57 protein-coding genes and 1 tRNA gene (1 of these 58 only partly in view) are annotated in these 55,078 nt (G+C 55.9%); 36 read left to right on the top strand and 22 right to left on the bottom strand.

What is annotated here, in order from left to right:
• Positions 1 to 296: 296 nt before the first annotated feature.
• From FO268_RS12090 to FO268_RS12020, 14 genes are all read right to left on the bottom strand, one after another.
• Positions 297 to 854 carry a dihydrofolate reductase family protein gene (locus tag FO268_RS12090; protein WP_150993253.1) on the bottom strand — a complete coding sequence of 186 codons (558 nt, stop codon included), beginning with the start codon at positions 852 to 854 and terminating at the stop codon, positions 297 to 299.
• Between the two features lie 208 nt (positions 855 to 1,062).
• On the bottom strand, positions 1,063 to 1,779 hold the full coding sequence (locus tag FO268_RS12085; RefSeq protein WP_150993251.1) for a hypothetical protein: 717 nt from the start codon (positions 1,777 to 1,779) through the stop codon (positions 1,063 to 1,065).
• A 96-nt stretch (positions 1,780 to 1,875) separates the two neighbouring features.
• Entirely contained in the window at positions 1,876 to 2,343 is a 468-nt protein-coding gene (locus FO268_RS12080) for a hypothetical protein (protein ID WP_150993249.1), read from the bottom strand.
• A gap of 5 nt (positions 2,344 to 2,348) precedes the next feature.
• Positions 2,349 to 2,630, bottom strand: a complete 282-nt coding sequence (locus tag FO268_RS12075) for an ECs_2282 family putative zinc-binding protein (RefSeq protein ID WP_150993247.1) — start codon at positions 2,628 to 2,630, stop codon at positions 2,349 to 2,351.
• A 94-nt stretch (positions 2,631 to 2,724) separates the two neighbouring features.
• Positions 2,725 to 3,510, bottom strand: a complete 786-nt coding sequence (locus tag FO268_RS12070) for a DUF7946 domain-containing protein (protein WP_150993245.1) — start codon at positions 3,508 to 3,510, stop codon at positions 2,725 to 2,727.
• 118 nt (positions 3,511 to 3,628) lie between these two features.
• The gene (locus FO268_RS12065) at positions 3,629 to 3,871 is read right to left on the bottom strand and encodes a hypothetical protein (protein WP_150993243.1); all 243 of its coding nucleotides are present in this window, start codon (positions 3,869 to 3,871) and stop codon (positions 3,629 to 3,631) included.
• Between the two features lie 84 nt (positions 3,872 to 3,955).
• Positions 3,956 to 5,158: a DUF6161 domain-containing protein gene (locus FO268_RS12060; protein ID WP_150993241.1), complete on the bottom strand. Its 1,203-nt coding sequence runs from the start codon at positions 5,156 to 5,158 to the stop codon at positions 3,956 to 3,958.
• Between the two features lie 41 nt (positions 5,159 to 5,199).
• The gene (locus tag FO268_RS12055; RefSeq protein ID WP_150993239.1) at positions 5,200 to 5,781 is read right to left on the bottom strand and encodes a hypothetical protein; all 582 of its coding nucleotides are present in this window, start codon (positions 5,779 to 5,781) and stop codon (positions 5,200 to 5,202) included.
• Between the two features lie 137 nt (positions 5,782 to 5,918).
• A complete protein-coding gene (locus tag FO268_RS12050; RefSeq protein ID WP_150993237.1) occupies positions 5,919 to 6,245 on the bottom strand; it encodes an antibiotic biosynthesis monooxygenase family protein in 327 nt (108 codons plus the stop codon).
• 112 nt (positions 6,246 to 6,357) lie between these two features.
• A complete protein-coding gene (locus FO268_RS22990; RefSeq protein ID WP_150993235.1) occupies positions 6,358 to 6,726 on the bottom strand; it encodes a hypothetical protein in 369 nt (122 codons plus the stop codon).
• A 101-nt stretch (positions 6,727 to 6,827) separates the two neighbouring features.
• A complete protein-coding gene (locus tag FO268_RS12040; RefSeq protein WP_225316636.1) occupies positions 6,828 to 7,211 on the bottom strand; it encodes a DUF7668 domain-containing protein in 384 nt (127 codons plus the stop codon).
• A 429-nt stretch (positions 7,212 to 7,640) separates the two neighbouring features.
• Complete coding sequence (locus FO268_RS12030; protein WP_138441980.1) at positions 7,641 to 7,946, bottom strand: NIPSNAP family protein; 306 nt, start codon at positions 7,944 to 7,946, stop codon at positions 7,641 to 7,643.
• Between the two features lie 286 nt (positions 7,947 to 8,232).
• The gene (locus tag FO268_RS12025; protein ID WP_150993231.1) at positions 8,233 to 8,928 is read right to left on the bottom strand and encodes a TSCPD domain-containing protein; all 696 of its coding nucleotides are present in this window, start codon (positions 8,926 to 8,928) and stop codon (positions 8,233 to 8,235) included.
• Between the two features lie 30 nt (positions 8,929 to 8,958).
• Positions 8,959 to 11,097, bottom strand: coding sequence for an adenosylcobalamin-dependent ribonucleoside-diphosphate reductase (locus FO268_RS12020; protein ID WP_150993229.1), 2,139 nt, complete (start codon positions 11,095 to 11,097; stop codon positions 8,959 to 8,961).
• Between the two features lie 596 nt (positions 11,098 to 11,693).
• Here FO268_RS12020 and FO268_RS12015 point away from each other — a divergent pair.
• On the top strand, positions 11,694 to 12,503 hold the full coding sequence (locus tag FO268_RS12015; RefSeq protein WP_150993227.1) for a DUF6160 family protein: 810 nt from the start codon (positions 11,694 to 11,696) through the stop codon (positions 12,501 to 12,503).
• 60 nt (positions 12,504 to 12,563) lie between these two features.
• Here FO268_RS12015 and FO268_RS12010 read toward each other — a convergent pair whose 3' ends face one another.
• The 3 genes from FO268_RS12010 to FO268_RS12000 all read right to left on the bottom strand — a co-directional run bounded on the left by FO268_RS12010 (position 12,564) and on the right by FO268_RS12000 (position 15,307).
• On the bottom strand, positions 12,564 to 13,358 hold the full coding sequence (locus tag FO268_RS12010) for an ABC transporter ATP-binding protein (RefSeq protein WP_150993225.1): 795 nt from the start codon (positions 13,356 to 13,358) through the stop codon (positions 12,564 to 12,566).
• A 10-nt stretch (positions 13,359 to 13,368) separates the two neighbouring features.
• Positions 13,369 to 14,271, bottom strand: a complete 903-nt coding sequence (locus FO268_RS12005; protein WP_150993223.1) for an ABC transporter permease — start codon at positions 14,269 to 14,271, stop codon at positions 13,369 to 13,371.
• Positions 14,272 to 14,332: 61 nt separating this feature from the next.
• Positions 14,333 to 15,307 (bottom strand): ABC transporter substrate-binding protein, encoded by a 975-nt coding sequence (locus FO268_RS12000; protein WP_150993221.1) that lies wholly within the window; start codon positions 15,305 to 15,307, stop codon positions 14,333 to 14,335.
• Between the two features lie 306 nt (positions 15,308 to 15,613).
• Here FO268_RS12000 and FO268_RS11995 point away from each other — a divergent pair, with 306 nt between their 5' ends.
• Both FO268_RS11995 and FO268_RS11990 read left to right on the top strand, forming a co-directional pair.
• Positions 15,614 to 17,281 (top strand): AMP-binding protein, encoded by a 1,668-nt coding sequence (locus FO268_RS11995; protein ID WP_150993219.1) that lies wholly within the window; start codon positions 15,614 to 15,616, stop codon positions 17,279 to 17,281.
• Positions 17,282 to 17,348: 67 nt separating this feature from the next.
• Positions 17,349 to 17,834: a thioesterase domain-containing protein gene (locus FO268_RS11990; RefSeq protein WP_150993217.1), complete on the top strand. Its 486-nt coding sequence runs from the start codon at positions 17,349 to 17,351 to the stop codon at positions 17,832 to 17,834.
• Between the two features lie 25 nt (positions 17,835 to 17,859).
• On the opposite strand, the gene FO268_RS11985 is transcribed toward FO268_RS11990, so the two are convergent.
• Positions 17,860 to 19,548 (bottom strand): ABC transporter permease, encoded by a 1,689-nt coding sequence (locus FO268_RS11985; RefSeq protein WP_150993215.1) that lies wholly within the window; start codon positions 19,546 to 19,548, stop codon positions 17,860 to 17,862.
• 93 nt (positions 19,549 to 19,641) lie between these two features.
• Positions 19,642 to 20,655, bottom strand: a complete 1,014-nt coding sequence (locus tag FO268_RS11980) for a Fe(3+) ABC transporter substrate-binding protein (protein ID WP_150993213.1) — start codon at positions 20,653 to 20,655, stop codon at positions 19,642 to 19,644.
• 195 nt (positions 20,656 to 20,850) lie between these two features.
• On the opposite strand from FO268_RS11980, the gene FO268_RS11975 reads away from it, so the two are divergent.
• The 3 genes from FO268_RS11975 to FO268_RS11965 all read left to right on the top strand — a co-directional run bounded on the left by FO268_RS11975 (position 20,851) and on the right by FO268_RS11965 (position 23,232).
• Positions 20,851 to 21,123 carry a PilZ domain-containing protein gene (locus FO268_RS11975; protein WP_150993211.1) on the top strand — a complete coding sequence of 91 codons (273 nt, stop codon included), beginning with the start codon at positions 20,851 to 20,853 and terminating at the stop codon, positions 21,121 to 21,123.
• Between the two features lie 16 nt (positions 21,124 to 21,139).
• Complete coding sequence (locus FO268_RS11970; RefSeq protein ID WP_150993209.1) at positions 21,140 to 21,745, top strand: hypothetical protein; 606 nt, start codon at positions 21,140 to 21,142, stop codon at positions 21,743 to 21,745.
• Positions 21,746 to 21,924: 179 nt separating this feature from the next.
• Positions 21,925 to 23,232, top strand: coding sequence for an HD-GYP domain-containing protein (locus FO268_RS11965; protein WP_150993207.1), 1,308 nt, complete (start codon positions 21,925 to 21,927; stop codon positions 23,230 to 23,232).
• Positions 23,233 to 23,247: 15 nt separating this feature from the next.
• On the opposite strand, the gene FO268_RS11960 is transcribed toward FO268_RS11965, so the two are convergent.
• The gene (locus tag FO268_RS11960) at positions 23,248 to 24,369 is read right to left on the bottom strand and encodes an organic solvent ABC transporter permease (RefSeq protein WP_150993205.1); all 1,122 of its coding nucleotides are present in this window, start codon (positions 24,367 to 24,369) and stop codon (positions 23,248 to 23,250) included.
• Positions 24,370 to 24,585: 216 nt separating this feature from the next.
• Between FO268_RS11960 and FO268_RS11955 the strand changes: the two genes are divergently transcribed.
• From FO268_RS11955 to queF, 3 genes are read left to right on the top strand one after another with little or no spacing between them, the layout of a single operon-like run.
• Positions 24,586 to 25,533 (top strand): ABC transporter ATP-binding protein, encoded by a 948-nt coding sequence (locus tag FO268_RS11955; protein ID WP_150993203.1) that lies wholly within the window; start codon positions 24,586 to 24,588, stop codon positions 25,531 to 25,533.
• Complete coding sequence (locus tag FO268_RS11950) at positions 25,530 to 26,303, top strand: ABC transporter permease (protein ID WP_150993201.1); 774 nt, start codon at positions 25,530 to 25,532, stop codon at positions 26,301 to 26,303. Before FO268_RS11955 ends, FO268_RS11950 begins: the two co-directional genes overlap by 4 nt.
• Before the next feature lie 21 nt (positions 26,304 to 26,324).
• A complete protein-coding gene (gene queF, locus FO268_RS11945; RefSeq protein WP_150993198.1) occupies positions 26,325 to 27,143 on the top strand; it encodes an NADPH-dependent 7-cyano-7-deazaguanine reductase QueF in 819 nt (272 codons plus the stop codon).
• A gap of 12 nt (positions 27,144 to 27,155) precedes the next feature.
• Here queF and FO268_RS11940 read toward each other — a convergent pair whose 3' ends face one another.
• Complete coding sequence (locus FO268_RS11940; protein ID WP_150993196.1) at positions 27,156 to 28,592, bottom strand: adenylate/guanylate cyclase domain-containing protein; 1,437 nt, start codon at positions 28,590 to 28,592, stop codon at positions 27,156 to 27,158.
• A 206-nt stretch (positions 28,593 to 28,798) separates the two neighbouring features.
• On the opposite strand from FO268_RS11940, the gene FO268_RS11935 reads away from it, so the two are divergent.
• From FO268_RS11935 to secF, 18 genes are all read left to right on the top strand, one after another.
• Complete coding sequence (locus FO268_RS11935; protein ID WP_150993194.1) at positions 28,799 to 29,356, top strand: nitroreductase family protein; 558 nt, start codon at positions 28,799 to 28,801, stop codon at positions 29,354 to 29,356.
• 214 nt (positions 29,357 to 29,570) lie between these two features.
• Positions 29,571 to 29,969 (top strand): flagellar basal body rod protein FlgB, encoded by a 399-nt coding sequence (gene flgB / locus FO268_RS11930; RefSeq protein ID WP_150993192.1) that lies wholly within the window; start codon positions 29,571 to 29,573, stop codon positions 29,967 to 29,969.
• Between the two features lie 34 nt (positions 29,970 to 30,003).
• A complete protein-coding gene (gene flgC, locus FO268_RS11925; protein WP_150993190.1) occupies positions 30,004 to 30,453 on the top strand; it encodes a flagellar basal body rod protein FlgC in 450 nt (149 codons plus the stop codon).
• 18 nt (positions 30,454 to 30,471) lie between these two features.
• Positions 30,472 to 31,146 (top strand): flagellar hook assembly protein FlgD, encoded by a 675-nt coding sequence (locus FO268_RS11920; protein ID WP_150993188.1) that lies wholly within the window; start codon positions 30,472 to 30,474, stop codon positions 31,144 to 31,146.
• A gap of 26 nt (positions 31,147 to 31,172) precedes the next feature.
• On the top strand, positions 31,173 to 33,077 hold the full coding sequence (locus tag FO268_RS11915) for a flagellar hook protein FlgE (RefSeq protein ID WP_150993186.1): 1,905 nt from the start codon (positions 31,173 to 31,175) through the stop codon (positions 33,075 to 33,077).
• Between the two features lie 82 nt (positions 33,078 to 33,159).
• The gene (locus FO268_RS11910) at positions 33,160 to 33,912 is read left to right on the top strand and encodes a flagellar basal body rod protein FlgF (RefSeq protein WP_150993184.1); all 753 of its coding nucleotides are present in this window, start codon (positions 33,160 to 33,162) and stop codon (positions 33,910 to 33,912) included.
• An 84-nt stretch (positions 33,913 to 33,996) separates the two neighbouring features.
• Positions 33,997 to 34,785, top strand: coding sequence for a flagellar basal-body rod protein FlgG (flgG, locus tag FO268_RS11905; RefSeq protein WP_150993182.1), 789 nt, complete (start codon positions 33,997 to 33,999; stop codon positions 34,783 to 34,785).
• Between the two features lie 28 nt (positions 34,786 to 34,813).
• Entirely contained in the window at positions 34,814 to 35,518 is a 705-nt protein-coding gene (gene flgH, locus FO268_RS11900) for a flagellar basal body L-ring protein FlgH (RefSeq protein WP_150993180.1), read from the top strand.
• Positions 35,515 to 36,612, top strand: coding sequence for a flagellar basal body P-ring protein FlgI (locus FO268_RS11895; protein ID WP_150993178.1), 1,098 nt, complete (start codon positions 35,515 to 35,517; stop codon positions 36,610 to 36,612). The genes flgH and FO268_RS11895 overlap by 4 nt, the downstream gene beginning before the upstream one ends.
• An 8-nt stretch (positions 36,613 to 36,620) precedes the next feature.
• Positions 36,621 to 37,610: a flagellar assembly peptidoglycan hydrolase FlgJ gene (flgJ, locus tag FO268_RS11890; protein WP_150993176.1), complete on the top strand. Its 990-nt coding sequence runs from the start codon at positions 36,621 to 36,623 to the stop codon at positions 37,608 to 37,610.
• Between the two features lie 5 nt (positions 37,611 to 37,615).
• Entirely contained in the window at positions 37,616 to 39,664 is a 2,049-nt protein-coding gene (gene flgK, locus FO268_RS11885; protein WP_150993174.1) for a flagellar hook-associated protein FlgK, read from the top strand.
• Between the two features lie 19 nt (positions 39,665 to 39,683).
• Complete coding sequence (flgL, locus tag FO268_RS11880) at positions 39,684 to 40,901, top strand: flagellar hook-associated protein FlgL (RefSeq protein WP_150993172.1); 1,218 nt, start codon at positions 39,684 to 39,686, stop codon at positions 40,899 to 40,901.
• 82 nt (positions 40,902 to 40,983) lie between these two features.
• Positions 40,984 to 41,070: transfer RNA gene (locus FO268_RS11875), tRNA-Leu, on the top strand.
• Positions 41,071 to 41,111: 41 nt separating this feature from the next.
• Complete coding sequence (queA, locus tag FO268_RS11870; protein WP_150993170.1) at positions 41,112 to 42,203, top strand: tRNA preQ1(34) S-adenosylmethionine ribosyltransferase-isomerase QueA; 1,092 nt, start codon at positions 41,112 to 41,114, stop codon at positions 42,201 to 42,203.
• Between the two features lie 14 nt (positions 42,204 to 42,217).
• Positions 42,218 to 43,336: a tRNA guanosine(34) transglycosylase Tgt gene (tgt, locus tag FO268_RS11865; RefSeq protein ID WP_150993362.1), complete on the top strand. Its 1,119-nt coding sequence runs from the start codon at positions 42,218 to 42,220 to the stop codon at positions 43,334 to 43,336.
• 59 nt (positions 43,337 to 43,395) lie between these two features.
• A complete protein-coding gene (yajC, locus tag FO268_RS11860; RefSeq protein ID WP_150993168.1) occupies positions 43,396 to 43,758 on the top strand; it encodes a preprotein translocase subunit YajC in 363 nt (120 codons plus the stop codon).
• A gap of 77 nt (positions 43,759 to 43,835) precedes the next feature.
• Positions 43,836 to 45,710 (top strand): protein translocase subunit SecD, encoded by a 1,875-nt coding sequence (gene secD / locus FO268_RS11855; RefSeq protein WP_150993166.1) that lies wholly within the window; start codon positions 43,836 to 43,838, stop codon positions 45,708 to 45,710.
• Positions 45,703 to 46,659, top strand: a complete 957-nt coding sequence (gene secF / locus FO268_RS11850; protein ID WP_150993164.1) for a protein translocase subunit SecF — start codon at positions 45,703 to 45,705, stop codon at positions 46,657 to 46,659. The genes secD and secF overlap by 8 nt, the downstream gene beginning before the upstream one ends.
• Positions 46,660 to 46,727: 68 nt before the next feature.
• On the opposite strand, the gene FO268_RS11845 is transcribed toward secF, so the two are convergent.
• A complete protein-coding gene (locus FO268_RS11845) occupies positions 46,728 to 47,525 on the bottom strand; it encodes an inositol monophosphatase family protein (protein WP_150993162.1) in 798 nt (265 codons plus the stop codon).
• Positions 47,526 to 47,724: 199 nt separating this feature from the next.
• Here FO268_RS11845 and trmJ point away from each other — a divergent pair, with 199 nt between their 5' ends.
• The 9 genes from trmJ to ispG form a co-directional block, all read left to right on the top strand.
• Positions 47,725 to 48,579: a tRNA (cytosine(32)/uridine(32)-2'-O)-methyltransferase TrmJ gene (gene trmJ, locus FO268_RS11840; protein ID WP_150993160.1), complete on the top strand. Its 855-nt coding sequence runs from the start codon at positions 47,725 to 47,727 to the stop codon at positions 48,577 to 48,579.
• Between the two features lie 4 nt (positions 48,580 to 48,583).
• Positions 48,584 to 49,357 (top strand): serine O-acetyltransferase, encoded by a 774-nt coding sequence (cysE, locus tag FO268_RS11835; RefSeq protein WP_150993158.1) that lies wholly within the window; start codon positions 48,584 to 48,586, stop codon positions 49,355 to 49,357.
• 77 nt (positions 49,358 to 49,434) lie between these two features.
• Positions 49,435 to 49,932 carry a Fe-S cluster assembly transcriptional regulator IscR gene (gene iscR / locus FO268_RS11830; RefSeq protein ID WP_150993156.1) on the top strand — a complete coding sequence of 166 codons (498 nt, stop codon included), beginning with the start codon at positions 49,435 to 49,437 and terminating at the stop codon, positions 49,930 to 49,932.
• Positions 49,933 to 49,952: 20 nt separating this feature from the next.
• The gene (locus tag FO268_RS11825) at positions 49,953 to 51,101 is read left to right on the top strand and encodes an IscS subfamily cysteine desulfurase (protein ID WP_150993154.1); all 1,149 of its coding nucleotides are present in this window, start codon (positions 49,953 to 49,955) and stop codon (positions 51,099 to 51,101) included.
• A 67-nt stretch (positions 51,102 to 51,168) separates the two neighbouring features.
• Positions 51,169 to 51,597: a nucleoside-diphosphate kinase gene (gene ndk / locus FO268_RS11820; protein WP_150993152.1), complete on the top strand. Its 429-nt coding sequence runs from the start codon at positions 51,169 to 51,171 to the stop codon at positions 51,595 to 51,597.
• Positions 51,598 to 51,659: 62 nt separating this feature from the next.
• Positions 51,660 to 52,772 (top strand): 23S rRNA (adenine(2503)-C(2))-methyltransferase RlmN, encoded by a 1,113-nt coding sequence (rlmN, locus tag FO268_RS11815; RefSeq protein ID WP_150993150.1) that lies wholly within the window; start codon positions 51,660 to 51,662, stop codon positions 52,770 to 52,772.
• Between the two features lie 87 nt (positions 52,773 to 52,859).
• Positions 52,860 to 53,624 carry a type IV pilus biogenesis/stability protein PilW gene (gene pilW / locus FO268_RS11810; RefSeq protein ID WP_150993360.1) on the top strand — a complete coding sequence of 255 codons (765 nt, stop codon included), beginning with the start codon at positions 52,860 to 52,862 and terminating at the stop codon, positions 53,622 to 53,624.
• On the top strand, positions 53,614 to 54,669 hold the full coding sequence (locus tag FO268_RS11805) for a RodZ domain-containing protein (RefSeq protein WP_150993148.1): 1,056 nt from the start codon (positions 53,614 to 53,616) through the stop codon (positions 54,667 to 54,669). The genes pilW and FO268_RS11805 overlap by 11 nt, the downstream gene beginning before the upstream one ends.
• Before the next feature lie 33 nt (positions 54,670 to 54,702).
• A protein-coding gene (gene ispG / locus FO268_RS11800) for a flavodoxin-dependent (E)-4-hydroxy-3-methylbut-2-enyl-diphosphate synthase (RefSeq protein WP_150993146.1) crosses the window boundary here: on the top strand, positions 54,703 to 55,078 show its 5' end (the start). It continues 743 nt past the right edge of the window; only the first 376 of its 1,119 coding nucleotides appear in the window; it begins with the start codon at positions 54,703 to 54,705; its stop codon lies off the right edge, out of view.

Genomic DNA, 55,078 nt, shown 5'->3' with positions numbered 1-55,078 from the left:
CCCGCTTCGGCTTCCTTCAGAATGTTGATGATCTGCTCGTCTGAAAATCGCTTTTTCATGTTCATCGTCCTCTGCTGTGATGAACATTACTAAGCTGGAAACGGTTAAGCTAGAGGGGAGCAGGTCACCTGTTCAAATCGGGGTGTGGTACTCCCTTGTCGGACAGCGCGCTTATAAATCGACAGCCATTGTGAAAATGGCCTGTGCGGGACTGGTTTAACTATAGAAGATGTTTGCTGTAGGTGGGTAACTCGGCCGTTTGCTTGAGTTTGTTAGGCGACACGACAATCTCCCAGTCAGCGCGCGCGTCGGTAGTGCATGGCAACCGCGCCATTGCGGAGCGGCTTCACCGAGATCAACTCGAGCCGTCGCGTGCTGGGCAGCCCGCTCTCGTACAGAGTCGGACCGTGGCCGGCGATCCTGGGGTGGACAAGTAACTGGTACTCGTCGATCAGATCCAGCCGGTCCAGTTCGGTCGCAAGCTTGCCGCTGGCGAGGAGCACGCCGTTCGGGGTCGCGTCTTTGAGCTTCTGTACGGCCGTGCGCAGGTCGCTGGAGATAGGATGGCTGTTGGCCCACCGGAAGTTCTTTCGCGTCGAGGAAGCCACGTACTTCGGTTTGGCCTCCAGCTTGACCGCCCACTCGCGCATCGCTGGCGGTGCCTCCGCGTCGCCACGGGCGACCGCTGGCCAGTAGCCCTCCATCATCTCGTAGGTGACCCGGCCCCATAGCATGGCCCCGCTCTCGTCCATGAGGCGTGTGAAGAAGGCGTGTGTCTCGTCGTCAGCGATTCCTTCCTCGTGGTCGACGCAGCCGTCCAGGGTGACGTTGATGCTGAAGGTCAAGAGTCCCATTGGGTCCTCCGTTCTAGATTTTTGACGAGCCGCGCGTTGTCTGGCTCCAAAGGCCCAAGCCCAAGTCGCGAGGCACTCACCTTGTGTCGCCTAACGCCAATGCGAAGCGGCGCCCTGAGAAGGGCGTCCGACTTACGCGGTTTGTTAATAAAGGCACCAAACTAAGGCTGCCTGCAGAGCCCGACGAATCAAAAAAGATTAATTGGGTTTAAACATTGCCGACCTCTGATTCTAAGGATGTACCCAAGAACCAAATTGGCATAGTTGGAATCAACCAAATCATTACTATAAGCAGTGCTTCAGACAAACTACTTGAGAAAAACAAAGCACAGCCTAAAACCAATTCACAAAACAAAATAAGAAAAGCATTGCCATGCTCGCGCAAATGCTTGTAAGACTCAATGTATTGCTCTCTATCCGCAGAATCTTTGGCACGATTTCTAGTTAGCCTTTTGTAGAAATCAAAAACAAGTCTAAATCTATTGAAAACTGCTGGGATCACTAGGCTAAGCTGAAGTGCCACTATAAATGCATACACTAGGGCAAATGGAAGTTTGGTGAGATCTTGTCCAGACCAAAAATAAAGCAACGCTAAAGCGATCGAAATCACCAAAATTCTATACGCCCAGACCTTGATGCTTGTTGATATTCCACCTTGGAAATCAATATTTGCACGAAGAGCATGCATGACGAGTATTGGCGCGCTCGCCAAATAACAGAAAGCAATGCCAAAGCTCAAAATAACCCAAAAATGGTCGCTTTTGAGCTTTAGCACATCAGAACCACTAAAATCAAAAAGGCTCGCAATAACAGGGCTTAATCGGGATTCAGGATGAAATGCCAGAGCCATGACCACTAATGCACCGAGTACTGACCCGATGAAGTACCGGATGAAATAGAACTCCCACCAACGATTCGATTCCATTAATTAACCTTTTACTATTAACGCGAAGCTTTGCGGCAATTTTGGAACCGCGAAGCGGTGTAAAAATTGTCCGACAACAGCGGCTGGTTATATGTGCTAAAGAGTCGCATGGGTGACCTTTTCAAACGACTCACCTTCAGCGTTTTTCCAATGCAGCTTTATTGCCTGCTTGCGCTTGGTTTGCATGCTGAATGATGCAATTAACTCCACGGACTGACCCGGTTCCATTGACTCCATTGGAAACTTTTCCTGAAGATCAGCATCCATAATGCTGTCGTTACCTTCCGGAAATTCGAGGTTAACCTGATGGGCCGTAGCTTTACCTTTGTTGAAAACCTTGAGACGGTGCTTTTTACTACCAAGGGTGATGAAATTTGCCCCGAGTTCTGCCGCGTTTGCGCTCCGGGCTTCTCTTTCTTCTTTATCAAGCATTAGTGCGTTCAGCTTGTGCTGAATTTCGATCAACTCTTCTTCTTTTTGTCGTAGACCTCGCGAACGCCAGGTTGCATAACCTGAGAATAGAAGCGCTACCGCCGCAATTACGTCACCAAGAGATATTTCCATACGCCCTACTTAAACTTTATGTTTTTATTGCCACCGAATGCTTTCTTCAGGGATTTCCTCATTTCTTTTGCTACGTCGTCCACGGCCTGCTTACCTATTTCTCCCATGTGCTCATCTATATTCTCTGAATTTTCATGAATGAGCTCTTTCTTGGTCATTTCGCGATCACAGGAAACGCAGCGTAACTTTGCATAATCGTTTTCAAGGGTCTCGTCATACTCGAATTGTGTTGACCCACACGTAGGGCAGAGAAGCGATACGTTCCGGTCATACTTATCAAAGTTCATAATTTCCCCTTAGGTGACCCCATATAACGCCTTGGCTTTGCGGCGCACCGGAGCGCGAGCGTAGGTGCGTCCGACAACAGCCATTTGTTACGTTTTAAATTGGCGACTTGCTCACCTCTTTAACTATGTACCTTTTAATTACGTCCGTTGGGGTGACAACTGCGTCCGCACTCAAATACAGAAGTCCTTCATTGCCGCGGTTATTTTCATGCTGTGACCACGTGATCAGTTCTCGCTGAGACTCAGGACTTTTTAGGCTGATGTTAAAAGAAATCGTCCTGCCTTCGATTCTGTCAAAAAACCGACCCCAGCCAGTTATATTGTTGTACTTAGTTACATTTCCAACGATCTGGTGGGGCGCGGGTATTGTTTGTGGAAGCAAGTATAGAGCTGTTTCTGAATCAAACGTCGCAAGCTTTTCTCCACGTGGACGAGTTACATCCATAATCATTACCGGCTCTTTCCGAATAGGTCGATGCATATCCGATAGGGGCGATTCAAGAATAGCGGGCAATTCATCTATCGTCGGTTCAATACGCTTAGCTAATTGGGAGTACATATCATCAGGTTGCGAGATTTTACCAACTGCTTCATTGAAGGAATATTTAACAAAATCATAGAAAACACCCCCTGACACAGCCCCTGCGACCCAAATAATAGCCTCATAAGTGAAGCTGCCTCTTTTCGGGGTGTTGATATAGAACTCCGCACCATGTGCGGCATCCCCATGCGACCTGACCTCACCGTTCAGATACGCATGGGTAACAATAGAAGTTGCTCTAGCCACCCCTGTCAGCGCAACAGAAGCATTGTATAAGCCCAACCGACCGGTGTCGGCCGTACCATTTTGGTAACGAAATTTAACCTTTAGCTCAGCCAAAACTCACCTTTTTTGTATAAATTTCAGAGCATGCCCAAAACGTAACGCCGCTCAGCACGCGCGCCTTTGTAGTGGAGGCGAAGCCGCAACGAAAAAGGCGTCGCCGTGACTGGCCTGGTTATGATTTTCGCTCTCTTGGAATCTCCGCAAGAACTTCTCCGGTCAATATGCGAACGTACTTTGCGACTGAGGCTTCGTTAAACCTGACCTCAATTTTTTCATGTGAATCAATTCTCGACAGCTTTTCGACCAACTCTTGGGTCGCAGCTTTGACTGATGCACGCGGACTGGTGATGCCCTCGTTTTGCATCCCAACCCGAACCTTCATTGTCTCGTAAAGCTCGCCAGCACTTGCTGCCATTTCGATTCTCACGCGACCTCATAACGCCCTGGCTTTGCGGCGCACCGGAGCGCCAGCGCAGGTGCGTCCGACAACAGCTACTGGTTATATATTCTTTCTGGAAAATGCGTTGTTGATCACATCGTGAAACGAACTAGGGCCGTCGTCCTTTATAAAGCCCGTATTGCTTGGCCGGAATAGAGTTTGAAGAATTAACTGTCTTTCCCCATCCATTGGACCGGACCCCTCTCTTAAAAGCGCTAAATAAGTTTGTATCATCGTCACTCGCTCATCGGCATCTGTGCGAAGATGAAGGTTTGAAATGAATATCTTCGCTGATAATCGTGTTACCCAGATTCCAAATGTTGATATGGCGAGCATCACGCCCAACCGCCACAACTGGACATCGGCCAGCGTCACTTGCAACAGCTTGTGTGCGGCTAGAACAAATCCACCTCCAGTAAGGGCCGCTAACAAAAGCGTGGCAGCGCCAACGCCCCACATTACTCGCGAGTGCAATTTTCGTTTATCCGTCCAATACTGAACAGAGGCCTGAAGCGCCAGCTTCTCATCATACGTATGTGCGATGTCGGAAAGAGTTTTTTCGGACTCATCAACTATCGTCTTAAATTTAGATGCTTGCTCGTCCTTCTGGGCTTCAATTTCGCCTTTTAGTTCCGAAAACTGTGACCGCAGCTCAGAAATTTCTTGGATTAGTTGCTCATTCTGCGCCCGCAACTCAAGATGCTGATCTTTAAACCTAACGTTCCACTCCGAGCTCAGGGTGTTGAGTGCCTCGACCTGGGCTTCAACAGTTGCGGTGACACCCTGACGGTACTGAAAGGCGTAAAACGCACCTTTTAAAGCATTCGGGTGACTCTGATTCACGTTAATTTCTAGAAGATTCGAAGCTGCATAACAAGCGATTACTTCATCTTCTTCTCCGGAAAGGTTCTTCGCAAAGATAGCGTCTGGGTTAGTTGATGAGAGCAAGTGTCCTTTTTGGAGATGCTGACTCAGCTGCTTTTGGAAATTACGAGATACATTCTGTCGTTGCTGTTCGTTGTTTTGGTTTTGACGGAACTGCTGGATAAATTGATCGATGAATCCGAGCCATTGGTTCGTTACATTCCACGCGTGGGCCGAATTGCTGTCTTTTTTTGCACCAGCTTCCATCCATGCGAAGAAAGAGCGCTCTTGATCTGCCCACTCTTTTAATTCTTCCAACGATTGGAATTCACGTGGTCCTGTATCCAGCTCCAGAGTAATGAATGATTTTGCTTCGTGTTTTTCTTCTGACCCTGACATAAGACACTACTTTCGCTTGATGTTGAGGGGAATATAACGCACTAATCAGCCACTGCGTCGGGAGTCGGCTGCATTTGATTGTTATGTTCTGGGGATACCAAAGACTCAATCATTTGATCATAGGCACGCTGGCGTAACTGAACGGCAAGCACTACCGAACTAAAGATCATGAATAAAAATCCTGCTACGGAAGAGGCCCCTTCGCTCATTCCCATCACAGCTAAAGACACAAGCAGCAAACCGCCGAAAAGGAAAATGGAGAAACGCGTAAACCAACGGTCGATATAGCGGAACAATTTATTCCGGCCTACGCCGGTGTACTGAAACTCACCATTCTTAAAGGAAACAATCCCAGGGGTTTTCTTGAGTGCGTAGATTATTTTCGAACAGCCATCATGTTTTACTAGTTCTACCACATCGCTGTAGTTCATTCTAAGACCATGTATTAGCCTGAAAAGCTCGGTAGTGGAGTGTTTGCTCTCCCTATTGATTGCTTCCTCGAATTTTTCGAGGAGCTCAGCTTTCACCTTTCTAGCTTGGCCCATGTTGTAAAAAATGAGAGCCATAGTACCGAGCGAGGAAATAACGCCAAAAACAAGTTTTGATGCAATACCAAAGTCCATTTTCTAAATCTCAGTAAACATAACGCCAATGTTAAGCGGCGACCTTTTTGGAGCGCAGCGGAGAAAAGGGCGTCCGGTGGACGGCCGTCAGGCCGGGAACGAACTTGAATGACTGGTTACAAAGCAAGTGCACCCGTTTACCTCCGCTGCTCTGCCCAAAACTGATGTTCGATGACTTCATAGTGCTGCACCGAAAGGTCAGGCTCAAGCTGATAAACCTCATCTTCCGGGTACAAACGCGCCTTAGAAATATCGTTGCCAGCAAACGCCTTGATCGACTCCAGGTTGTCCCAGTACGTGATGAGGGTGAGTTCAATTTTGGCAGTCAGAGAACGGCGGAAAATCTGAGCACCGAGAAAGCCCGGTGTTGCAGACGAATCCTTAATGCCGGTTTCGTAAAGATAGCCCGTGAACCCTTCACTGTGGGTTTCAGGCACTCGGCATTTCCATTCCCTGGCGATCATTACCGCGCACTCTCCCTTGCTTTGTAACGCCGCTCAGCACGCGCGGCTACGAAATGGAGGCGAAGCCGCAATGTAGTAGACGTCGCCGTGACTGGCATGGTTAGGCATTTTCTCAGTTCTTCGCACCGCACGGAGCAGCCGGTAATTTGCCCGCCAAAGTTCGCTGCCATGCCGTAGCAACTTCCCGGGAACTGAATATTCCCCGTAAGTTTCCACCATGTGTTGGCGCCCATATTGTCGCCCTCAAGAACTCGCGACCACCGACAACAATGCGGCTCATTTCACTGCCGTTTGTTTCCGTAAATTTCTCGATGCTTGTGGCACCAAGCTCCGTTAACTTGATGAAAACCGGCCAGCCCCGATCCGTTTGTTCCCCTACGGCTGACTCCTGCACATAAGACGAACACAGGTGAAACTCCACCTCCGGCTCTGCTAGTGCAACGGCAGGAGTAACCAGCAAAAAAAGAGCGATCGATTTCATCGTGACGATTGCCTAACGCGAAATTCAGCGGCGCGCTTTAGCGCGTCCGGTGGAGTGGTCGTAGGCCACGGAACGAACTGGAATGCATGGTTAGGCTGCGGCTATGGCACATAAACGAGACCAACTGTGAACTGCGGTTTGCCTTCAACCTCATCCATTCGTCCGGTAAGCACCAAATCACTGGCACCTTCCCCTTCAGTATAAAGATCCACAAGCACATCCCAGTAAGCCCCCATCCATTGCGCACATGATGTACTCCATGTTTCCTCAGGCAACTCCACAAGCGTCTCACCATAACCGGCAATATAGTTTTGGATATGCGAAGCAACATCAGGCGGAACCGGAGAAACACCCTCGATTGGCCGGCTCAATTGATAGTTACCCTTCACGAACGCGCTGACGACTTTGCGCAGAATCGGACGCCACGAAGCGGCGATTGGGTGGGCTGCCTCTTCATCCTTTATTGCAACTGATTGGTCTTGCATCACTTATGACTGCCTAACGCCAAGCAGCAGGGGCGCGACGTCAGGAGCGTCCCTTGCCTGCGTTTGTTAAATGCACTTACTCCCAGCCTAGCTCGGAGTAGGTTTTCTTGTCTTCTTCTGGGTAGTCAGTTGTGTAAGACCCCCAGCCCATATACTCATAGTACTTGGTCATTGCCTCGAAATGTGACGAGGCTTCACACGTCCATGCGAGCTTAGCCCCTGGCTCTAGTAAACGACGCGCATCATCGCCGTGGCGACCAGCAAGGCAAAATGTTTGCTCGTTCTCATTTTCTATCCAGAGCTCATGCTTCATAGTTGGTACTGGCATTTAACGCGAAGCTTAGCGGCGCCCTTGTAATGGAGGCGAAGCCGCAATGAAAAGGGCGTCCGGCGGCCATCGGCCGCGTACTACAGCGACTTGTTACAAGCTCACTCAAAAACGGGCCTCATAAAGCTGCGTTCACAACTTAGTACACAACGAGTTTCTTCGGCATACTTGAAGGCGGCTTGGCAATCCGAGTCTTTGAACGAGGCCTCACGGTATTTTTCATAGGCTGCCAGCGACTCGAACGTGAAAAGCGCGATAGCTATATTGTTGGCACCTTCGGAGGGCAAGAAATATCCATGATGCTGACCGCCGAATTTTTGGACCAAGGGTATCCACATTTTCGAGTAGCGCTCGAACTCGGCCGCTTTGTAGGGATCTATGACGTACTTTAGGTAGCAGGTAACCACTTGAACTCCATTTCAGTCTTGGCCTTGTAACATTTGTATAGTGGTCGCGATGATCATTTTTCGCGACCAATTATCCCGAATGGCCATTTTGCCAATCTAACCAAAAGCTCTATAAACTCAATGGCCTGAATTCCAAACCTGTCTCGGAGCCTCGATAAAAACGGTCACCACGACGGTTTTTCCTGCTTTCAGCGATTTTTCGATCAAAGCGATCAAATTCCCACACACAAAAAAGGCCCGAAGCTTTCACTCCAGGCCTCCTCATCACTCATCGCAGTCAATCACCTCAACCACACTTACTATCGCCACAGGACAAACAAGTCGCACACCCGTCCATCACAATTACCGCCTTGGTGCTGCACTTTCCGCACATGGTGGCGTTGGGCGGGAAGTCGCTGGCTTTGTCGTCGTTGGTGGCCGTGCTGTGGCTGGCTTCGAACTCGGCGCGCTTTTCGGCGAGGATGCGCTTGGTGGTTTCGCTCATTTCCTCGCTTTCCAGCAGGCCGATGGCCTTCAGGTGCTTCTCGATCACGGCGCCGATTTCGGCCACCAGGGAGGGCATGAATACGCCGCCCTTCTTGAAGTAGCCGCCGTTGGGGTCGTACACGCTGCGCAGCTCTTCCACCAGGAAGGTTACGTCGCCACCCTTGCGGAATACCGCAGAGATTACGCGGGTGAGGGCGATAACCCACTGGAAGTGTTCCATCGACTTGGAGTTGATGAACACTTCGTACGGCTGCCGGCTTTCGTGGTCGGTGCCTTCGTTGAGCAGGATGTCATTGATAGTGATGTACATCGCGTGCTCGGCGATCGGCGGCTTGATCTTGTAGGTGGTGCCCAGCAGAAAGTCCGGCCGTTCGATGTATTCGTTCATCTGAACGGGCTTGGTTTCCGCCTGCACCGGTGGCTGGTGCTCGGCGGCTACTGGGTCGGCTTTCTTGACGCGGTAGCCGACGATTTTGTTGCTGATTTTAACTGTCATGGTGTCGTGTCCTGTGTCGGTTTTACCGGATCAATATTTGCCGTAAGTGCCTTCTTTAAGCGCATCGAAGAGGTTGGCGGCGTTGTGGATCTCGCCGTCGTACTCCACTTCTTCGTTGCCCTTGAGGGTCACTTTGCTGCCATCGTCCAGGGTGAACTCGTACAGGGTGTTCTCGAGGTCTTTTTCCTGGACCAGTACGCCCTGGAAAGCTTCCGGGTTAAAGCGGAAGGTGGTGCAACCCTTCAGGCCCTTGTCGTAGGCGTACATGTAGATGTCTTTGAAGTCCGGGTACGCAAAGTCCTGCGGTACGTTGGCAGTCTTGGAAATGGACGAGTCCACCCAAAGCTGGGCCGCGGCCTGGATATCCACGTGCTGCGCCGGTGTGACGTCTTCAGAAGTGGTGAAGTACTCGGGCAAGCGCTTGTCTTCTTCTTCGGAGAAGGGCATGGCACCGGGGTTTACCAGGTGGCGGTAGGCCAGCAGCTCGAAGGAGAATACGTCGACTTTTTCCTTGGTCTTGCGCCCTTCACGGATGATGTTGCGCGCGTAGTGGTGCGAGAAGCTCGGCTCGATGCCGTTACTGGCGTTGTTGGCCAGTGACAGGCTGATGGTGCCGGTGGGGGCGATGGAGGTGTGGTGCGTGAAGCGGCCACCTTTCTCGGCCAGTTTCTCCACGAGCTCTGGCTCTACGCCGGCAATCTGCTGCATGTAGCGGCTGTACTTGGCGTGCAGTACCTTGCCCTTGAGCTTGTCGCCCAGTTTGTAGCCGTCTTTGGACAGCTGTGGGCACTTGGTCAGCATCTTGGGGGTTACTTCAAACTCGTCTTCCATGATCGGCGCCGGGCCTTTTTCTTCGGCCAGGGCCAGGGACTGGCGCCAGCCTTCCACGGCCATTTCACGTACTACCTCTTCAGTGAACTGTACGGATTCGGCAGAACCGTAAGGCATGCGCAGCATGGCGAGGGTGGAACCCAGGCCGAGGATGCCCATGCCGTGGCGGCGCTTGTAGGTGATTTCGTGGCGCTGTTCTTCCAGCGGCAGGCCGTTGATTTCCACCACGTTATCCAGCATGCGGGTGAAGATGCCTACCACCTTGCGGTATTTTTCATAGTTGAAGCTGGCCTTGTCAGTGAACGGGTAGTCCACGAACATGGTCAGGTTCACCGAGCCCAGCAGGCAGCTGCCGTACGGGGGCAGGGGCTGTTCGCCACAGGGGTTGGTGGCGCGGATGTCTTCGCAGAACCAGTTGTTGTTCATCTGGTTGACCTTGTCGATCAGGATGAAACCCGGCTCGGCGTAGTCGTAGGTGCTGGTCATGATGGTGTCCCAGATGAACTGGGCTTTCAGCGTGCGGTAGATCTTGCACGCCACCATGCCTTCGTCGTTGACCACGTAGCCTTTCTGGATCGGGAAGTCGCGGTATACAAACTGGCTGGTGTCGGACAGGTCCAGGCCTTCGTCTTCCACTTCTTTCTGGGTTACGGGGAAAGACAGGTGCCAGTCGTCGCCGTTACGTACGGCTTCGATAAAGTCTTCGGTGATCAGCAGCGACAGGTTGAACTGGCGCAGGCGGCCGTCTTCGCGCTTGGCCTGGATGAAGTCGATCACGTCCGGATGGTGCACGTCGAAGGTGGCCATCTGCGCACCACGGCGGCCACCGGCGGAAGACACGGTGAAGCACATGCGGTCGAAGATATCCATGAACGACAGCGGGCCGGAGGTGGTGGCACCGGCGCCGGCGACGTAGGCACCTTTCGGACGCAGGGTAGAGAACTCATAACCGATGCCGCAACCTGCTTTCAGGGTCAGGCCGGCTTCGTGGTTCTTCTCCAGGATGTCGTTCATGGAATCCTGAACAGAGCCGGATACGGTGCAGTTAATGGTGGAGGTGGCTGGTTTGTGGGCTTCAGCACCGGCATTGGAGGTAATGCGGCCCGCCGGGATAGCGCCATGGCGCAGGGCCCAGGCGAACTCTTTCATGTGCTTGGCACGGTCGGCTTTGTTTTCAACTTCTGCGAGGGCAGTTGCTACACGCTTGTAGGTGGCGTCGATGTCCTTGTCGACCGGTTCACCGGTCTTGGTTTTGAGTTGGTACTTGCTGTTCCATATGTCCAGCGAAGCTTCCTGCATTGGAATTGTTGTTATCACGGCCTGTGCTTTAGCGTTCATTGCTACCCTCGGATGTCCGGTATTTCTATTAATGACCGCTGCAAAGCGCAGCCGGCCATACCCCATGTGCGTCGTAAAAATGTGCGCAGCCCGGCGGGCTGTCTTGCTTCAGATCTGCTCAAACACTAGATCTGGTGTTTTTCTGCCCCACTGTTCGCACTGGAAAGGGCGTGATAGCGGAGTTTCAGGAAAGATGGTCACCCGGTTTCCGTCGTTGCGTCTGTTGCTAGCCGGTTGCGGCCGGCGGGCAAGGGAAACCCTATATATGGGTGAATGTGGGATGAGTATAACAGGATATAGTGGTCTGTGAATAAGAAGACAACTATAGATTGCGGCTGAAAGCGTAAGAAAATCAATGAAGGAAAGCTTGAAAATCCTGAAATACCTGTGAAAACGCCGCCTTGAGGGCAGTTGCCAGAAACCACTAGATGTTGTGGTTAAAAAGTGTGCAGAAAAAACCTGAAAAAAAGTTCATAAAGTCAGTTAAATGTGACGGATGCACGTACCCCCTTTATACCTGTCGCTAAAGTGGGTGTGTGGAGTCGTGTGTAGTAGTGGCCCACAGGAAGGACAACTACTAAAAAAGGAACACAATAATGAAAGGCCTGAAACGTACACTGCTTGCGCTGGGCATCGCAGGGTTTCCTGCTGCCGCAATGGCAGACATAGTCATGCTGGATGACAGTGCGATGGGGAACATTACCGGCCAGGCCGGTGTGACCATTGAGCTGGAAACCAAAATCAATATGGACCGCTTTATCTATACCGATGAGGGGTCGCTGACAATCAGTGATATCAGTATCGGCGGTGCCGAGCGTACGGACTTCTTTGGCTTCAATGGCCTGGGTGGCCCGGATGCCAACGACCTTCTGGACAATATCCGCATCGACATCGACGTTCTTGCCGACGGTGATGCTGCGATCAATATCCAGCCCCAGTACTTCAACGCTGTCGATTTCCGCATCACCTCTGGTGCGTGGGAGTTATGGGGCCAGAATGGCCAGAACACCGCCCTGATGGACAACCTGTTCATTGAAGGTGTTATGGGCCGTGGCTCAATTCATGTCGACACAGACACCGACGTTATGCGGCTGCGTTCTGCGCTCGCCATTGAGGTGATGGACTTCGATGTGCCTTTTGCGGCGATTGGCGTTCGTGGACTCTCTCTGACCGGCGCGGACTACGACAAAACCTTCCCGAGCGTGCTGGACCTGTTTGCCGAGGTTGATCTTTACATCTATCACGGCATGGCAGCGGACGGCATGTCCGCACTGGCGATCGATATGCCCAGCTTTGCGGCGGATATCGGAATGCAGGAGGTGATTGTGGGGCAGGCTTCCATTGGCCAGATCTTCATTGATGACCTGGCGATCACCAACACCCAGATGCGGATATACGGCCACTAGTGGTCCTGTTTTCTGCGGGGCAGAGGATGTGCCCCGCAGATCATATGCTGTCCGGGATGGTCAGCCCAGCAGCAGGCTGTCGTCGGTAATTTCAAGCCCGCGCTGCTTCTCGAACAGCTCAAGCAGGTCTTTCACTTCCAGTCCTTCCCGGTCTTTGCCGGCGATATCGAAAACCACTTGGCCCTGATGCAGCATTACCGTGCGCTGACCAACCTCAAGTGCCTGCTTCATGCTGTGGGTGACCATCAGTGCGGTGAGCTTCTGCTCTTCAATGATTTGCGTGGTCAGCTCCAGCACGAAGGCGGCGGTTTTCGGGTCCAGCGCGGCGGTATGTTCGTCCAGCAGCAGGATGGCAGAGGGTGTCAGGCTGGCCATCAGCAGGCTTACGGCCTGGCGCTGGCCACCGGAGAGCAGCCCCATCTTGTCGCCCAGGCGGTTTTCTAGGCCCAGGTTGAGTGAGGCCAGGCTGGTCTTGAACTGGTCCAGGTAGCGGGCTTTCACCGCCGCACTCAACCCCCGCCGTTGGCCACGTTTGATCGCCAGCGACAGGTTTTCTTCGATGGTCAGGCCTTCGCAGGTGCCGGCCAGCGGGTCCTGGAAGACACGGGCGACACTGCCTGCCCGTTTGTAGGTAGGCAGCTTGGTGACGTCCTGGTTGTCCACGATGATCTTTCCGCTGTCGACCATCACTTCGCCGGCGAGGGCGTTGAGGAAAGTGGACTTGCCGGCGCCATTGCTGCCGATAACAGTGACAAACTCACCCTGGTTAACGGTCAGGCTCATTCCCCGCAGGGCTGGGTTTTCCAGGGGCGTTCCCTTGCCGAAGGTCAGTTTCAGGTCAGTTGCTGTAATCATGAGTCCCCCTTCAGGCCTTGTTGCGGGTGAGCCGCGCGGCGACGGACGTACGCACACCGGGCAGCACGATAGCCAGGGTGACCAGCACCGCGGTGATCAGGTTCAGATCCTGTGCCTGCAGGCCCAGGAAGTCCGCGTTCAGTGCCAGGGCAATGGCAAGCCGGTAGATGATGGCGCCAATGACACAGGCAATCAGGGCCCGCACTACGGAGGAAGGCGTCAGTACGGCTTCACCACCGATCAGCGAGGCCAGACCAATCACGATCACACCCACGCCCATAGTAACGTCCGCAGCCCCCTGGCTCTGGGCAAACAGCGCGCCTGCCAGGCCTACCAGGCCGTTGGACAACGCCACACCCAGAACGATCATCGCGCCAGTGGCGATACCCTGGGCCCGCGCCATGCGCGGGTTGGCGCCGGTGGCGCGCATGGCCAGGCCGGTTTCGGACTTCATGAAGCGCCACAGCAATACCAGGCCTGCCAGCACTATAATCGTGAACAGCAGTACGGGCACCTGATGGTATTCCAGGTCGAGGTTGTACCACGGGGTCAGTACGGTTTCTTCCGTCAGCAGCGCAATGTTGGGCCTTCCCATGATGCGCAGGTTCACCGAATAGAGCGCGATCATGGTAAGGATAGAAGCCAGCAGGTTGAGGATGTTGAGCTTCACGTTAAGCAACGCCGTTACCGCACCGGCACCCATCCCGGCGATGATGGCAGCACCGGTTGCCAGCCAGGGGTTCACGCCCTCGAGGATAAGGACGGCAGCGACAGCGGCACCCAGAGGAAAGCTGCCGTCTACGGTCAGGTCCGGGAAGTCGAGTACACGAAAAGAGATGTAGATGCCGAAGGCAACCAGTCCGTAAATAAGGCCGGTTTCGACTGCGCCGTAAAAGGCAATATTGCTAAGCATGGGGATGGTTCACCGTAAATGAAAACGGGCAGCCCTTGTGAGGCTGCCCGTGAACAGTGTGTTATTGGTCGCTGTTTACGACTTCTTTCGCGTCGCTGATCAGGTCGTCGGACAGGGTAATGCCCATGCGCTCTGCAGCAGCGGGGTTCACGAACAGGTTAAGAGTGTCGACGGATTCCACATCCATATCGCCGGGGTTGGCGCCTTCAAGGATGCGGGCAACCATGGCGCCGGTCTGGCGGCCGTGGTCGTAGTAGTCGAAACCGAGGGCAGCAACGGCGCCGCGATTGACAGTAGCCGTGTCGGCAGCGAATACCGGGATGCTGGCGCGTTCACCAACGGAGATCACCGCTTCAACGGCACTGATGACTGTGTTGTCGGTGGTCAGGTAAATGGCGTCTGCCTTGCCGACCAGAGAGCGGGCAGCGCCAAGGACTTCCGAGGTCTTGGTGGCGGCGGCTTTCACCAGTTCGATACCACGGGCTTCCATGCGCTCTTCAATCATCTCTATCAGCGCCACCGAGTTGGCTTCACCCGGGTTGTAGACGGTACCAATACGCTTGGCATCGGGAACGGCCCGCTCGAGCATGTCGAGGTGGCTTTCAATGGGCAGCATGTCGGTGACGCCAGTAATGTTGGCACCGGGAGCTTTGAGGCTTTTGACCAGTTTGGCACCTACAGGGTCGGTAACGGCTGAAAATACCACCGGTGTTTTGCGGGCAGCAGCGGCCATGGTCTGGGCCGATGGCGTGGCAATAGCAACGATGACATCCGGGCCTTCACCCACAAACTTGCGGGCGATCTGCGAGGCGATAGCGGAGTTACCCTGGGCGCTTTCGTGCATGATGCGCAGGTTTTCGCCGTCTTTGTATCCCTTTTCCTCGAGCTCATCCCTGACTCCCTGGTACACCGCGTCCAGTGCCGGGTGTTCCACAATCTGGGTGATGGCAACCACACGCTGTTCATCAGCCTGGGCCATTGCAGCCAGTGCCAGCAGGGCAGTACCCAGCAGCGTGCGCAGAATTCTGTTGGCCATAAGCCGGTCTCCCGAGTCAGTTCAATATGCGTGGCGTGACCTGAGTGCTGTGTGAGTGTCGAACGCCCGTTTAATAACGGGGCGGGAGTTTACCACAGGCTATTGGCTTGCGGGGTAAGGGAAGGTACCTTATTGGTCAATTCCCGGGGGAAAACACAGCGCTAGAATAGGTGTGATGGGGAATAGTTCTATATGCATCACGTTTTGACGTGTAATGTTGTGTTGAAATAGGCTACTAAAGTCGAATACGCAAAACCCCTTACAAAAATAACCCGATAACTCGAATAACACATGCAAGGAAGGTCCATGGACACCACCAACAAACTCCCCCTGGATATGCTCTATCACTGGGAATCGGCCAAGCCGGACTCCCTGTATATGACCCAGCCTATTGGCGACGGCAAGGTTGTTGAGTACACCTGGAAACGCGCGGTGGACGAAGCCCGCCGCATGGCCTCCTACCTGAAGTCCCTGAATCTGCCGGAAAAGAGCCGGGTAGGGATTATCTCCAAGAACTGCGCCCAGTGGTTAATGTCTGACTGGGCCATCTGGATGGCAGGCCACATCTCGGTGCCCCTGTATCCCACGCTGAACGCGGATACCGTGAACTACATTCTTGAGCACAGCGAATGCGAGGTTCTGTTCGTCGGCAAACTGGACGACTGGGACATGATGAAATCCGGCGTGCCGGAGAGGGTGCGCTGTGTTTCTTACCCGCTGAGCCCGCCCAATGATTTCGAAACATGGGACGACATTGTGGGCAAATTCCCACCGCTGGAAGAGAACACCCGGCGTGATGCCGATGAGCTGGCCACCATTGTTTACACCTCCGGCAGCACGGGCCGTCCGAAGGGTGTGATGCTGAGTTTCGGCAACATGGCTTTTGCTGCCGAAGGCGGCATGGAAGTGCTGAAAGTGGGGTCCGGCGAACGCATGCTGTCCTATCTGCCCCTTGCTCACGTCTTTGAGCGCACATTTGTGGAGCTCGCTTCCCTGTACGCCGGGTTCCAGCTCTTCTTCGCAGAGTCCCTGGACACCTTTGTGCAGGATCTGCAGCGGGCACAGCCCACGCTCTTCCTCTCTGTACCGCGTCTGTGGGTCAAGTTCCAGCACGGTGTCCTGCAGAAACTGCCGAAAGAGAAGCTGGACAAGTTGCTGAAGGTGCCGCTGCTGAACAAGCTGATCAAGAAAAAGGTACTCAAGGGCCTGGGCCTGAACAAGGTCAAGCTGGCCGGCAGTGGCTCTGCTCCGTTGTCCCACGATGTGCTGGACTGGTACCGCAACCTGGGGCTGGAACTGCTGGAAGGCTACGGCATGTCCGAGAACTTTGCCTATTCCCACATGAACAAGCCGGGCCGTTCGCGCACTGGTTACGTAGGCGAAGCGCTGCCTGGCGTGGAAGTGAAGATTTCCGATGAAGGGGAAATACTGGTGAAGAGCCCGGCCACCATGATGGGCTACTACAAGGACGAAGAGAAAACCCGCGAAACCTTCACCGAAGATGGCTTCCTGAAAACCGGTGACAAGGGTGAGCTTGACGAGATGGGCCGCCTGAAAATCACCGGTCGCATCAAAGAGATCTTCAAGACCAGCAAGGGCAAGTACATTGCTCCGGCGCCGATCGAGAACCGCCTGATGTCCCATGAGGCCATCGAGATGGTGTGTGTGTCCGGTGCCAACCAGACCCAGCCCCACGCCCTGGTCATGCTGGGTGAAGAGATTCGCCCGAAGATGGCAGACGAGGCATTCCGCCGGGATATCGAGGCCAGCTTCAAGCAACTGATTACCGATGTGAACAAGACGGTTGATCCCCACGAGCAGCTTGCGTTCATTACCGTGGTCAGTGACGAATGGTCTATCGAGAACAGCTTCCTGACACCAACGCTCAAGTTGAAGCGTAATGTGGTTGAGGATGCGTACGGGGAAAAAGTCGATAGCTGGTACGCCAAACGCGAGCCTGTCATCTGGCAGTAAACCGACGTTAGTCGCATAGGGAAAGCGTTGAAACGGGCATAAACTGAGGGCATATTCAGGAGGGAATATGACTCAGTTAGCCCGGTTTCAGAAACGCATTCACAGCATGATTCCGCTCTCGGAAGCGTTGGGTGTGGAATTGCTTTCCTACGACGGCCACGCGTTGCTGGTCAGCGCTCCCCTTGAGCCGAATCATAACCACCAGGGCACCGGTTTTGGCGGCAGTGTTTACTCCGTTGCGGTGATTTCCGCCTGGGGCCTGGTTGAACTTGTTTTGTCTGATCTGGGGCTCGCCGGCAATGTGGTGATACAGGTGGGAGAAATCGAGCACATCGAACCGGTTGAAGGGGACTTCTATGCTCTTTGCCGCCTCCCCGGTGGTGAGATTCCGGATCGTTTCCGCAAGAGCCTGGCGCGCCACGGCAAGGGGCGGTTGTCTCTGATTGCCGAAGTTTACTGTGGTGAACCCTCAACAGAGCCGGTCAGTGAGCCTGTGGCGGTGTTCCAGGGACGGTTCGTGGTGCAGGGCGCCCATTCCAGGGCGGTCATCTAGCAAACCTGTGCCCCGAATCGCGGCATCAGCTGATGCTGCGGGTACCGGAGATGGACTTGCTCATCAGAATAATCGGTATAATGCCGGCCAGTACGATGATCAGTGCGGGCAGCGCACTGTGGGCGAGCTGTTCGTCCGAGGCAAACTGATACACGTAAGTGGCCAGGGTCTCGAAGTTGAACGGCCTCAGAATCAACGTGGCCGGCAACTCCTTCATTACATCCACAAACACCACCAGAGCCGCAGTAATCAGGGTGCCCCTGAGCATGGGGAGATGCACCTTTACCAGCGTTTGCCCGGGCGTGTGCCCAAGCGATCTTGAAGCCATGTCCATGCTCGGTGTGATTTTCTGCAGGGCACTCTCCACGCTGCCCGCCGATACCGCCAGGAAACGTACCGTATAGGCAAATATGAGGGCAAACGCAGAGCCACTGAGGAGCAGCCCGCTGCTGACGCCAAAGGTGTCTCTCATGATGCTGTCCACCTGATTGTCGAAAGCCGCCAGTGGCACAATCACCCCCACCGCAAGCACAGCGCCAGGCATCGCATAACCGAGGCTGGATAGGCGCATCATGATCTGCATGCCGCGGGTATTGTGCAGCCGCCGGCTGTAGGCGAGGGTGACGCCAACGACCAGCGTGGTCAGCGCAGCGGTGCCGGACAGGAACAGGCTGTTCAGGGTGTTGCGGATAAAATCGGTGTTCCAGCTTTCGTCGAAGTATTCCCAGGCATACTGGCCAAGGGTGATGGCCGGTAGCAGGAAGCCGAAAATAACCGGCAGCGCGCAGACAGCCACGCAGATGAGCTGGCGCGGGAACGACATGGTGAAGCGGCGAATGGGGTCGCGGTTGTCCCGGGCCGCAAATTGCTGCTGTTTGCGCCGGGAGTATCGTTCAAGGGTGACCAGGATGACCACAAAAGCCAGCATGGTAGTGGCGATCTGCGCGGCACCGCCCAGGTTACCCAGGTTCATCCAGGTGTCGAACAGGCCTGCCGTGAGGGTCTGGACGGCAAAGAAGTCGACGGTACCGAAATCGTTCAGTGTTTCCATCATCACCAGCGACAGCCCCACGGCAACGGCCGGGCGGGCGATGGGCAATACCACCCTGAAAAACGTGCTCAGCGCCGAGTGGCCCAGGCTGCGGCTGACGGCAAATAATGACGGTGACTGCTCGAGAAATGCCGCCCGTGCCAGCAGGTAGACGTACGGGTAAAGCACCAGGCCGATCATCAGCGTGGCACCCTCCAGGCTGCGAATTTCCGGGAACCAGTAATCCGCGGCGTTACGCCAGCCAAACCATTCCCGCAGGGTGGTCTGAACCGGCCCGGCGTAATCCAGCAGGCTGGTGTATACATAGGCGATTACATAAGCCGGTACTGCAAATGGCAGCAGCATGGCCCACTCGAAAAACCTGCGCCCCGGAAACTCACACATGGTCACAGCCCAGGCGGTGGCAAGGCCAATCGTCAGGGTGATGATGGCAACGCCGGCCATCAGCTGTAGCGTGGTGGTCAGATAGCGGGGGAGGGTGGTATCAAGCAGGTGAGGCCAGATGTTCTCTTCGGGAAACAACGCGAAGATAATTACAGACAGAACCGGAAGCACCACAATGGCTGTGGTGAGCGCTGCGGTAATCAGCCAGCGTTTCGAGGTCCGCCTGGCCAGCAGGGGGCTGTCTGCTCCGGTCTGCTCAGCGGTAATGGCCTCGGTCATAGGTTCCCTTGGAGTTTATGAAAAAACACAGGGCCGGGATTGTACAAAAAAGCCGGGACCAACGTCCCGGCTTTTTTAGGGTGAGGCGCTTAATCAGTTGTCGTAATCAACGCGATCCACCATCTTCACCGCTGCATTGCGATTCTCGGCGATTTCCTGCAGGGACAGGTCATCCGGGTTGATCTCGCCCCATTCGGCAACAATTCCGGAAGGCTTCACCTCCGGGTTGGCCGGGTATTCAGTGTTGGCTTCGGCGTAGATCCGCTGGGCCTTCGGTGTGGACAGGAACTCCATCAGGCGAATGGCGTTGTCACGGTTGGGGGCACTGTTGGTCAGCGCGATACCGCTGATGTTGATGTGGGTGCCACGACCATCGGCGTTGGGAAATACCAGGCGCACCGCTTCTGCCTGCTCACGCTGGTTCTCGTCGTTCAGCATGTTGCCGTAGTAGTAGCTGTTACCAATGGCAATGTCACATTCGCCGGCGTGGATGGCCTTGATCTGGTCGCGGTCGCCGCCTTGTGGCTTGCGCGCCAGGTTGTCTTTCAGGCCGGCCAGCCATTCTTCCGTCTGCTCTTCGCCGTGGTGGGCAATCATTGAGGAGAACAGGGCAATGTTATAAGGGTGCTTGCCGCTGCGGGTACAGATGCGATCGTTCCACTTTTCGTCGGCCAGTTGCTCGTAGGTGGTGATCTCGCCTTCTTCAACACGTTCTTTGGAAGCAAAGATCAGGCGGCCACGGGTAGTCAGTGCAAACCACTTTCCGTCCGGGTGGCGCAGGTTCTCCGGAATGTTTTTCTCAAGGGTGTCGTTCTCGACGCTTTGTACAAGGTCACGCTCTACCAGTTCATTGATGCGGGAGATATCAACCGTCATCACCAGGTCGGCCGGGCTGTTACGACCTTCGCGCTCCAGCCGCTCTGCCAGGCCCTTCTTGGCGAAGACCACGTTGGTTTCGATGCCAGTGTCTTCTTCAAAGGCGTTCAGGAGTGGTTCCAGAAGATAAGCCTGGCGGTAAGAGTAGATGTTGACCTCGCCATCAGCGCTGGCCTGCATGGGCAGGGCGCAGGCTGCTGCGATGGCGGTAGCGGCAAGTTTCAGGCGCATGTTGTACCTTCCTTTGATTCTTCCGGTAAGAGGGGCTTGCCGAACTGTATTGAGATTCAGCAATGTTTAAAAACAGCAACCATTCTCATTCCTGTTCAGGCGGGTGTCAATACACCGTTGTCATATTCCTCAAAAAATGGTGGTATGCTTCGGAAGACTATAAAAACTATGCAAAAAGTGGTGGGAACACAGACTATGGTTGGGAATGATCGCAGAATACACAATCGCACAGCGATGAGTGCAAAGGTCCGCGTGACTCACGAAGAATTGGGTGAGTTTGTGTTCTCGACCAGAGATATATCCGATGGCGGTGTTTTCATCGTGGTTGATACCGAGCCATTCGAACCGACAATCGGCGACAGGGTGCAGGTTCAGGTGCAGGGCTTGCCGGTACCTGCGCCGGTGTTGGATATGGTAGTGGTGCGCAAGACCAATGACGGATTCGGCCTGCAGTTCGCAGACCAGTGATACGGATGTTATCAGTATGAAATACCCCGGTTTGTTCCCCCTCCTGCGGCTTTGGGTCGCAGCCGTGCCGCTGCTGCTGAGCGGTTGCGCGTCTTATTACAGTCACTACGCAGTGTTTCCGGCCGAGAATTCGCAAGGGGAGGCGAGGCAGGTAAAGCTCACCTGGCAGACGGCTGAATATCCGGAATGGTGGGTGGTCGACAACAAGTCCACGCCTGTGACGGTTGAAACCCAGTGCAGCACTCGAAAGTGGCGACTGGTGGATAGCAGCCACGAGGAGGCGAGCACGGCTGAATGTGGTACCGGCATTCGCGCCTGCGGTGCCAGCGGCGAAGATGTCCTGGCCAGTACCGGCGAACCCGCAGGGCCTGACGCCCGCTGCATGGCCATCAATCCCTCAGATCCGGATGCGTTGGTCACCGATATCGGAGCCTCTCTGGGCCTGCTTGTATCCTGCCAGCCAGTCAACACGGTTCGCGGCAGTGGTGACGACAGTGAGAATACTGACTATATACGCGCTTCTTCTGTTCCCTACACCATCTATACCCGCAAGTCGCCCAGGGGAAGGCTCAGTACCCGGCCCCCGGAGCTGGACGATGCCATCTGCGAGGAAGACGAGTAGTTTTCTGACAATGTGTTTAATTGTGAGCGTGGTCACACTGCTACACTTTGTTTCCCGTTGATAGTTTTCGTTACCCTTTGTGCCGTTCGGGTTACTCTGCACTACAAAATTGTAATGGACTCTTTCCCCGGGCCCGTCACAATGGTGATTCTCGATTCGTTCACGTGTAGAGGTGTCCCGTGGGAGTCCGTCAAAAGAAAATAGCTGTCCAGGATCTTGAAATCGGCATGTTTGTGTCTGATCTGGACCGCCCGTGGCACCAGACACCGTTCCCTATCCAGGGTTTCCATATCCGTTCCCAGGACGACATCCGTTCACTGGTATCCTACTGCAAGTGGGTTGTCATAGACGTAGCGGAATCCCGTGAAAGCATCGAACAGACTAAATCGGGCAGTCGCTTTGTCGCTGGCAAATCCCAGCGCAAGGCGAACAACCGGGAAGCCGTCCAGCTGCCACCGCTGAGCATCAAGGACCCGGTCAGCTACGAAAATGTCACCACCATGAAGAAAGAGCTGAAGGTTTCCAGAAAGGTGATGATGGATGCCGAGGTTTCTCTTCACCGGGTTTTTCAGGCAGTTCAGGAAGGGGCCACACCAGATTTGCGGGAAGTGGCTGCGGTTACCCGGAGGATGGTCGACAGCGTTGTTCGCAACCCGGATGCACTGCTGTGGCTCAGCCGCACGCGGCACCACGACGATTACACCTACCGCCACTCCCTTAACACTGCCGTATGGGCCCTGATATGCGGCCGGCAGCTTGGCCTGAATGAGGGCCTGTTGAACCATCTTGGCCTTGGCTGCCTGTTGTCGCAGATTGGTAAGCTGGAACTTCCGAAACAGATCCTCCGCAACGAGGGCAAGCTGAACGCCGACGATTTCGCGATTTATCGCAGTTACGTGGATAAAGGCGTAGCCAAGCTGTCGGACACAGGCGTATCCCGTGCTGTTATCAGCGTTGTTCAGGGGCACCGGGAGCGCCACAACGGCTCCGGTTTCCCGGATGGTATCCGGGGCGACCGGATTCCGCTGCTTGCCAAGATTGCCGGGCTTGCGGAGTATTTTGAGACCCTGATCGGCCCCCGCGATTCCGGCGAGCCGATGACACCAGCCCGTGCCGTGAATCTGCTGTACGACATGCGCAACATCGAGTTCCAGGAAGATCTGGCAGAGCAGTTCATCCAGGCCATTGGTATCTATCCTACCGGCAGCCTGGTTGAACTGACTGATGGACAGCGCGGTATTGTGGTTTCCCATACGCCGGAGCGTCGCTTGTGGCCAAAGGTGATGGTGATGACGGATCGCGCTCACCAGCCCCTGAAGTCTGCCCGGATCGTGGATCTTGCGAAGTATAACGAGGGTCGCAATGCTTACGAGGCACTGTCCATCGCCGAGTGCCTGCCACATGGCACAGAGGGACTCAACCCGGAGCACTATGACGTTACCGGCGCAGAGTCCCGCTGGAACCTGGCCCGTATCGTAGGCGCCTGAGGGCGCCCGCACGGGTTATTCGATAACGACGCGTAGCTGTTTTTTCACCCAGCGATAGGTGTCTTCCGGGCGGAAGTTCACCAGTAGTTCTGATTCCCCTCCTGATTCCCCAGCCACAAAGTAATCTACTGAAGCTGCCTGCCAGTCAAAGGAGTGAACCACCAGGTCCTGCTCCCGGGTACTGACAGCTTCTATTTCGCCCAGCTGAGGTTCCCCGGCTATTTTCTGCACGCTGACGGTTTTGATGGCGGTATCGGTTGCCGGCAACGCCACCACGTCGTCGTTGAGGTAATAACGATTGGACAGCTGGGTGGTGATGGCGTCCAGCTCCCGGGTGAGGTAATTTCTGGCGTCGTCGACATCGGCGTCTTCCAGGCTGCGGACGGAGTTCATGATCCGGTCGCGCTTGTTCTCCAGGTCTTCGCGATACTCAACGTCTTCATCTCGCTCGTCTTCGTCTTCGGGCCGTTCGGGAGCGGCAGCGATTTCTTCGTCCGTGGGCGCTGGCTCGCACAGTTCGTTGTCTGCGGGGTAAAAACAGATACGGGTGAGCACCTGGTTGGCGGGCGAGGGGGTGTTGCCGGCGGCCTCGAATTCCTCCTGCGGTACGGTGAAGTCAATCGGTTGGTCCAGCTCAGCCAGTGCTCCATTCAACTGGTCTATCACCCGCGTCCGGATATCAATGCCTTCGCCCTCTGAAATATTTTGCGTCCAGTTCAGTGCGAGCAGGAAACGGGTCAGGTTGATCAGTGGCACATTCTGGAGAAGCTGCTGCTCGGTAATACGGTGGCTCTGAAGCCCTTCGTCGGTGGTGCCGGCTATTTGCAACGCTGTCCGCAAGTCCGGGAAAAACTCCAGTGGCGTCACCACCGGTCGAACAGGTACGTCCGCGGCCAGCTCAAGGTCACCGACTTTCAGGCTCAGGGTTTCACCCGGGTAATAACGATAGCGGCCCTCGCTGTCGGTGGTGCCATTTTGGCTGGCGGTGGTGTACGACAGCCCGGAAATGCCGGCGGGCATGATCTGGCCTGTCTCGGAATCATCACCGCCACCACCACCGCCACTGTCCAGGCAGCCGGCCAGAAACAGGACAGAAACCAGAGGCAGTAAAGCAGACTTGAAGTGAGCGGATCTCATGGCAGCGCGTACATTCCCTGAGGTTTTGGCCTGCGTGGCAGGGCCTTTGTAAATTGTTGTAACTGGCATTATAGGGACGGCGCTTCTGCCATATCGGGAAACCTGTCGCAGTTTGGGGTTTTTGTGATTTCGCCCCGGCCAGGCACCGCCTACTTGAATTTCTCTGCCGGGGCCACAACTTATAGCTACCTGTTTTTTTGTTCCTCTGGATTCATTATGACCAACGCACTGGAAATTGAAGGTCTGGTCAAGACCTATGGCGACGGCTTTCAGGCACTCAAGGGTATTGATCTGCAGGTGGCCGAGGGTGATTTCTTCGCGCTGCTGGGGCCGAACGGCGCAGGGAAGTCCACCACTCTGGGCATCGTCTGTTCACTGGTGAACAAGAGCGCTGGCAAGGTTCGTGTGTTCGGCTCCGACATCGACACCCATCTTTCGGACGCCAAGCTGAACCTGGGTGTTGTGCCCCAGGAGTTCAACTTCAACCAATTCGAGAAGGTGTTCGACATTGTCACCACCCAGGCGGGCTACTACGGCATTCCTCTTAAAAAAGCATCGGAATCCGCTGAGAAGTATCTGCGTCAACTGGGGCTTTGGGACAAGCGCAACACCCCGGCGATGATGCTGTCTGGTGGCATGAAGCGGCGGCTGATGATTGCCCGGGCACTGGTGCACGAGCCAAAGCTGCTGATCCTGGATGAGCCCACCGCGGGTGTGGATATCGAGTTGCGTCGCTCCATGTGGACCTTCCTGGAGGAAATGAACCGCCAGGGCACCACTATTATCCTTACCACGCATTACCTTGAGGAGGCGGAAGCTCTTTGCCGCAACATCGCGATTATTGATCATGGCCGGATACTGCGGAACACCGGCAAGCGCGAGCTGCTGCAGCAGCTGAGTTCGGAAACCTTTGTGCTGGATACCGCAGAACCCCTTGAGAAAGCACCGGAGCTTGATGGCTTCTATAGCCACCTGGACGATGAGGGCGCCCTGGTCGTGGATGTGGACAAGGGCCAGAGCCTGAACGGCGTGTTCATTCAGCTCGAAGAGCAGGGTATTCGCGTGGTCAGCATGCGCACCAAGGCTAACCGACTGGAGGAGCTGTTCATTCGCATGGTAGAAGACAACAACACGCCGGCAGCCAAGGAGGGAGAAACCGCATGAGAACGGACGCGATGCTGACGGCCTACAAGACCATCGTGACCCGGGAAATCCGCCGGTTCATGCGCATATGGCCGCAAACCCTGCTGCCGCCGGCGGTCACCATGACGCTGTACTTCATTATCTTCGGTAACCTCATTGGGTCCCGTATCGGGGTGATGGGCGGCTTCGACTATATGTCGTTTATTGTTCCCGGCCTCATCATGATGTCGGTGATCACCAGTTCCTACGCCAATGTGGTGTCGTCGTTCTTCTCCATGAAGTTCCAGCGCAGCATCGAAGAATTGCTGGTGTCCCCTGTGCCCAACTGGATCATTCTTGCCGGTTATGTCACTGGTGGAATGTCACGTGGCCTGGGCATTGGCCTGATTGTGACGTTGCTGTCGCTTGCTTTTACCCAGCTGTCGATTCATCACCTGCCCATGGTGATCCTGACAGTGTTTGTGACGTCAGCCCTGTTCTCGCTGGGTGGCTTCATCAATGCCATGCTGGCCACCAAGTTCGATGACATTTCCATCGTGCCGACCTTCGTACTGACACCGCTGACCTACCTGGGTGGGGTGTTCTATTCCATCGATTTGCTGCCGGGCTTCTGGCAGGGCGTATCGATGATCAACCCCATTCTCTACATGGTGAATGCCTTCCGCTATGGCATTCTCGGGGTGTCGGATGTCAATCCATACGTTGCTCTTGGTATGATTCTGCTGTTTATTGCAATTCTGTCTGCCGTGTCCCTGCGCATGCTGGCGCGCGGCAAGGGTATTCGTCACTGATGTCTGGTTCCAGGATTTCTCATGGCCCTTATTGATGCCCCGCTGGGCAAATCCAGCGATTACCCGGATGCCTACGATCCGCAACTGCTGTTTCCTGTCGCTCGTGACGAGAACCGTCGCCGCATTGGCCTTGAGGATGGTCGCTGGCCCTGGTTCGGGGATGACCTGTGGCAGGCCTGGGAAATTTCCTGGCTGCAGCCGGGGGGTGTCCCCGCAGTAGCGTGGGGGGAAATCCGTGTGCCGGCGGCATCGCCCTCCATCATTGAGTCCAAGTCACTCAAGTTGTACCTGAATTCCCTGAACCAGACGGTCTTTTCCTCTGCTGACCAGGTGAGGGATGTGATCTCCCGGGATCTGTCCAGTGCCAGCGGAGCCTCGGTGGCTGTGGACCTGCACAGTGTAGATCAGGGGGCTCGGGCAGTGGGGCGGCCAGAAGGGTACGTGCTGATCGACGATGAGGAGCCGGAGTCCGTCGGCTACGATTATAATCCGGACAGCCTGACGGCCGGGGGCGATGTGGTGTCTGAAAAACTGTGCTCACATTTGCTGAAGAGCAACTGCCCGGTCACCGGCCAGCCGGACTGGGCTACGGTGCTGATCGACTACACCGGCCCGGCAATAGACAGGGCAGGCCTGCTGCAATACATCGTGAGTTTCCGCCAGAAGCAGGATTTTCATGAACACTGTGTTGAAACGGTGTTCACAGACCTGATGGCTCGCTGTAAACCAGAACACCTGTCGGTGTGCGCGCGATATACGCGACGGGGCGGGCTGGATATCAACCCCTGGCGCAGCACAGAACCTGAAGACGCGGCGGGGCCGAGGCTGATCCGCCAGTAACGATCGGTCGTGTCAGGATTCTTCTTCCTGGCGCAGGCGTTCAGCGGCATCCTCCAGAGCGGAAAGTATGGCTTCCCGTTCCCGCTCGGTAATTTTTTCGGAGTCCAGGTACATGGCGAAACCACTGTGTTCGTGCTCCAGGAAGCTGCGGTTGGGGCCCATATCGCGGCGGAAGTCTACCACCTCATAGATGGACACCGGGCGGCCGAAGCCTTTCACGGTGATCTCGCCCTTGTCCCGACACATGATGCGGTCTTTGATCAGCGAAAAGGTTTCGTAGGAAATCAGGATTTCGCCAGGCTCGGCAAGTGATTCGAGGCGGCTGGCGAGGTTCACTTCCTTGCCAATGATGGTGTAGTCCATACGGTTCTCGGCGCCGAAGTTGCCGACGGTGGTGTAGCCCGTGCTGATTCCCATGCGGATTTCCAGCGGCGTTTTGATGCCCTGGCTTCGCCATTTCTGACGCATGATTTTCATGTGCTTGCGCATTTCCACGGCCATCGAGACACAGGCAAAGGCGTCTTCTTTCTGACCACGGCTGGTGGGGTCGCCAAAGAAGATCATTATGGAGTCGCCGACAAACTTGTCGATGGTGCCACCGTACTTCAGGGCCACCTCCGACATCTCATTGAAGTAGTGGTTCAGCAGTTCGGTCAGTGCTTCCGGTTCCATCTCCTCGGACAGTTCGGTAAAGCCTTTGATGTCTGAGAAGAACACGGCGAGTTTCTTGCGCTGGGTTTCCAGTCGCACGTCCCGCTCACCGGTAAAGATGGACTGCCACACCTGGGGCGAAAGGTACTTGGACAGCTTGTGGGAAAGCGCGATGGACTGTTCCCGTTGATTCTGAATCTGGGTTTTTGCCATCATCAGGGCACGGGCCTGCTGATGGGAATAGAAGGCGGTCACGCAAATATAGAGCCCTGTGGCCAGTATGGCGATAATGCTGGTGACCAGCGGCGACTGGAATGAAGCTGCCGGCCCTACGATCGCCACCCCGATGGCCATGCTGGCGGCCATAATAACCGTGCCGGACAGCCACTGGCGGATACCACCTACAATCAGGCAACTGAACATTAGCATCAGCACTACAGCGACAGACGGAATGGCAATCAGGCCGATGCAACCGACGAACCCGCCCCCGATGGCGCAATCGACCAGTAGCATTTTTTGCCGGATGCGAGGCGAGTTACGCAGAAACGTTTTGCGAGTAACCTGATGGGCGATGTGGGGCCAGGTGAGAGCGCCGGCCAGTAACCACAACATCCACATCCCGAAAACGTCTTGTAGAATGCCGGAAACAATGATGCCGGCGGTTGCTGTGTATGCCAGAATCCGGCCGCTGTAATCCGGCATGGGTGGGATGGCAATCGGGTTGTTCTGCGAGTCCAGCACAGCGGACTTGCTGGCGCTGGAGCTGGCGTTACGCAGGTCAATCGGGGCGCTCATCATGTCAGAAGCGAATCCGGGAAGTTGCGAAAACGTTGATGTTGGCTCATAAAACGTCTACCGGCTTGTTTTCATTGTTAGGGTAGATAGTACTTGTTTATCGTGGAAAGTACTTAGACTAAAGACTAACAGTAATACAACTGTCCCACAATTCGTAAGCGGTATTCCGGCCTGATGTGCCGGCTTTTACCCAACCATAGCGAGACGATATGACTGCAATCATGGATGCGTTGTTGAACCGCTCGTCGGAGTCGCGGCTGACCTTTCCGGCCCCGGATGCGGAAACCCTCGAGAAAGTGTTCGCCTGTGCCGCCAGAGCGCCGGACCATGCCCTTTTACGGCCATGGCGATATCTGGTTATCGAGGGTGAGGAGGCTCTGACTGCACTGGGTGACCTGTTTGCATCTACTTGTGAACCGGATGCCCCCGAGAAAGCGCGGGAGAAGCTGCGCAAGAAAGCCATGCGGGCTCCGATGGTGATTGTCGGCATTGCCTGCCATCAGGTTCATCCCAAGGTGCCTGAAGTCGAGCAGACCATGTCAGCGGCTGTGGGCATGGGGTACCTGCTTGTGGCACTTGAATCAGCCGGCTTCGGTGGCATGTGGCGTACCGGTGGCCCGGCTTACAACCCGGAGGTTGCCAGGGGCCTGGGGCTGGGTGAGGAGGAGATAATCACCGGGTTTCTTTACACCGGCAGCGTCAGTTCGAGTAAACCGCCCGTGCCAAGGCCCGATCCGGCAGACTTTGTGAGCCGCTGGCCGCGGTAGTTTCAATTGAGAGACCAATGAGTGCCCCTGCCGCTTCCGGCGGGGGAAATCCCTTGCCGCTTTCACCCTTGCTCTCGCTACCCTGTTACCCCGAACCTGGTCACAGCCCCCGCCCCGCAACAACTTCCAAAAACTGGCATTGTGATTGCTTTTACCCTGGCATAACGCACAAACGGCAATTTGAATAACGCCGTGTGCAGGAATCGGAGGCATTATGGCTATTTCCCTGGACAAAGCATTAGGCATTCATCAGCACGCCCTGGAAGGTCGGGTGAAGCGTGCCGAGGTGCTGGCAAACAACCTCGCCAATGCCGATACCCCGGGCTACAAGGCGCGGGATATCGACTTTCAGGCAATGATGCAGAAAGCCCAGGAGGGCCAGAGTGGGTTTGGCATGAGCCGGACTCACGAGTCCCACATGGATACGTCTGCCATGGGCCAGGACAGCGAGTTGCTGTATCGGGTTCCGAATCAGCCGTCAGTGGACGGCAACACGGTAGACGCCCAGCAGGAACAGACCCGCTTCATGCGCAACGCCATGGATTACCAGGCCAGTTTCCAGTTCCTGAACGGCAAAGTCACAGGCATTAAAAAGGCACTCTCGGGTCAGTGATCCGGGCGCAGTCAAATAACTGAGGAGCAACACCATGTCACTGGGTAGCATTTTCGATATCGCCGGATCCGGCATGACAGCCCAGTCGCTGCGGCTGAACACTACTGCGTCCAATATCGCCAACGCGGAGACTGCCAGTTCCAGCACCGAGCAGACCTACCGCGCCCGCAAGCCCGTTTTTGCAGCCATTCAGCAATCCATGCTGAATCCGTCGCAGCAAGGCCAGGCGTTTGGCAGCGACGAAGGCGCTGGTGCCGGTGTCCGGGTTGAGGGCATCGTAGAGAGTGATGCCGAGCTGCAGATGCGGTACGAGCCGGATCATCCGGCAGCCAACGAAGAGGGTTATGTGTTTTACCCCAACGTGAATGTGGTGGAAGAGATGGCCGACATGATGTCGTCATCGCGCAGCTTCCAGATGAATGTAGACATCATGAACAGCGCCAAATCCATGATGCAGCGCATCCTGACCCTGGGTCAGCAGTAACCGAGCGAGGATTGAACCATGAGCGCAATTAACCCGGCAGACGCCTCGGATGTGCTGAGCAAATACAAGCTGGATCAACAGCAGACCAAAAGTGGCAACGAGCTTGGCAAGAACGAGTTCATGGAGCTGATGATTGCCCAGTTGAAGAATCAGAACCCGCTTGAGCCCCAGGATAATGGTGAGTTCATCTCACAGCTGGCTCAGTTCAGTTCCCTGGAAGAGATGCAGGGGCTCTCAGGCAGTGTGGATGATGTGGCAAACCAGTTCCGCTCCACTCAGGCGTTGCAGGCTTCGGCCATGGTAGGGCGTACCGTTCTGGCGCCGTCATCGATTGGCATTCTGGGCGCTGACGGAGAGATTTCCGGCAATGTGGAAGTGCCGGCCAGCACCTCCGGCCTGAGGATTTCCATCGAGAACCAGGCCGGCGAGCGGGTGCGGCAGATTGATATGGGCTCCCAGCAGGCGGGGGTGACCGGGTTCAGCTGGGACGGCAAGGACGGCAACGGCAACAGTTTGCCACCTGGCCCCTACAAGGTCGTGGCCGAAGCATCCTATCCGGACGGGCCTGAACAGCTTTCCACCATGATGAGCGCCAACGTTGACAGCGTCTCGCTGGGCAAAGGCGGCAATATTACTTTGAACCTCGCCGGCATGGGCTCCATCGCTCTGTCGGACGTTGAGCAGATTAACTGATACCGGTGAAACACCAGAGGTGAAGTATGGCTTTCAATACAGGTCTTAGCGGCTTAAGGGCGTCATCGGTGGACCTTGATGTCACCGGTAATAACATTGCCAACGCCAGTACCGTGGGCTTCAAGGGCAGCAAGGCCCAGTTTGGCGACTTGTACGCCAGTGGTTTTCTGAGCGCTGGCAGCAATCCCATCGGTGATGGTGTGCGGGTACAGGACGTCAAACAGTCCTTCGGCCAGGGCAACATCAGTTTTACCGATAACGGCCTCGACCTGGCGATCAACGGCGACGGTTTCTTCGTGCTAAATAACGGCGGGGAAGTTCGCTATTCCAGAGCCGGCCAGTTTGGCATCGACAAGGACGGCTATGTCACGAATAACCAGAACATGCGCGTTCAGGGTTTTGTAGCGGATGATGACGGCAACCTGTCCGGCATTCGCGGCGACCTTCAGGTAGAAACCGATAACCTGGCGCCGCGCCGCACCACCAACCTGCGTTCGGACCTGAACCTGGATTCCCGGGAAACAGTACTGGAACGCCGGGTGGCGGATATGGGTGACTTTACAGCGCCGACCGGGGCCACAGGATTTTCTGCCGAAACCTTCCAGATTACCTATGAAGATGGCAGCGTGGTAAGCGTACCGATCAATGGTGAGACACCGTCTGATCCTAATTTTTCAGCAGCGGACGTAGTGGATGTTCTCAACGGGCAGGAGGGACTTTCCGCTTCCGCAACGACCACCTATGAGGGTATGTCGGAAGCTGACCTGAATGCGGCTATCGGATCTGGTAACTTCAATTTCGATCTGACCGTTGGGGGAGTGACGGTACCGGTAGATACCACTGGCGTGACTGATGCGGCGTCCCTCGTCAATGCCATTAACGATGCCCAGGCGCCGACCATTTCAGCCTCGCTGACCGGCGGCAATCTCCGCCTGATCGACAACCGGGGTAACAACCTGACAGCGGGCTATACCAGTGATGGCGCAAATCGTGCCCCGGAAACAGCGGTAGGTACTGTCAGGCCACAGGCCGACCGTGAGATTACCGACATTGTTTCAACCAGTGGTGACACCAACCTGAGTGATTCCTGGGACGCGCGCACCATCGAGATTACCAACCAGTTTAATCCGCTGGATCAGCGCACCTACAATCACGCAACCTCGACGTCCATTTACGACAGTCTTGGCAACTCCCACGAGATAACCCAGTTTTATGTCAAGCAGCCTTCGCCGGGTAACGGTGTGGGAGTGAGTGAGTGGTCGGTTTACCTGCAGATTGATGGCGAATTTGTTGCCGGAACCGACCAGAACCCTTACCAGGCGAGGTTCGACCAGGATGGCAACCTGCAGTCCGTTAACGGCGACCCCAATGGCGAAATTCTGGTAGACGACTGGACCCCGAAGGACGCAGATGGCACGCCAAATGGTGCCGACGGCCCTCCTGGCCCGGGTGATACCATTACAACGCCGATTCCTGATCCCCCCACCACTTCTGCCTTTGTGGTTGATCTGGGCAACACCACCCAGTATGGCAGTGAGTTTGGTGTGAACGACCAACGCCAGAACGGTTTTGCCACCGGTCGTCTTTCCGGCCTGGATGTGTCCGATCAGGGTGTGCTGTTTGCCCGTTACACCAATGGACAATCCCAGTCCCTCGGACAGGTGGCGCTGGCGTCGTTCAACAACACCAATGGCCTGTCGCCTGTCGGTGAGACCACCTGGGTGGAAACCTTTGAATCCGGCCAGCCCATTATCGGCGCGCCGGATTCCGGAACTCTGGGCTCTATCAAAGCCAGCTCCATTGAGGAATCCAACGTGGACCTTTCGGCGGAACTGGTAAACCTGATCATCGCCCAGCGTAATTATCAGGCCAACGCCAAGACCATCGAAACTTCCGATGCCGTTACCCAGACGATCATCAACCTCCGCTAACCCCGATAACTGAACATGGCACAACTCCTGCTAGAACTATGGAAAGACTGGAAACAGTCAAAATTCCGGCAGGAGTTTTCCCATGGACAAAGCCCTCTATATCGGGATGTCTGGCGCGAAGCAGAACATGCTTTCCCAGCAGGCCCACGCCAACAACCTGGCCAACGTCAGTACCACCGGTTTCAAGCGGGATTTCGCGCAGGCCCGCAGCATGCCGGTTTTCGGTGAGCATCACCCCACACGAGCCTACGCCATGGCGGAAAGGCCAGGTACGGATCTTTCCGCAGGTGCACTGATGGATACGGGCCGCAAACTGGACGTTGCCGTTGAAGGCGATGGCTGGCTGGCGGTGCAGAATCAGCAGGGCGAAGAAGTCTTTACCCGATCCGGCAGCATGCAGATTGATGTGAACGGTTTGGTGCGCCTCTCCAGCGGAGAGATGGTGATGGGTAACGGTGGCCCGGTGGCCTTGCCCCCTTTCGATAATGTGCAGATAGGTTCTGACGGGACGATCTCCATCGTGCCGGTTGGCGGCCCGCCGGACCAGCTGGTGGAAGTGGACCGTCTGAAACTTGTCAACCCGCCCGGGAACGTCCTGGAAAAAGGTGAGGACGGCTTCATTCGCCGCAAGGCCGGAGAGGCGCTGGATGGCCCGGAGCCCCCGGATGCCAATATGCGCGTGGCTTCTGGCTTCCTTGAAAGCTCCAACGTAAACGCCGTCGAGGAAATGATTTCCAACCTTCAGCTGTCTCGTCAATACGAGATGCAGGTGAAAATAATGACGACCGCCAATGAGAATTCCGAGGCTTCGGCACGACTGTTGCAGAATCTCTGATATACCTGATTAACATCGTCCGGGTGGGCAGGAAAGCGGCAAATATCGGCCGCATTGAAGCAACCCCGGCAAGGAGTAGAAGACATGCATCCAGCACTTTGGGTCAGCAAAACCGGGTTGAGCGCGCAGGACACAAACATGTCCACGATTTCCAACAACCTGGCCAACGTGAACACCACCGGTTTCAAACGCGACCGGGCTGTGTTTCAGGATCTGCTGTACCAGATTGACCGGCAACCCGGTGGTCTGAATACCCAGAACTCGGAGCTGCCATCCGGCCTTCAGTTGGGCACAGGTGTGCGAATTGTCGGCACTACCAAGCAGTTCTCCCAGGGTAACCTGGAAGTCACCGAGCAGCCCCTGGACATGGCGGTGAATGGCCGCGGCTTCATGCAGATACTGTTGCCAGACGGCCAGATTGCCTATACCCGCGACGGCCAGTTTCAGCTGAATGCTGACGGCGACATCGTGAATCCGGATGGCTACACCCTGGAACCGAACATCAACGTCCCAGAGAACGCCACCAACGTTACTATCGGCAAGGATGGCACAGTTTCGGCTATCACTGACGATCAGGCAGCGCCTGTGAACCTGGGTGAGATTACTCTGGTGGACTTCATCAACCCGCAGGGCCTTCAGGCGATCGGTAACAACCTCTACAAGGCGACCAACGCCAGTGGTGATCCCGCGGAAGGGGAGCCCGGAATTGGCGGGCTGGGAACCCTTGAGCAGGGCATGGTTGAGGCCTCCAACGTGGAAGTGGTGGAGGAGCTGGTCAACATGATTACCACCCAGCGCGCTTACGAAATGAATTCAAAAGTGGTCTCGGCAACAGACCAGATGCTGCAGTTCATCACCAACAATATCGGTTAACCGGTAGCAGCGTGCGGGAGGGGCAATCATGAGACCTATTATCAGTAACAGATCGGAAGGGCATGGCGCGGGAACGCTGGCTATTGTACTGGCATTGGTGATACTGCAGGGCTGTACCGCCATGAGCCGACCACGGGCTATGCCGGATGACCCCCAGTATGCACCGGTACGTGCCGAAGCGATGATGCAGAGGGACCCGGAATCCGGTGCCATCTACCAGACTTCGCGTAATTACAGTCTGTACGGCGACACTGTGGCCTTGAACGTGGGCGATATTCTTACGGTAACCCTCGAAGAATCCACTCGCGCCAGCAAGAACGCTGAAAGCAGCATTAGCAAAGACAATGAAATCTCCATGCTGAATGCCAGGATTCTGGGGAAGGGTAATCTTGGCGTGGATACGGACGTCAACCTGGAACGAGATTTTCAGGGCCAGGCGGAAGCGGATCAGAGTAACAGCCTCGATGGCAATATAACCGTTACGGTTACGGAAGTGTTGCCGAACGGTGTGCTGCACATACGTGGTGAGAAGTGGCTTTCGCTGACCAATGGTGATGAGTACATCCGCCTGACAGGGCTGGTTCGCCCCCAGGATATTTCCCCGGATAACATGGTGGCTTCCAATCGTATTGCGGATGCCCGTATCGCCTACGGCGGTACCGGTGACTTTGACCAGGCCAATCAGATGGGCTGGCTGGCCCGTTTCTTTAACAGTGAGTGGTTCCCGCTATGAAAATGCTGAGATTCGGCATAATGGTGATAGCGCTGTCGGTTGTGGCAGCACCTGTATTGGCGGACCGCCTGAAGGATCTGGCGCGTATCAAGGGTGTGCGTAACAACCAACTGGTAGGCTACGGCCTGGTAGTGGGCCTTGATGGTACCGGTGACAAAGCACCCTTCACCAACCAGACCTTTCGCAACATGATGAATCAGTTCGGGATCACCCTTCCACAAGGCGTGAACCCCAACCTGGCCAATGTGGCGGCAGTGACCGTTACGGCCAATCTGCCGCCGTTTGCTAAGCAGGGGCAGGAACTGGATATTACCGTGTCGTCCATTGGCAACGCGGACAGCCTTCGTGGGGGCACGCTGTTGATGGCACCTCTTAAAGGGGCTGACGATCAAGTATATGCCATGGCACAGGGCAGCCTGGTGGTAGGCGGATTTGGTGCCCAGGGTGCCGACGGTTCGCGCATCACGGTGAACGTGCCGAGTGTCGGCCGCATACCCAACGGCGCCACCATCGAGCGTGAAGTGACCTCCCCGTTTACCAGGGGCGATACCATAACCTTTAACCTGATGCGCCCCGATTTCACCACTGCCCGTCGGGTAGTGGAAGCCATCAATAGCAAGCTGGGGCCGGATATGGCCTACGCCCACGATGCCACGGCCGTGTCCGTGAAGGCGCCGCGGGACCCCTCTCAGCGGGTGAGCTTCCTTTCCATCCTCGAGAACATCGAAGTCGACCCGGCTCAGGATGCCGCAAAAGTAGTCATTAACAGCCGTACCGGCACGATTGTGGTGGGGCAGAATGTGAAAGTGAGCCCGGCAGCAGTGACCCATGGCAACCTGACGGTGACCATTGAAGAGAACCCGCAGGCAAATCAGCCCAACCCCTTCAGCGAGGGCGAAACGGTTGTTGAACCCAACAGCCAGATTGCCATTACCGAGGACCCGGCGAGGATGTTCCAGTTTGGCCCAGCGGTCACCCTGAACGAAATTGTGCAGGCGGTGAATCAGGTGGGCGCCGCGCCAGGTGACGTAATGGCAGTGCTGGAAGCGCTTAAACAGGCCGGTGCGCTGCGGGCCGAGCTGATCGTGATATAGGTGGCATGATGCAGGATTTCAGTCTTCAGAAAGCACAGGTCTATACCGATTTTGGCGGCCTCAACGACCTCAAGACCCAGGCCCGGACCGACAAGAATGCCGCGCTGCTGGAAGTGGCAAAGCAGTTCGAAGGTCTGTTCCTGTCGGAGATGGTCAAGTCGATGCGCAAAGCCGGTGACGTGTTTGCAGAAGGCAACTACCTGAACAGTCAGCAGTCCGAATTCTATCGCGAGATGTTCGACAGCCAGCTCAGCCTGACACTGTCGCAGAAGCAGGGAACCGGGCTTTCCGAAGCCCTGGTTCGACAACTTAGCCGTCAGATCCCGGGCATGGATGCGAAAGGTGAGCCAATGGCCGCCCACAAGAAGGCGCTGGCGGATTATGACCGCAGCATGCCGGTACTGTCCCCGCGTTTGCCAGAGCAGGTGGAGAAGGTGAACCAGGTGGCGGAAAGCACAGGGCCCGCCGTTGAACCCTTGGCGAACGCAACACTGCCAGACCGGTTCGACTCTCCCGAACACTTTGTAAGCGAGCTTCTGCCAGTGGCGGAAAAAGTGGCTCAGCAGAGCGGCATCAATCCGCGCCTGATGATAGCCCAGGCAGCGCTGGAAACCGGGTGGGGCCGGCACATGATTGAAGGCGATGGTGGTGCTCCCAGCTTTAATCTGTTTGGTATCAAGGCGGACAACCGCTGGCAGGGTGAGTCGGTAAACATCGCCACCACCGAATTCCGGGAAGGGGTGCCGATGAATGAACGGGCGGCTTTCCGGTCGTATCCGGACTATGAGGCAAGCTTCCGGGACTATGTCTCGTTCCTCGAATCCAATCCCCGCTACCGGGATGTTCTGGCAGCTGCGGATAACCCGGAAGAGTTTGCCGACAGGCTGCAACAAGCCGGTTACGCCACCGATCCGAACTATGGCGCAAAAATCCGTAGCATCATGAACAACGACACGATGACGACGTTGTCCATGAGCACACGCGGTGCTGAGGAGTAAGGTTTATGGCAGGGCTTATCAATATTGGCTTGACCGGTATCCTCGGACACCAGGCGGCGCTGAACACTACCGGTAACAACATCACCAACGCTAACACTCCCGGTTACAGCCGTCAGGAGGTTCAGTTTGAAACCCAGACGGCCCAGCGGACCGGTGCCGGCTCAGTGGGCACTGGGGTTAATGTCACGGATATCCGCCGAATGGCGAATGAATTCCTGGCTCAGCAGGTGCGTGAAGACAGCACGCTGTTCGGAGAGCAGGAAACCCTGAACTCTGAGCTGTCCCGGCTGGACAACCTTTTGGGTGGCGAATCCACCGGTTTGAGTAACGCGCTCAACAATTTCTTTGCGAGCCTGCAGAATGCGGCGGAAGACCCCGCTTCGCTGCCTCAGAGGCAGTTGGTTCTCAGCGAAGCGCAGCAGGTCGTCAACCGTTTTGAAGCCCTTAATCAGGAATTCGTTCAACAACGGGAATCGGTCAAGACCCAGATGGAGCAGGGCGTAAAAGACGCCAACACGCTGCTCAAGAGTATTGCGGAACTGAACACAGCGATTTCGGAATCGCCGGGCCTGGCCCAGGGGCGTGAACCCAACGAACTCCTCGACAAGCGGGATGAGAAACTCAGACAACTATCGGAGCTGGTCAACATACGGGTGACTCAGGCCGAGGGCAGCCAGGTAAATGTTTCCCTAAGCAATGGCCAGTCCCTGGTGGTTGGCTCAGACGCAGCGCGACTGGGCACCCGGGCGGATTCTGAAGATCCGTTGTCGCTCGAGTTTACCCTCACTAGCGGCGGCCGGACCCTGAATGTGGACAGCCAGATCAACGGGGGCAAGCTGGGTGGTTTGCGCCGGTTCGAGTCCGAGGGTCTGCAGCCGGCTCTCCAGGAGCTTGGCAGGGTAGCGATTGCGTTGTCAGACAGCCTTAATCACCAGCATGAAATCGGTATGGATCTTGAGGGTGATCTGGGCGGTCTGTTCTTCAGCGACATCAACTCGGAAGCCGCGCAGCGGGGACGGGTCGTCGCCGATGCCAACAACGCGGCACCACAGAACGCACAACTGGCTGTTGAAATTATAGACAGCTCTGCTTTGCCGGCAGGAAGCTGGTCGCTGCAGTTCGGTGGCGACGGTCGAAACTTTGAACTGGTCGACCGGGCCACCGGCAAGGTGGTTAACCAGGGCCGGCTGCCGGACCCGGTGCAGTCCGAAATCTCCATGCCGGGTTTCAATATCCGTGTGGAAGGCGGCACCTTTAATGCCGGTGACAAGTTTCTGATTGAGCCCACCCGGAATGCGGCCGCTAATATCGACCTGAAGCTCAGCCGCGAGGAAGACCTTGCGTTTGCCAGCCCGGTAAGGGCGGAGGGCGCGGCCGGAAATACCGGCGATGCCACCATCAACCAGGGCAAGATGCTGAACGTGCGGGATCCCTTTACCAACTCGCTACTGACGAATTTCCGCCAGGACGGACAGCTGGATCCACCACTGGACGTCCGTTTCCGTGAGGATGCCGGCCAACTGGTCTACGACATTGTTGACGCTGATTCGGGCACCGTGCTGCAGGCAGGCGATGCCGGAGCCGTTCCACCAGTCAATGTGTTTCAGGAGGGCCAGTCCAACAAGCTGTTTACCGAGGATCCACGCTCTCCGGATTATTTCGGCTTTCAGTTCGAGATATCCGGCAACCCGAGGCCCGGCGACTCGTTCGGCATCAATTACAACACCAACGGCGTGTCAGATAACCGCAACGCTGAGTTCCTGGCGGCTCTGGGTACCAAGAACACCCTGAACAACGGTAGTCAGAGTTTTGCCGAGGGCTACGCTGGTCTGGTCGAGGATATCGGCGTGAAAACCCGCCAGAGTCAGCTGGACAAAGACGCCGGCAAAACCCTGCTGGAACAGTCCAGCAACCAGCGTGAATCCGTCTCTGGCGTTAACCTGGATGAAGAGGCCGGCAAGCTGATCCAGTACCAGGCTGCCTATAACGCGTCCGCTCAGGTAATGAGTGTGGCCCAGGACTTGTTCAATACCCTGTTACAGAGTTTCCGGTAACAGTGCGAGGTGATGTGACATGATCAGAATTTCATCACAACAGATATTTTCCGGAGGGATCAGCCGGCTGCAGGACCTGAACAGCAGCCTGAACCAGACCCAGGAGCAGATATCAACCGGCAAACGGGTTAACAGGCCATCGGACGACCCCGTCGCCGCTGCCCGTATTCTCAAGTTGGACCAGGAAGTGTCGCGGATTGAAACCTACCAGCGCAATGCTGGCCTGGCTGAGAACCGCCTGCAGCAGGAAGAAAGCACGCTGGCCGGCTCGGTGGACATTATTCAGCGAGTTCGTGAGCTTACGGTGCAGGCGGGCAACGGTTCGCTGTCGGCAAATGATCGTAAGTCGATCTCCTCGGAGATGAAGGAACGCCTGGGGCAACTGGCAGAAATTGCTAATACTCGCGACGCGTCGGGTGAGTACATATTCAGTGGATTCCAGGGTACAACGGCTGCGTTTGCCAAAGATGCCTCAGGTAGCTGGGTATATCAGGGCGATGAGGGCCAGCGTGTACTGGAGATTGATGATGGTGTGACGGTTCCCATCAGTGACCACGGTAAGGGGATCTATTCCTCCATACCGGCAGCTGTGGCTGGTGAGATTGATCCCGACCAGACCCCTCCGGCCACTGGTCGAATTGATGGGGTTAGAGTAATCGATAATGGTGAGTTAGCGTCGGTTGCCCCGGACGATATCACGCTCACTGTAGACACTGCAGCGGGCGAGATCACTGCCGTAAACAGGCGGACCGGTGTGGCCCTTCCCGAATCGCCGATCAGCTATACGAGTGGCGAGCCGTTTGAGCTCGCTGGTGTCCAGGCCACCATTTCGGACGAAGCTGATGGTGATCAATTTGTCATCCGTGCAGGGGAAAAGCAGTCTGTGTTCGCCACCATCGAAAACCTGATCGACGGGCTGGACAACATCGACAAGGGGTCCCCGGCGGGCCAGGCTGCCTACGAGGACCTGATTGCCAGTTCATTGCAGAATCTGGACAACGCCCAGGAAAGCGTTGTTCAGAAGCAGACCGAGCTTGGCGGGCGGCTGAATGCGGTGGAATCCACCAGCTCGTTCCTGGAGGACTCTTCCGTTTACAGTAAGGAAATCCGCTCAGAACTGCAGGATGTGGACTACGCCGAGGCCATCAGCAACCTGAGTTTCCAGAGCTTTGTCTTGCAGGCGGCCCAGCAGTCATTTGCCCAGGTGTCCAGGCTTTCACTGTTTGATCGTCTGTAGAAAACCCTGCCGGAACAAGGAAGTCCGGCACTTGTTATTGCTTTCAGGTTCAACCTCAGTATAATCCCCAGCACTCTCCGATGGCGGCGTGGTGAAATTGGTAGACACGACGGATTCAAAATCCGTTGGGGTAAAACCCGTGGCGGTTCGAGTCCGCCCGCCGCTACCACTTACAAGCCGCTCAACGTGGTGCCGTGAACAGTCCATTCCATGAACGTCTCCGATTTTCACTTTGATCTGCCGGATGAACTCATCGCCCGGTACCCTCTCAAAGAGCGCAGTGCCTCACGCCTGCTGGACCTTGACGGCCTTTCTGGCACCGTTAACCATCGACAGTTTTCTGATTTGCCGGACCTGCTGCAGCCGGGCGACCTGCTGGTGTTCAACAACACCCGGGTGATCCCTGCACGGTTGTTCGCAAAAAAAGAAACCGGCGGCCAGGTTGAAGTCCTGGTAGAACGGCTACTCGGGGAGCACGAGTTACTCGCCCATGTAAAGGCCTCCAAGGCACTGAAGCCGGGGCAGCGGATAATTCTGGAAGATGGTACTTCCATGCGGATGAAACAGCGGGAGGACGCGCTTTTCCACCTTGTCTGCGATAGCGGCGAGCCAGTGTTGGAGTTGCTGGAGCGTATCGGGCACATGCCTTTACCGCCCTATGTAGACCGCCCCGACGAATCCACTGACCGGGAGCGATACCAGACTGTCTATGCCCGCGAGTCCGGCGCTGTGGCGGCACCGACGGCAGGCCTGCATTTTGACGACCGTATACTGGCAGAACTGGCGGCCCACGGTATTGAAAGCGCGTTCGTAACCCTACACGTAGGTGCTGGAACCTTTCAGCCTGTGCGTGTGGAGCACATCGAAAATCACATAATGCACAGCGAAGTCGCTCATGTTCCGCAGGAAACCGTTGACGCTGTTAGTGCAGCCCGGGCCCGCGGTGGCCGTATCGTTGCTGTAGGGACCACCTCGGTACGTTCGCTGGAGTCAGCTAGCCGGGGCGGGGTGCTGAAGCCGTTCAAGGGTGAAACGGATATCTTTATCTACCCCGGTTACCGTTTCCAGAGTGTTGACGCCATGGTGACCAATTTTCACCTGCCTGAATCGACGCTGATCATGTTGATCAGCGCTTTCGCAGGTTATGACAACGTGATGTCCGCCTACCGCGAGGCCGTCGCGGAAAGATATCGCTTTTTCAGCTACGGTGACGCCATGTTTATCACAGGGCAGGCGCCAAGCCTGGGAGCTCTCAAATCCTATGCAGGGGAAGCGCATCCGGAATCCGGAGAACAATCATGACTGACCAGTGTTTTATGTCCTTTGAAAAGCTGGGAGAGGATGGCCGAGCCCGGCGCGGGCGGTTAACGTTTCCCCGGGGGACCGTGGAAACGCCGGCTTTCATGCCGGTGGGCACCTATGGCACCGTCAAGGGCATGTTGCCTCGGGACATAAAGGGCATAGGCGCAGAGATCATCCTGGGCAATACCTTTCACCTGATGTTGCGGCCAGGCACCGAGGTGGTGAAGGCCCATGGCGATCTGCACGGTTTTACCCAATGGCACGGGCCGATCCTGACAGACTCCGGTGGCTTCCAGGTATTCAGCCTTGGAGAAATGCGCAAGATTACGGAAGCGGGCGTGACCTTCCGCTCCCCGATCGATGGTTCTCCTGTGGAGCTGTCACCGGAAATTGCCATGCAGGTCCAGCGGGACCTGGGTTCCGACATCGTGATGATTTTTGACGAGTGCACGCCTTATCCTGCTACTGAAAAGCAGGCCAGGGAGTCGATGGAGCTGTCCCTGCGTTGGGCGAGCCGAAGCAAGGAGGCACATGCGGGCAACCCGGCGGCACTGTTCGGTATCGTTCAGGGAGGCATGTATGAGTCTCTGCGGGATCGTTCACTGGAGGGGCTGACGGAGATCGGATTTGACGGCTACGCCATTGGCGGGCTCTCGGTAGGGGAGCCCAAGGAGGACATGATCCGCATCCTGGATCATCTGCCACCGAAGATGCCGGAGGATCGGCCCCGTTACCTTATGGGCGTTGGCCGGCCCGAAGATCTTGTGGAGGCAGTTCGCCGCGGCGTGGATATGTTTGACTGCGTAATGCCCACCCGTAACGCCCGTAACGGTTACCTGTTTACCTCCACCGGTATCGTCAAAATCCGCAATGCGCGCCATCGCCATGATACTGCTCCGCTGGATGATCAGTGCGACTGTTATACCTGTGAGAACTTTTCTAGAAGTTACCTGCATCATTTGGATAAGTGTGGAGAAATGCTCGGTTCGCAACTCAATACCATCCATAATCTGCGTTATTACCAGAACGTGATGGCTGGATTGCGTGGCGCAATTGAAGCAGGTACATTGTCGGACTTTATCAGCGACTTCTATGCCCGCCGGGGTGAAACCGTGCCACCAATGGCGCAGTGACTGCGGGATATGCCGGTGCTCAACCGCTACTGAACTTTTCTTAAAAACGGAGATAATCAATGAAATCAATCAAATTACTTGTTGCTGCACTCTTTGCTGTGATGCCGGCACTGGCCATGGCACAGGATCCCGGTGCGGGCGGCATGGGAGTGATGGGGCAGGTGATTTTCTTCGCCGGCTTTATCCTGATTTTCTACTTCCTGATCTGGCGCCCGCAGTCCAAGCGTGCGAAAGAGCACAAGGCTCTGATGTCCGGCCTGAACAAAGGTGATGAGGTAGTTACCTCAGGCGGCGTTGCCGGCAAGATCACCAAGGTTACCGACGATTTTATCGTGGTCGAGATTGCCGATAACGTTGAAGTCAAGGTTCAGAAAGTCGCTGTTGCAGCTGCACTTCCGAAAGGAACTCTGAAGGACATCTGAGCCGATTTTTCACTCAGGTCTGAATTTGCCAAGCTGAAACATCACAGCCGGCCTGTTGGCCGGCTTAAAGGGACCCCATGCTGAACAAGTATCCGCTCTGGAAAAACCTGGTTATCGTCATCGCTCTGGTGATCGGGTTCATCTACGCTCTGCCTAATGTCTTCCCCGACGACTACGCCGTACAGATCACAGGTGCGCGCAGTAGCACCGAGGTCAATCAGAGGATTCTGGAAAGGGCCGTTGATGCGCTCGAGGCGAAGGGGATTGCAGTCAAGGAATCCGAGATCCAGGAGCGTGATGCCCTGATCCGTCTGAATAATGCCGACGCCCAACTGCGGGCGAGGCCGGTTGTTCAGGATGCGCTCGGCAGGGACTACCTGGTAGCCCTCAACATGGCGCCATCCACACCGGACTGGCTGAAAAGTCTGGGTGCCGGGCCCATGAAACTGGGCCTCGATCTTCGCGGTGGTGTCCACTTCCTGCTGGAAGTGGATATGGAAACGGCGGTTGAACAGCGCCTTGAATCCATGTCCAGCCAGATCAAGCGTGAGTTGCGCGACGAGCGTGTGCGCTACCGCGGCGGTGACCTGGAGGGCGACAACTCCATCGTTCTGACGTTCCGGGATGAAGAGTCCCGCAGCGAAGCATTCAGTCTCGTTCGCGACCAGTACAACCAGTTTCTCCTCGACGAAGAAAGTGAGGAGGGCGAGTACCGCCTGATCCTCACCATCTCGGAAGCCGAGATCAAGTCGATTCAGGACTATGCGCTGCAACAGAACCTGACCACCATCCGCAACCGGGTGAATGAGCTTGGTGTTGCAGAACCCCTGGTGCAGCGCCAGGGTGCCGACCGGATTATTGTTGAGTTGCCTGGTGTGCAGGATACGGCAGCCGCAAAACGCGTCCTTGGTGCTACCGCCAATCTGGAGTTCCGTCTTGAAGCGCGACAGGATGCGTCCGCTGCGAACACGGAAACCTATGAGTTTCGTGACAACCCCAATCGCGAGGCTCGCCTGGAGCGGGAGGTTATTGTCACAGGTGACAATGTCTCCAACGCCCAGCAGGCATTTGATGAGAACGGTCAGCCCCAGGTAAACATCACCATGGATTCTGTGGGTGGGGATCTGATGAACCGGGCTACCCGGAACGCCATCAGCCGCCGCATGGCGGTGCTGTTTATTGAATACCGTACAGAGACAGAAGAAGTGGTTGTGGATGGTGAGACCCGCACCGTCGACAATCGCGTGGTTGAAAAGGGCATTATCAGTCTTGCTACCATCCAGTCCGCGCTTGGAAGCAGTTTCCGGATCACCGGTCTCGACTCCATTCCCGAAGCTTCTGAACTGGCGCTGTTACTGCGGGCCGGCTCATTGGCCGCGCCCATGTACTTCGTCCAGGAGCGCACCATTGGGCCAAGCCTCGGGCAGAAGAACATCGATGCGGGCATGATGTCGGTACTGCTCGGCTTCGTACTGGTGCTCTGCTACATGGTGGTTTACTACCGTGGCTTTGGCATGATCGCCAACGTGGCGCTTACACTCAACCTGATGCTGCTGATCGCCTGCATGTCGATACTCTCGGCAACCCTGACCCTGCCAGGTATCGCGGGTATTGTACTGACGGTAGGTATGGCCGTGGATGCCAACGTGCTGATCTTTGAGCGTATAAAGGAAGAGCTGAAAACGGGCATCCCGCCACAGTCGGCCATCAACTCCGGATACTCCAGGGCCTTTGTGTCGATTTTTGATGCCAACATCACCACCTTGCTGGTAGCTGTGATCCTGTTTGCCATGGGCTCCGGCCCTGTGAAAGGGTTCGCGGTGACGCTGTCGATCGGTATTCTCACGTCGATGTTCTCCGGGCTGATGGTCAGTCGCAGCATCGTAAATCTTGTATACGGCGGTCGAAAGATCGAGAAACTGTCGATCGGAGGGAAGCTGGCCAATGTCTGAAGTTGAGAAAAAACCTATCGATTTTATGGGCATACGGAAGATTGCTTCCGTAGTGTCCCTCATATTAGTCATCGCGGCGATAGCCCTGATGGCGACACGTGGCCTGAACTTCGGGCTTGATTTTACCGGTGGTACTTCTGTTGAGCTCGAGTATCAGCAGGCTCCGGCACTTGATGATGTTCGTGCCACACTCGAAGAGGCAGGTTACGAGCAGTTTGTGGTGCAGAACTTCGGTTCCGACACCACGGTTCTGGTAAGGATGGCGGAAGCGGAAAACGACAAGCTTGCGCTGGAGGTTACCGATGCTCTTTCCGCAGATGGTGCAGAGCTTGAGCTTGTCAGTTCTGAGTTTGTTGGTTCCCAGGTGGGTGATGAGCTGAAGGAAGACAGCGGCCTGGGGATGCTGATTGCGCTTGCGGTCGTGCTGATCTATGTCGGCATGCGGTTTCAGTTCAAGTTCGGGATTGCAGCCGTGGTGCCCCTTGCCCATGACGTCATTATCGTTCTTGGCGTGTTCGCGCTGTTCCAGTGGACCTTCGATCTCAGCGTACTGGCGGCACTGCTAGCGGTTATCGGTTATTCCCTGAACGACACCATCGTTGTCGCTGACCGGATTCGTGAAAACTTTCGCAAGATGCGGGAGGGCGATTCCGAGCACATCATCAACGAGTCCATCCATCAGACCATCAGCCGGACCATCAATACATCCGGTACCACTCTTGTGGTTCTGCTGGCCCTTTATTTCCTGGGCGGCGAAGCCATCAACAACTTTGCGCTGGCGTTGATGATCGGCGTGGTGGTGGGTACGTATTCCTCCATCTACGTGGCTGCTAACATGCTTATTGCCCTTGGGGTAGCACGCGAAGATCTGATCATACCGCCGAAGGAAGGTCTGGCCGGTCAGGAAGAGGAAGAAGAGCAACCGCCAGAGTGGCTGAACCGGATGTAATTCGGTCAGCCAGAAAAAAGCCGCAACACCTCACGGGGTTGCGGCTTTTTTGTGCCCGGCCAGTTGGTTCAGCGTGGCAGGCGACCCCGGAAGGGGTGAAGGGTTTTCAGTACTTCCCGGAACAGCTTCGGATTGGCAACGATAAGCTGCTTGGCTTTCTCGGTTGATGGATTGCCGGAGAAGTCGCCGGTCAGTGCGCCGGACTCCAATGCCAGGGTGACGCCAATGGCAAGATCGGCAGGCTCCGGCCGGAAAATAACGGCAGCGTCGAGGTGGCCGGACGATACCCGGGCGATATCCAGCGCGACACAGCCGGCCGTGCGGAACATGCTGCTGTCGCGGGCCAGGAGCGACGCCATTTCGCCCCACATCAGCGGGTCATCGCCGTGACGGGTCTGGTCCAGAAGGTTGCTGACCACCGCTGCGCGGTCAGAATGCTTGACCTCGCTGGTGCGTACGCGCCGGCTGTTGAGCGCCGCCCCGTGACCGCGACTGGCAGAATACTCTTCGCCGGTGACCGGGTTGATCAGCAACACGTTCTCGGTACGGTTGTTTTTCTTCTGCAGCAATGCCAGTGCGAAATCGGGAATGCCACGGAGAAAGTTTTCACGCCCGAGTACCGGAAAAATATGCCAGCTCTTGTCATTACCGTTGGCGTCCGCCTCGTTCAGTGGCGCGATCGCGTGGTCTTTATAGGCTTTTTCGAGCTGTTCGGAAAAATTGTCGTAAACAGACTGCTCGACCCGCTCCAGTTGCTTGCGGCGGTCTTCGCTGTCGCCATTGGGTTCCTGGCGTTCGAAGTGTGATTTCAGATAGTCGGACCCCTGACGCGCGACGCGCAGGGCCATTTTGATAGCTGGTTGCATCTGAGTGTTCATTATCCGGGTGTGTGAAGGCCGCATAGCATATCAAAAACTGACCCCGCTTGTATGTTTTTCGACTCCGCAATGTCACTGAGAGCGCTGCATCGAGGCTTGTCTGGAGAGGCAGGGGAGGGGCGACATCTGGTATCATACGCGCCTTCCCGGATTTCTATTTACAGATTACTACAGAGACGCGATCGCCATGCACAAGTCCGCGATGCCCCAGGAGGGCACCGACACCTTTGACAACCAGATCAGGATTGTTCTGGTTGAAACATCGCATTCCGGCAATATCGGAGCCGTTGCGAGGGCCATGAAGAATATGGCGATGGGCAGTCTCTGGCTGGTCAATCCGGCATCGTTTCCTGACGAAACCTCCTATGCGCGGGCGGCGGGTGCATCCGATGTGCTGGATAACGCACGGGTGGTCAGCTCTCTCGATGAGGCTATCGCTGACTGTGTCTGCGTGATGGGCACCAGCGCCCGCGGCCGCAAGGTCCCCTGGCCGGTAATTGCGCCGCCCGATGCCGCTGCCATGGCGTCGGAGCATTCCGGAGAAGGGCCGGTTGCGTTGGTGTTCGGGCGTGAGAACCATGGGCTGAGCAATGAAGAGTTGCAACGCTGCCACTTCCACATTCATATTCCGTCGAATCCGGACTACAGTTCGCTGAACCTGTCCATGGCAGTTCAGGTGATGTGTTACGAATTGCGCATGCATTACCTGCGGGGACTTGAAGGTGGGGAGGGCAGCCCCTATCTCAAGCCCATGGCCGCGCCGGGAGACGCTGGCTGGGATGTGCCGCCGGCACCGGTCAGGGACGTTGAAGGATTTTTCGAGCATCTTGAGCAGGTGCTGGTGGATGTGGACTTCCATCGCCGCGAAAAACCGGGGTTGCTGATGACGCGGTTGCGCCGCCTGTTCCAGAGAGCGAAACTGGATCAGACGGAACTCAACATCCTCCGGGGCGTCCTGAGCGCTGTCCAGAAGTCCGCTGGCGCTGACAAAGCAGGACAAAATACGTCGAAGGCTGGTTTTACAGCCGGTGAGCAGGAATAGGGTTATGTTTGATCGTTTAAGGGAAGATGTAAACAGTGTTTTTCATCGTGATCCCGCAGCTCGCAACACCTTTGAAGTTCTGACTAATTACCCCGGACTTCATGCCCTCCTGTGTCATCGTTTTTCACACTGGCTGTGGAATCTTGGCCTGAAGTGGCTGGCGCGCACCTTCTCGACACTTGCCCGTTGGCTGACCGGCGTCGAGATTCACCCCGGGGCGACCATCGGCCGTCGTTTTTTTATCGACCACGGTATGGGCGTTGTGATTGGTGAAACCACCGTTATTGGTGATGACGTGACTCTCTACCAGGGTGTGACCCTGGGTGGAACCAGCTGGAACAAGGGAAAGCGACACCCTACGCTGGGTAATGGCGTTGTAGTTGGCGCCGGCGCCAAGATTCTGGGGCCGTTCGATGTGGGAGAGGGTGCCAAGATAGGTTCCAACTCTGTGGTCACCAAAGCGGTCCCCGCGGGTGCAACCGTCGTCGGGATTCCGGGCCGGGTTGTTGTCAAACGCAAGGAGGAAGACAGCGTACGCCGCAAGGAAATGGAAGAGCGTATGGGCTTCGATGCCTACGGCGTGACTGAAGAAATGCCAGACCCGGTGGCCCGGGCGATGCGCAGCCTGCTGGACCATATGCATGCGGTTGATGAGCGCATGGAAAACATGTGCAAGGCATTGAGAAAGGTAAACAGCGAGTATCAGAACGGCGAGCTTCCGCCGCTGCAGGAGGAGGACTTCGACTGCGTACGGGAGGATGAACCGTCGCAACGGTGAATACTTGACTGAAATGGTTGGTCAATTCATACTCGCCCCAGTTAAAACCGAATCAATCCCTGACCGGGGCTGAGTTTATGAGACTGACCACCAAAGGCCGCTACGCGGTGACGGCAATGCTGGATCTGGCCCTTCACGGGGACCAGGGTCCGGTCAGTCTGGCGGATATTTCTGCCCGGCAGGAGATCTCCCTCTCGTATCTCGAGCAGTTGTTTTCCCGCCTTCGCCGCCACAAGCTTGTGACCAGTATCCGTGGGCCCGGTGGTGGCTACCGGCTGAGCCGTGAACCCGATGCCGTCTATATTGCTGAGGTGGTGGACGCGGTCAGTGAATCCCTGGATACCACACGTTGCGGCAACAAGGGTGATTGCCAGAATGGCGAGAAATGCCTGACCCACCACCTGTGGTCTGATCTTAGCGACCAGATTCATCAGTTCCTGAGCGACATCAGTCTCGGGGACCTGATGAGAAAACGCGAAATTCAGGTGGTTGCCAGTCGGCAAAACAAGCGTCATTCCGAAGGCGATTCACAGACGATTAACACCGAGCGCCTTAACGATCAGGCGCCGGCCTGAACGATTATCCTGAAGTCTCTATGAAAAAGCCCGTCTATATGGATTATGCGGCGACCACGCCCGTAGATCCCGTCGTTGCCGAAGAAATGTGCAAATACCTCACCCTTGACGGTGTTTTCGGGAATCCCGCCTCCCGCTCCCATGCCTATGGCTGGCAAGCCGAAGCTGCCGTTGAAGGTGCCCGCCGCCAGGTTGCCAATCTCATCCACGCTGACCCACGGGAAATTGTGTGGACTTCCGGTGCCACTGAATCCGACAACCTGGCCATCAAGGGTGCCGTTGCAGGTCGCGATAACCCCCACCTTGTGACCTCGGTGATCGAGCACAAGGCGGTTCTTGATACCTGCAAATGGCTTGAGCAGCATGGCGTGAGCGTCACCTGGCTGACACCCGGACCTGACGGGCGTGTTTCCCCGGGGCAGGTGGAAGATGCGCTTCAGGATAATACGGTTCTGGTAAGCCTGATGATGGTGAACAATGAGCTGGGATGTCAGACCGATATTGCGGCCATCGGAACCCTGCTTCGGGAGCGCGGCGTGCTGTTTCACGTCGACGCGGCCCAGGCAGCGGGGAAAACCGAAGTGGATATCAGTACTGCTCCGGTTGATCTTCTGTCCCTGTCTGCCCACAAGGTTTATGGTCCCAAAGGTGTTGGTGCCCTGTATGTTCGCCGGTCACCGGATGTGCGAATTGAGTCGCAGATTCATGGTGGTGGCCACGAACGGGGCATGCGTTCCGGCACGCTGCCTACCCATCAGATCGTTGGCATGGGTAAGGCGTTCGAGCTTGCGAGCACGCAACTTGAGCAAGATCGGCAAATGCTGGAAGACATCCGCAGTCGGTTTCTGGAAGGGCTGGGTAACCTCGAAGGCGTAACGCTCAATGGCAGCGAGGAGCACCGGGTGCCTGGCATTGTGAACCTGTCTTTTGCAGGCGTAGATGCAGAGTCGCTGATGCTGGGGCTGAGAAATCTCGCAGTGTCATCCGGATCTGCCTGTTCTTCTGCCACCATAGAGCCATCGTTCGTATTGAAAGGTATTGGTCTGGACGATGAGCAGGCTCACCGGGCCCTCCGGTTTTCTTTCGGACGCTTTTCCACGCCGGAGGAGGCCGACTTCGCAGCGACGCAAATCGTTGACGTTGTTAGCCGTCTCCGTTCAGTGCGGTAGGCAGTTGCCTCCGGACTGCGTATAATCCCAACCCTGAAATTTTTCTGAACCTGAATGGAGACAGATCATGGCAAACGAGCGCACGCTCTCGATTATCAAGCCCGACGCAGTCGCAAAAAATGTGATCGGCGAGATTTATACACGTTTTGAAAAAGCAGGACTGACGATTGTTGCCGCGAAGATGATGCATCTGACTCAGGAACAGGCGGAAGGTTTCTACGCTGAGCACAAAGAACGCCCGTTTTTCAACGATCTGGTCGCGTTCATGACCTCTGGCCCGGTTGTTGTTCAGGTTCTGGAAGGCGAAGGTGCTATCCTGAAGAATCGTGACCTGATGGGTGCTACCAACCCGAAAGAGGCGGAAGCCGGCACCATTCGCGCCGACTTTGCGTCGTCTATCGATGCAAACGCCGTTCACGGTTCGGATTCGGCAGCGTCGGCCGAGCGTGAAATTGCGTACTTTTTCAATGACAGCGAGATCTGCCCGCGCGGTTGATTGAGCTGCCCCGGGCCGGAATTTCTTCCGGCCCGGATTGGTTATCTGATCGAGGTTATGAAATGACAGCTGTTGCTGAGAAAACCAACCTTCTGGGAATGCCGAAGGCCAAAATGGAGGCTTTCTTTGAATCCCTGGGGGAGAAGCGTTTCCGGGCGACGCAGGTGTTGCAGTGGATTCATCAGCGCGGTGCCGATGACTTCGATCAAATGACCAATATGAGCAAGGTATTGCGGGAGAAGCTGCAGGAGGTTGCGGAAATCCGCGGCCCTGAAGTGGTCTACGATGAATCGTCAAAAGACGGTACCCGCAAGTGGGTCATGCGCATGGACAACGGCAACAGTGTCGAAACCGTGCTGATTCCCGATGGCGAGCGTGGCACCCTGTGTGTTTCCTCACAGATTGGCTGCAGCCTGGACTGTACCTTCTGCTCAACGGGAAAGCGTGGCTTTAACCGTAACCTGACTGCCGCAGAAATTATCGGCCAGGTCTGGGTTGCCCGCAAAGCGTTCATGCCCTTCGAGCCAGGCCCCGATCGTCCGATTACCAATGTCGTGATGATGGGGATGGGGGAGCCGCTGCTGAACTTCGAAAACGTGGTTGATGCCATGAACCTGATGATGGAGGATCTGGCGTACGGGATCTCCAAGCGGCGGGTCACGGTGAGCACTTCCGGTGTGGTTCCGGCCATAGATCGGCTGGGCGAGGTTACCGATGTTTCACTGGCCATTTCGCTTCATGCCCCCAATGATGAATTGCGTAACCAATTGGTGCCGTTGAATAAAAAGTATCCGATCGCGGAATTGCTGGCAGCTACCCGCCGCTACCTGGCGCGTTTGCCGGACAAGCGCAAGGCGACCATCGAGTACACGGTGATCGAAGGGGTTAATGATCAGCCTGAACATGCCAGGGAGCTGGCTGTGGTGCTGCGGGGCCTTCCTTGCAAGATCAACCTGATTCCTTTCAACCCGTTTCCGGAGAGTGATTTCCGGCGTCCGAGCATGAACGCCACCCGTCGTTTCCAGACGGTTCTTAATGAGGCGGGCTATATCGCCACCGTCAGAACAACCCGTGGCGACGACATCGATGCCGCTTGTGGGCAGCTTGTCGGCAGAGTGGAAGATCGAACGAAAAGAAGCCAGCGATACATCCAGGTGCATCAGGTCAGCCCATGAACCCGGGTGAGCCTTCACCCCTGAATACAAGAGGAATTGCCAACTGTGACATCTGAACCAGTAAACCGGGTCCGGGCCGCATTTGCTATGGTGTTGCTGGCAATGCTTGTCACAGGCTGTGTGACCAATACGGATAGCCGGTTCGCACGCGAAGCGGACCGCGACAAGGCCGTGAGGAACTACGTTCAACTGGCCACCGCTTATATTGGTCAGGGCAACCTGGACCGCGCACGGAACCACCTTGAGCGTGCTCTCGAGCTTTCACCGGATGATCCCGGTGCGCTGGGTGCAATGGGTTTGGTCTATCAGACAGAGGGTGAGCCGGAACTGGCCGAGCGGTCATTCAAAGATGCGCTCGCCAATGACGCGGACTATACCCGTGGACGGGTTTATTACGGAGCGTTCCTATACGGGGAGCGCCGGTTTGAAGAGGCCCGCGATCAGTTCCTCGCAGCTTCCAGAGACACCGGCTACGGTGAGAGAGCATCGGTATTTTTCAACCTGGGCCTTACAGAGGAGCGGATCGGCAACCTCGAAGGGGCGACTACTGCGTATCGGCGGGCAGTCGAATTGTCCCGTGGCGACGCGAGATCGCTGCTTGCGCTGTCCCGCACGCTGGTTGAAGCCGGCGAATATCAGGCTGCCTCCCGTCATTACAGCCGCCTGACGAACCTGATGCAACGCAACAAGAATCTTCGTCACTCACCGGAGAGCCTGTATACGGGGATCCGTATTGCTCACCATTTTGGCGACCGGAACCTTGCATCGAGCCTGGGGCTGCAGTTGAAGAACAATTTCCCGAACTCTGTCGAATACCAACAATACAGGGTGATGACCTCAAATGGACAGTGATGATACACAACAGCCAGCGGTGAGTGACTCCGTAGGACAGCAACTCCGGCACGCACGGGAGCAGAAGGGGCTGAGTGTCTCGGCTGTAGCGGATGCGCAACACCTGCGCCCCGCGGTAATCCATGCCATTGAGGATGGGAATTACCGACAGATCGACAGCGAACTGTTCCTGAAAGGGTATGTCAGAACCTATGCACGCCAGGTTGATCTGAACCCTGATACGGTGATCGCCTCCCTCGACAAGGAACTGGAACCGTTACGGCAGGAGAAAGCCCAGGCGGAAGAGCTGAATCCTCTGGTTGATATTGAACGTCGAAGACGCCAGAAACGAAGAATGGCAAAGCTTCTCTTTTTTCTACTGGTTATCGCCATTGCCGTCTTCATTGGACTTCGTTTTCTGGACAATACGGCTCTGACTCAGTCGTCTGAAGAGCCCGATAGCCCCGAGCCCGCATCAGAGGTGGCCGACCCGGTGGAAGCGGTACCTGAAAGCACAGACGCGTCAGACTTTGGCACGAGTATTGAGGAAGACCCCGGCGTGACAGAGACGGCACCGATGGACGATGAGCCGGGCACTGACGGGCCAGCCACTTTGGGCGAGGACGCATCAGTAACTGATGAGGAGCGAGAGGTTTCCCTGGTTAACAACAGTGAATCCACTGAGGCGGCCGGCGGGGCTGCTCAGGAGCCTGTGGTGCCGGCCCGATCTCGTGACCTTGATGAGACCAGCGTACCGGTTGTTACAAGTTCTCCGGAGCCCGCCTTCGAGGAGAGCGCCCAGCCGGCCACCGCAATTGGAAGCGCGCGGTTGGAAATGACGTTCAGTGATGAGTGCTGGGTTCAGGTAACCGACTCCGCAGGCAATCGTCTGGTGGGTGCCCTGCAGCGGGATGGCGACCGGATCGAGGTATCCGGAAGGGCACCGATTGAGGTGATTGTTGGTGCTGTTGATGCCATCGAGTCCATTCGTTTCGATGGGGAGCCGGTAAATATGTCCGGTTTCCGCGTCGTCAATAACCGTGCAGAATTCACGTTGGATATCTGATAGTTACGTACACACTTTTCCGGTTAGCAGGCTATGAATCACGAATCTCCGATCAAAAGACGTAAATCCCGCCAGATCATGGTGGGTGATGTTCCTGTAGGTGGGGACGCTCCGATCGCTGTTCAGAGCATGACCAACACCAATACCTGCGACGTGGATGCAACGGTTGGCCAGATCCGCGCACTGCAGGAGGCTGGCGCTGACATCGTGCGGGTATCTGTTCCCTCCATGGATGCGGCCGAGGCCTTCGGCAAGATCCGCTCCATGGTCTCTGTGCCGTTGGTGGCCGATATCCATTTTGACCACAAGATTGCGCTGCGGGTAGCTGAACTGGGTGTTGACTGCCTGCGGATCAACCCCGGCAATATTGGTCGGGATGATCGCGTGAGTGCGGTGATCAGCGCAGCCC

This window comes from Marinobacter denitrificans (genome assembly GCF_008795955.1).
Taxonomy (GTDB): Bacteria; Pseudomonadota; Gammaproteobacteria; order Pseudomonadales; family Oleiphilaceae; genus Marinobacter; species Marinobacter denitrificans.
Note: the sequence above shows the minus strand (reverse complement) of the source record. Positions and strands in the feature narration are given on the sequence as shown.

Excerpts from the sequence above, each read along its gene's own strand:
- FO268_RS12085 (WP_150993251.1), bottom strand. The coding sequence starts at position 1,779 with ATGGAATCGAATCGTTGGTGGGAGTTCTATTTCATCCGGTACTTCATC.
- flgB (WP_150993192.1), top strand. The coding sequence starts at position 29,571 with ATGGCTATTTCCCTGGACAAAGCATTAGGCATTCATCAGCACGCCCTG.
- flgH (WP_150993180.1), top strand. The coding sequence starts at position 34,814 with ATGAGACCTATTATCAGTAACAGATCGGAAGGGCATGGCGCGGGAACG.
- FO268_RS11845 (WP_150993162.1), bottom strand. The coding sequence starts at position 47,525 with ATGCAACCAGCTATCAAAATGGCCCTGCGCGTCGCGCGTCAGGGGTCC.
- pilW (WP_150993360.1), top strand. The coding sequence starts at position 52,860 with ATGGTGTTGCTGGCAATGCTTGTCACAGGCTGTGTGACCAATACGGAT.
- FO268_RS12065 (WP_150993243.1), bottom strand. The coding sequence starts at position 3,871 with ATGGCAGCAAGTGCTGGCGAGCTTTACGAGACAATGAAGGTTCGGGTT.
- FO268_RS11940 (WP_150993196.1), bottom strand. The coding sequence starts at position 28,592 with ATGATGAGCGCCCCGATTGACCTGCGTAACGCCAGCTCCAGCGCCAGC.
- tgt (WP_150993362.1), top strand. The coding sequence starts at position 42,218 with ATGTCCTTTGAAAAGCTGGGAGAGGATGGCCGAGCCCGGCGCGGGCGG.
- FO268_RS11970 (WP_150993209.1), top strand. The coding sequence starts at position 21,140 with ATGAAATACCCCGGTTTGTTCCCCCTCCTGCGGCTTTGGGTCGCAGCC.
- iscR (WP_150993156.1), top strand. The coding sequence starts at position 49,435 with ATGAGACTGACCACCAAAGGCCGCTACGCGGTGACGGCAATGCTGGAT.
- queF (WP_150993198.1), top strand. The coding sequence starts at position 26,325 with ATGGCCCTTATTGATGCCCCGCTGGGCAAATCCAGCGATTACCCGGAT.
- flgJ (WP_150993176.1), top strand. The coding sequence starts at position 36,621 with ATGCAGGATTTCAGTCTTCAGAAAGCACAGGTCTATACCGATTTTGGC.
- flgG (WP_150993182.1), top strand. The coding sequence starts at position 33,997 with ATGCATCCAGCACTTTGGGTCAGCAAAACCGGGTTGAGCGCGCAGGAC.
- FO268_RS11920 (WP_150993188.1), top strand. The coding sequence starts at position 30,472 with ATGAGCGCAATTAACCCGGCAGACGCCTCGGATGTGCTGAGCAAATAC.
- FO268_RS12060 (WP_150993241.1), bottom strand. The coding sequence starts at position 5,158 with ATGTCAGGGTCAGAAGAAAAACACGAAGCAAAATCATTCATTACTCTG.
- FO268_RS22990 (WP_150993235.1), bottom strand. The coding sequence starts at position 6,726 with ATGAAATCGATCGCTCTTTTTTTGCTGGTTACTCCTGCCGTTGCACTA.
- FO268_RS11805 (WP_150993148.1), top strand. The coding sequence starts at position 53,614 with ATGGACAGTGATGATACACAACAGCCAGCGGTGAGTGACTCCGTAGGA.
- FO268_RS11895 (WP_150993178.1), top strand. The coding sequence starts at position 35,515 with ATGAAAATGCTGAGATTCGGCATAATGGTGATAGCGCTGTCGGTTGTG.
- FO268_RS11980 (WP_150993213.1), bottom strand. The coding sequence starts at position 20,655 with ATGCGCCTGAAACTTGCCGCTACCGCCATCGCAGCAGCCTGCGCCCTG.
- FO268_RS12080 (WP_150993249.1), bottom strand. The coding sequence starts at position 2,343 with ATGGAAATATCTCTTGGTGACGTAATTGCGGCGGTAGCGCTTCTATTC.
- FO268_RS11950 (WP_150993201.1), top strand. The coding sequence starts at position 25,530 with ATGAGAACGGACGCGATGCTGACGGCCTACAAGACCATCGTGACCCGG.
- FO268_RS11910 (WP_150993184.1), top strand. The coding sequence starts at position 33,160 with ATGGACAAAGCCCTCTATATCGGGATGTCTGGCGCGAAGCAGAACATG.
- queA (WP_150993170.1), top strand. The coding sequence starts at position 41,112 with ATGAACGTCTCCGATTTTCACTTTGATCTGCCGGATGAACTCATCGCC.
- FO268_RS12010 (WP_150993225.1), bottom strand. The coding sequence starts at position 13,358 with ATGATTACAGCAACTGACCTGAAACTGACCTTCGGCAAGGGAACGCCC.
- FO268_RS12075 (WP_150993247.1), bottom strand. The coding sequence starts at position 2,630 with ATGAACTTTGATAAGTATGACCGGAACGTATCGCTTCTCTGCCCTACG.
- FO268_RS11825 (WP_150993154.1), top strand. The coding sequence starts at position 49,953 with ATGAAAAAGCCCGTCTATATGGATTATGCGGCGACCACGCCCGTAGAT.
- FO268_RS12015 (WP_150993227.1), top strand. The coding sequence starts at position 11,694 with ATGAAAGGCCTGAAACGTACACTGCTTGCGCTGGGCATCGCAGGGTTT.
- secF (WP_150993164.1), top strand. The coding sequence starts at position 45,703 with ATGTCTGAAGTTGAGAAAAAACCTATCGATTTTATGGGCATACGGAAG.
- FO268_RS12000 (WP_150993221.1), bottom strand. The coding sequence starts at position 15,307 with ATGGCCAACAGAATTCTGCGCACGCTGCTGGGTACTGCCCTGCTGGCA.
- ndk (WP_150993152.1), top strand. The coding sequence starts at position 51,169 with ATGGCAAACGAGCGCACGCTCTCGATTATCAAGCCCGACGCAGTCGCA.
- FO268_RS12025 (WP_150993231.1), bottom strand. The coding sequence starts at position 8,928 with ATGACAGTTAAAATCAGCAACAAAATCGTCGGCTACCGCGTCAAGAAA.
- yajC (WP_150993168.1), top strand. The coding sequence starts at position 43,396 with ATGAAATCAATCAAATTACTTGTTGCTGCACTCTTTGCTGTGATGCCG.
- FO268_RS12020 (WP_150993229.1), bottom strand. The coding sequence starts at position 11,097 with ATGAACGCTAAAGCACAGGCCGTGATAACAACAATTCCAATGCAGGAA.
- flgL (WP_150993172.1), top strand. The coding sequence starts at position 39,684 with ATGATCAGAATTTCATCACAACAGATATTTTCCGGAGGGATCAGCCGG.
- FO268_RS11915 (WP_150993186.1), top strand. The coding sequence starts at position 31,173 with ATGGCTTTCAATACAGGTCTTAGCGGCTTAAGGGCGTCATCGGTGGAC.
- FO268_RS12055 (WP_150993239.1), bottom strand. The coding sequence starts at position 5,781 with ATGGACTTTGGTATTGCATCAAAACTTGTTTTTGGCGTTATTTCCTCG.
- flgC (WP_150993190.1), top strand. The coding sequence starts at position 30,004 with ATGTCACTGGGTAGCATTTTCGATATCGCCGGATCCGGCATGACAGCC.
- flgK (WP_150993174.1), top strand. The coding sequence starts at position 37,616 with ATGGCAGGGCTTATCAATATTGGCTTGACCGGTATCCTCGGACACCAG.
- FO268_RS11955 (WP_150993203.1), top strand. The coding sequence starts at position 24,586 with ATGACCAACGCACTGGAAATTGAAGGTCTGGTCAAGACCTATGGCGAC.
- FO268_RS11985 (WP_150993215.1), bottom strand. The coding sequence starts at position 19,548 with ATGACCGAGGCCATTACCGCTGAGCAGACCGGAGCAGACAGCCCCCTG.
- FO268_RS11995 (WP_150993219.1), top strand. The coding sequence starts at position 15,614 with ATGGACACCACCAACAAACTCCCCCTGGATATGCTCTATCACTGGGAA.
- cysE (WP_150993158.1), top strand. The coding sequence starts at position 48,584 with ATGTTTGATCGTTTAAGGGAAGATGTAAACAGTGTTTTTCATCGTGAT.
- FO268_RS12050 (WP_150993237.1), bottom strand. The coding sequence starts at position 6,245 with ATGATCGCCAGGGAATGGAAATGCCGAGTGCCTGAAACCCACAGTGAA.
- FO268_RS12090 (WP_150993253.1), bottom strand. The coding sequence starts at position 854 with ATGGGACTCTTGACCTTCAGCATCAACGTCACCCTGGACGGCTGCGTC.
- secD (WP_150993166.1), top strand. The coding sequence starts at position 43,836 with ATGCTGAACAAGTATCCGCTCTGGAAAAACCTGGTTATCGTCATCGCT.
- FO268_RS12005 (WP_150993223.1), bottom strand. The coding sequence starts at position 14,271 with ATGCTTAGCAATATTGCCTTTTACGGCGCAGTCGAAACCGGCCTTATT.
- FO268_RS11975 (WP_150993211.1), top strand. The coding sequence starts at position 20,851 with ATGGTTGGGAATGATCGCAGAATACACAATCGCACAGCGATGAGTGCA.
- rlmN (WP_150993150.1), top strand. The coding sequence starts at position 51,660 with ATGACAGCTGTTGCTGAGAAAACCAACCTTCTGGGAATGCCGAAGGCC.
- FO268_RS12040 (WP_225316636.1), bottom strand. The coding sequence starts at position 7,211 with ATGCAAGACCAATCAGTTGCAATAAAGGATGAAGAGGCAGCCCACCCA.
- FO268_RS11990 (WP_150993217.1), top strand. The coding sequence starts at position 17,349 with ATGACTCAGTTAGCCCGGTTTCAGAAACGCATTCACAGCATGATTCCG.
- FO268_RS11960 (WP_150993205.1), bottom strand. The coding sequence starts at position 24,369 with ATGAGATCCGCTCACTTCAAGTCTGCTTTACTGCCTCTGGTTTCTGTC.
- trmJ (WP_150993160.1), top strand. The coding sequence starts at position 47,725 with ATGCACAAGTCCGCGATGCCCCAGGAGGGCACCGACACCTTTGACAAC.
- FO268_RS11935 (WP_150993194.1), top strand. The coding sequence starts at position 28,799 with ATGACTGCAATCATGGATGCGTTGTTGAACCGCTCGTCGGAGTCGCGG.